This is a genomic window from Alteromonas sp. KUL49, from assembly GCF_006538345.1.
GTDB lineage: Bacteria > Pseudomonadota > Gammaproteobacteria > Enterobacterales > Alteromonadaceae > Alteromonas.
The window spans coordinates 288358-346028 of sequence record NZ_BJKL01000004.1 but is presented as its reverse complement, the minus strand read 5'-3'; the positions used below and the strand labels follow the sequence as shown (position 1 = coordinate 346028).

Genomic DNA, 57671 nt, shown 5'->3' with positions numbered 1-57671 from the left:
ACAAAACAATACTTAGAATCGCTACAGTAAATAACCCAGACATGCTGAACTTACGTGAGTTATCAAAAGCATTCGAACAAGCTAATGTTGGTGTTGCACTTGAATGGCAGGTATTTGACGAAAATACCCTGAGAAAACGAGTGTTGGGCGACATGGCGGTAAGTGAAGGGCGTTTTGATGTTGTCACTGTCGGATCTTTTGAAGCGTTCACTTTTGCACAAAATGGTTGGTTACAAAGCTTTGAGAGCAATAACATTTTAACCGACGCACAAGATATACTCCCGCCGGTACTCGAATCCCTAAAGTATGACAATACGTTACATGCTTTACCTTTCTATTCAGAAAGCTCCGTACTTTACTACAGGCAAGACCTTTTCAGCGCCCTGGGTTTAACAATGACAAGCCAGCCCACTTTCGCCGATATCACACAGTTTGCAAAACAGCTTCATGATCCAGAAAAGGGAATCTATGGGATTTGTTTGCGCGGTAAAGCTGGCTGGGGAGAGAATATTGCACTCATTTCAACCATCGCAAATACGTATGGTGGCCGTTGGTTTGATGCTGAATGGAATCCTCTCATTCACTCTGCAGCTTGGGAAAAAGCACTCAAGACTTACGTTGAATTGGTCACAAAGTACGGGCCACCACAGCCATTCAATAATGGCTATCAAGAAAATTTGGCAATGTTTGCCGATGGTAAATGCGGTCTTTGGATAGACTCGTCTGCTGCGATAGGCGTGTTGTTTGATAGCTCTCAATCTGCTGTATACGACAGGGTAGGATTGTCTCCTGCGCCTATTGAAATCTCTTCAGAAGGTTCAAGTTGGTTGTGGACCTGGGCACTGGCTGTACCTATAGCATCAAGCAATTCTGAAATGGCAAAGCAATTTGTAGAATGGGCTACTTCAAAGGAGTACGTATATCGTGTTGCTGAAACGTTAGGGTGGAAGTCCATTCCGTCTTCACCTCGTTTTTCAATCTTTAATCATCCAGATTATGTTGACGCTTTACCTTCTTCGAAATTTGTATTGGCAGGTATAGAGAACGCAACCCTTGAGCCCAATACGTACGATGGCATTCAGTTTGTTGAAATTCCTGAGTTCCCAGCCATAGGGCAACGGGCAGGCTTAAACTTCTCTAAAGTCTTATCAGGAGAACTCTCCATTAATGAGGCTTTGAGTGATTCGCAAAATTTTGCCGTAGAACAAATGCGTCGCTCTGGACGCATTCAGGCCAATGTAACAATCAATAATTAGTGCTATTGTTCTAGGCTGCCTTCATCCGCTATATGGTCCCAGACACAATTGGCTCAAACGCAATCAAGCTGTCCATCAAACTCGTATTGCCCAGTCCGTGATTGGGGAAGTACTGGGCAAATTGTCCTTGCTCACCGTGAAGTGCAAGATAATTCAAGATGACGGTTTCTACCAGCAAGTTGACGTTATTTGCAGCTGGTGTAGAGCCAGTTTCTACAGCGCCATCACTGCGCATAAAGCCTAGTTGCTGATGTTGAGCCTGTGTTTCGGGGGTAGCACCAATAAGCTGCGGTGTACCGTCCGGGTTGTAGACTAAAAAGAAGGATGCTGAGGTAGATGAATTATCGCCCGTCCATACCCCTTTACCCCGACCATTCTCAGAGTCGTCTATCATCCCATTACTAAACACGGAGCCATCACTGCACACATAAAGCATAATAGGCATGCCCACACGAGCGGCATATTCTAGACACGCACCAATACAGCGGCCGGCGCGTCTATCTCTCACCTCGCCGGTGGCTCTGCTGCCATCATGGTAATCATATCCGCCCATGGTGACTGTACCTGCGCCAGCGTAACCGTTGATAACCAACTTCATTACGGACGCTGTTTTTCTAAACTCGCCATCACTATTAAATTCTTCTTCGGTGAAGATACCTGCATCACCCACAATATTTGGGTCAATGTTTGGATCGAGGGTGGTGGGGTCTCCAAAGCGGTCAGTGATATCAGCACTTTTCACATAGCCACAACGGACCATGTCTTTAACGACCTCGTCAGTCGATATATTGGTGTTTACGTTATTCAACTTCATATCACTGATACGTTGAATAGATTCCATGACAGCCACTGAGTCGTCTTGACTGAGCAACCCTACCAAATCGCCGGTATCCACTAGGCCAGTAACGTCCGACGGACGGTCAATTTTTGTGGGGCGCACTGCTGAATCTATCATGCTTGCAGGTGCCATGGAGTTACCACCAGAATCGCTGTTTCTCGACCCAATTAATGAGAGTAGCGAACCATCGGCACCCACGCGATTAATGCCATACATTGGGTTATGTGGGTTATTACCTGTGTCATTTTCTGAGCGCGCAGGAATAACTGCACCATTAATATTAGCTCGGTTAGTCGTGCTCACTTTATCCAAAATACCCTGTAGCATGGCGCTGTCACTGTGAAATGACAATCCCAGTTCGTTGTTAACAAAGTCAGAAAGCCCAGTATCAGGGTTGGCAATTGATGGCACCATGTCTCCTGGTAGGCCTTGCCGGCTGTACCCCGCGGTACTCAAAAAATCTAGCTGCCCGCCGCGACCACCGACCAATACATTTGAACCTGCCATATTTGCGCCACCCGCTAGGTCAAAGGTGATAAACGGGATCTTGCCAGCTCCTTGCGACGCAATGCCACACTGCGCTTTAAGTGCTTCCAAGTCAGGAGATAGCGCAGCATGCGCACTCTTTGGATTTGCAAATAAACTGAGGGCAGATCCCCCCATCACCGCAGCTGCACCTGTACAAAATCCTTGTGCAATAAACTCTCGCCGAGTAACGGGACGGCTATGGTCGTTGTGAAATAAAGGAGCATCAGCGCTTTTGGCTTGTTTAGGGCGCTTCTTAAAAAAGTGTGAAGTGAGTTTTGACATGGTGATACTCCTACTTTATCAGCATTGATGCACTGCCCAATACTGCGGCGCAACTGGCTTTGGCAACGGTTCGGGAATAGTCTGCGTTACACTGGGTTGAATCTGAGCATGTGGTGAGGCGGTCGATAAGCGCGTTTACTTCGCTTCTAACCTCACTTTCATTCGATTGACTTCCAATATTGGTGCCCAACATATTGGTGACTATGGGGTCGATAATGTGGTTTCTCGCAGTGCCATTGAAGGCAACATTCGCGGTTTGAGAAAAATCAAAATCAGGGAAGTAATCTTCCCGTAAATTTGGTGTTTCTAACAACGTATCACAGTAGCGGATCGCAAGTTGAGTCACTGCCATTTGATTGGCGGCGACAAAGCTGGTGATATCATCCACCGACGGAAGCTGTTGCTTTAAGTCTGTGAACGTTGTTGCCACAGCAGGTGTGTTAGCGGGTACTGATGTCATTGCCGACATAGACGCATTAATTTGCGCAAAATGTTTAGTGCCTATATCAGACTGGGGGGCTAAATCTGCCGGTGCAGCAGGCGCTGGTGGCAGGGCTTCAACCCGTACATCGGTATTATCACCTAAACGTTCAAAGGTAAGGAAAAACTCGTCTTGTTCCGGCCCTTTCTCTACTGGAATAATAGTGCCCTGACGCGACAATGCCATTCCTGATGCGACAACATAGTTGGCTGCGGAGATTTGTGTATCTAACGTGGAGAAAACCTGACCGGCATAAGACTCCCGCCCATTAATGCCGATGCGGATCCCTTGCAGAGGAATGTCTGGAATACTTGCGCCACTGTCTAATGATACAAAAAACGGCTCTGAAAAAAGATAACTGTAGGTGTCAAACTGACTAACATTAAACACTACATAGGCTTGAGGTACGTCAATGAGTTCACTAATACCAAATAGTAAGAAGTATTGTTGCCCAACACCCGCGTCAAAATTCTGCGCAATTTCTTCAGTGCTTAGTGTGCGGTTGTGAACCGCAACCATACGAATGATACCTGCCCAAGGAACATTTCCCGACACCTCATTGCCTAATACAAAGGCAAAGCTATCATCCCAGTCGAGAAGATTTCCACCCTCTGTATCATCATTATCACCGGTGAATTCGCCGTTCACGTAAATGGCGCGACCATTGCTACTATCGTAGTTTACTACTACATGTTGCAGGGCTGCTTGCAAGTCTTCATCGGCGTCAGCGGTTGAGAGTGCTGGCTCACCATTAACGTCGGTATTTTCCGAACGCAGCAAAAAGTCGTAGTTGTAAAGAGTTTGCCCAAGCGTGAAGTTACGACGGTCTCGCCCACCTGAATAGCTCACGATTCTCGCAGGACCTTCTTGTGTAACATTAGCTGGAGCCACCCAGGCTTCAATAGCAAACTCTCCGCTACCTAAGATAAGGTTGTATAGCTTACTACTGTTGGTGGTGCTGCCCTGCGCTTTGCCGTTACTCAATTGAATACCGTATCCACCTACCCAGTCGTAGGTTCCGGATAGGGTTAAATCAAGGGCAGGGTCCACACCTGAGGTGTCAAATGCCGTATTACCCGAGCCTGTCTTGAACTCCCATTTTGCTATCACGTTCTGTTCAAAGCGCCCACCACCGCTCGCCAGTGTACCGTCGAAGAGTGTTAATGCATCAGAGTTGACTAAACTGGCATCTAATTCAGTCACGTCTATATTGGCGGCCATTTCAGCGATGGCTTGTTCAAGCGCTAAGCCGTCTTGGGAGCAGTCTGTCCAACAATTGTGGAATTGGTCACGTACCCTAACAACAAATCGAGAGTCTTGTGGTTGGTCTAGGTTGATGCGATCTTTAGACGCTTCATAAGCCTCGGAGATATCACTCGATGCGAAGAATGGTGAGATAGGTATAGTGGCACTGTTGGTGTGGCAACTGGCACAATAGGTCTGGAGTAATGGGTATATTGTGCTTTCAAACTCGGCTGTGCTATCAGGAAAGTTTCGCGTAGCACCAGGCAATTTAGACTGCGGTGCTTGAAGCTCAATTTCAGTCGCTTGGTTTTGTTGGTTTGATTGACCGGCCCAGTCACTGATCCAGGTTGTCATGATATCTGCGCAGGCACTGTCACTCGTTAGCCAACAGTTATGACCTCCGGCAACTTTAGTGACTAAACGAGACTCACTGGGCTGATTAAGGTTAACTAAGCTGCCGGTGTCTGCATAGGCTAAATTTATGTCATCATTTCGTGCAAAAGTAGGGGACTGAGCTTCTTGCACATGACACGCACCGCAACGTTCAGCGGTTGCTATATTGTCCCACAGCGCACGTTTAAAGTTAGACACATCGTCAGTGGTAGCGGTAGGTCCCGAATAGTTTACAACGGGTTGCTCGGCAGGAGGTGGAAGTGGTGTGGGAGTCGCTTCTGTTTCACTACCACCACACCCCACAAGTGACAGAATAACCAAGCTTATTGGAATGTATTTGTATATTGATGTTGATAAGATGAATGGCTTGGTCATGGTTACTCTCCCTTACAGTAATTCGCTGTGTGCGCGAAGACTGTCTTCATCTGATAGCCCGACGAGATGAATTGTGAGGTTATGGTGTCAATCTCAGTGTGATCTGCGCTGTCTTGTGGTGTACGTAAGCATATTTCTTCAAACACTTTGGTCACCTGACACGTGGCAAACTGCTCACTGTTGGCAAGCTCTTGCCCCATGGATTTTGCGCCAAAACCAAAGCCATCAAGTGCCTCAGACCAGCCCAAATTGTAATTGGTACCATTGCGCCAATAGTTGTCCCAGCGGTCGCTTTGAGTGATAAATCCATGCACAAAATTGTTGGCATTGATTTGATATTTTTCTTGAACCCGCGACCCAGTAACGGGGTCAATTTGACCGTCATCGTTGTAGGCTATTGATCCATTGTCACCCTCGGGATCATTGTCGGCATTGTAGTTATAGTTGTAATAAGCAAAAGCTTGAGCAAGAGGGTCCATACCCGAGTGACAACTTACACAGTTGTTGTGAAACAGCCGACTATCTCCACCCGGGCTACGGCTCACGTCTTGTCGAATGCGGTCGGGTGGACGAGTAATATCCGCCACCCCTTCAAGGTCGGTGCACATGTGATTTATCAGAGTAAATCGGAACATAGCGCGGTTAGTACCGTCTTTGAAAAAGGCTTTGGCGGCAGCGCGAGTGGTCATTACACCGGCCGTAGCCACGGAAGGCAGCCCCGTAATAGTAGACTGTTCGCGGCGAACCAGGTTGGCGTATAAATCAGTCCCTGAGTTTTCCATACTTAGGTAATGATCGTTATTGCTGTTGCTGTAAGACGGAATATTTAAGCTGGCGTCACCTACATACAAAATATCGCCAGAAAGTACCTCTCTAAAATCCACATCATCTCTTACCATACCTATCACTGTGGCCACATAATCGTTCAGTGGAGCGAACTTATCGGCGGCTTCGTTTGTCCAAGGCGTGACCCAGGTTTTTAGCGTTACGTTGTAAAAAGAGGGCGTATTCATAGCAACGTAAGCTGCTTCTGTAGGGTTACCCTCTTCAATGTGATTTTGCATAGTGGCGAGTATATCTGCCGTTGCTGGTACCCCCGCAAGCCGCTCATGCATACGAGCTGCTTGCTCTCTTGCACCGGCGTAAGCGTATGAAACTAATAACGTTGATAAGCAAATTGACAGTACTAGCTTTCTCTTGCACTTTTCCCTGTAGTACAAGGCTTTATTGCTAAATTCATCTGGCTTTGCGGTGGGGGGAACGTATTTTTTCACGGTCTATATTCCTATTTACAGCACTTTTACTATGAAAGCAGTGGTGTTTTAGTGCGTAAATAGTCTCTACGTATAATAGGTGTTTAAATTAATAACTAATTGGTGAGGTGTTCAATTAAATTTGTGTCAATTCGACTTCAAAGTAAGCCTGTTTTTTAGACAATATTGTCGCTGGGAAAAGGACTACTTTACGCCAACTAACATTTTTGATTGTTATTTCAACAGTTTTTCTTGTCCTATCACCTTAGATTATAATTTTAGCAACCCAAAGACACCCTGTTAGTCACCCTCAACACTACGTATTAATTTAAATGATATTTAATTGAAGCTTTAAAGGGTATTTTTTGAAATACCTTTTTATAGGTTTGAATCTTGTTCCATTGTCTTCACGGTGAAATGCTGAAAGAGCAATCAACGGTAGAGTAGTACGTGAAGGTAATCGTATGAGAGATAATGTGTTCACACGTGGGGTTTTGAGTCTTGCAGTAAGTCTCAGCTTGCTTACTGCATGCGGTGAAACCGTCGTGTCACAGAGCAGCGATGAACCTGATCCCGTTGTTCAAGATATTCCCATTGCGTTTGTTAAGCGCACGCTCCCCATTGACGAAGACAACCTTGTGGTAAGTACTGACCTCAGAGAGCCAAGTCAATTTATCCCAGGTGCTGCTTTGTATATCAAAGCCCGTGCATCGGTCAGTAGTGTTGAGGTAAACGTCACTGACAGAGCGTTTATCGATGAAGACAATAGCCAAACAGACGATAACGGTAACCCTGTTTCTCCCCAATATGACGTGAAAGATGTAGAAGTGTCGTACGACGGTAATCGTTTGTTGTTCGCAATGCGAGCACCTAACATTGAAAACGCAGATGACGATGAACAACCTACCTGGAACATCTGGGAATACAATCTTCAAACCGACGAGCTTCGCCGTATTATTCAATCAGACATCGTAGCTGAAGCTGGACAGGACACAGGGCCTGTCTATTTACCCGATGGTCGCATCATGTTCAGCTCTACCCGTCAACGTACCAATCAAGCAATACTTATCGACGAGGGTAAAGCACAATACTCAGCACTTGAAGAGAGCCTAAATACTTACGCATCTGTACTTCATGTAATGGACGCTAACGGTAACGATATTACTCAGGTTTCGTTCAATCAGAGTCACGATATAGATCCTCTTATCATGCCAAACGGCAAGGTATTGTTTACCCGCTGGGATCAAGCCTCGGGTGACAAAGGCATGCACCTGTATCAAATGAACCCGGATGGCAGCGAACTTGAGATTGTTTACGGCCGCCACAGCCACTCACTGAACGACGATACCGTTCATTTTGTGCAAAGCCGACTAACGCCCGAAGGTCAGGTCTTGTCTTCAGTACGAGAGTTTGAGCGAAACACACTAGGTGGCAATTTCTATCGAATTGACGTTCAAAACTACACTGACAATACCACTCCAGTAGCGTCTAACAGCAGCTTAACCGGCCCAGCGCAACAGCCTGCGCTGTTCGACAACATTGATACTCACGCCGATATTTCCCCCGGCGGTTATGTGGCCGCCCTATACCCTTTGTTTGACGGCAGTGGGAGACAACTATTTGCATGGAGTCAATGCCGAGTGTATGACCCAGAGCAAGTGGTGAATGAAGGTGAAGTTCGCACTATTTTGCCATGTAGCGAGACTTTGCTAAGTACCGACGGTATTGAGGCTGCCCCTTTGCTCTACGGGTTGTGGATTTATGATCCGCAAACCAACACTCAACAGGTGGTGGCAACACCCCAAGAAGGCGTGGCTTACACTGAACTGGTTTCGATGGAATCTCGGGCCTATCCCAATGATTACTCTGCGAGTGAAAATTATGACGCAGACTTGGCCAATCAAGGGCTGGGGCGTGTGCATATCCGCAGCGTATACGACGTAGCAGGTGAAGACACTACTGCGCAGGGCCTTACAGTAATGGCCAATCCATCGCTAACCTCGGTAGACCAGCGGCCTATAAGGTTTGTACGCGTGGTGAAAAGTGTATCTATTCCCGACGAGGATATTGTCGATTTAGAGCGCAGCGACTTTGGCCCGTCTAGAAATCAACTCATGCGAGAAATCGTAGGTTACGGAACAGTTGAGCCTGACGGCTCAGTGATGTTGGATATTCCAGCCAATATTCCATTTGCGCTTAATTTTCTCGATGCCAATGGCAAGCGCATTTCGTCAAGACATGATAACTGGTTACAACTGGTACCGGGTGAAGTAAAAACATGTAATGGATGTCATCAAAACAATAATACCCAACCCCACGGGCGTTTAGATGCCGAATATCCGTCAATAAATTTTGGTGCGCCGTCCACGGGCTTACCTCACCCCGGTACTAATCCTGCCTTGTTCGCCGATTTAGGTGAAACCATGGCGCAAACCCGCACTCGTATCAACGGAAATGCACCAGTCACCGCCGACATCGTCTTTGATGATATTTGGGCCGACCCAGCAACAACCAACGTTTCGACCTCGTTTACTTATGCCTACGGCGATATGCGTTCAGCTATTCCTATTTCACAAAGTTGTGCACAAACCTGGACGCCGTTATGCAGAATTGTGGTGAATTATCCAGACCACATCCAACCCATTTTTGAAGTCAATAGAGCGACTTTTGATGATGCTGGTGAGCTTGTCAGTGACACCACCTGTGTATCTTGCCACTCCCCAATGGATGCCGATGGTGTAACGCAGGTGCCTGCTGCTCAACTTGATTTGTCCAATCAAACCTCATTAGACAATGCTGCGCATTTGACTGGCTACAGGGAGCTACTCTTCTCTGACTTAGAAGTTGAAGTGGTAGATGGCGTGCTACTTGACCGCCTTATTCCTGCGCTAGATGGCAACGGCAATCCTATTTTTGAAACGGACGAAGATGGCGAGCTTATATTAGACCCAGAGGGTAATCCTATTCCCGTCATGGTTAGTGTGAGAGTAGGTGCCGCCATGCGTGCAAACAGCGCTAGCGGGAGCAGTCGATTCTTTGCTCAGTTTGAGGTAGGTGGTTCACACGCCGGATGGCTGAACCGTGCTGAATTGAAGACCATCGCCGAATGGTTAGATGTGGGTGCGCAGTACTACAACAACCCCTTTGATACACCGCAGGATTAAGCTATGCAGTACATTATCCTCGTTCTCATTATTGTATTTAGTACTCACGTAGGCTCGGTTAAGGCTGATGAGCTCGTTGTCAAAGTCGTTGAACCCTACGCTGATATGCATACGGGGCCGGCGCGAGAGTTTCCTATTTTTAACTCGATAGCTCGCGGTGAAACCATCACTGTCATCAAATCTCACACCGCTTGGTACAAGGTGCGCACGGCAGACGGTATTGAAGGTTGGGTCGCCCAATCTGCACTCGCTGCCACCTTGGATCTGAACGAACAAACATTACAACTCGCTGAAAGCAGCTTTGACGGCTACCAAAACCGACGTTGGGAGTTTGGTGTGTTCGCTGGAAAGCTCAACGATGTTGCTGCGCTCTCTGTAATCGCAGCGTGGGCGTTTACCGACAACATTGCTGCAGAGCTAAGTGCAACACAAGCCTTGGGCAATTTTTCAGACAATCGAATTTGGCTAGTGCGCGTTCAACATTACACCTTTCCTGAATGGCGCGTGAGTCCTTACTTTTCTATTGGCGCAGGGCAAATAAATACCGAGCCCAGTGCCACCTTGGTAGAGAGCGGAGATGAATCTCGGGTCAGTGATTTACTCGAAGTGGGTGTAGGAGTTCGCTATTACCTCACCCAAAATTTTGTAGCACGAGCTGAGTACAAACGATTAACAGCGCTAACCGCGCGAGATGAACTAGAGGAGCTAAATCAATGGACGCTAGGACTATCCGTAGTTTTTTTAATGGGCGCGGCGGCATTGTTGCCTGTCTCAGACGCTTTTTCACAACAATCCGCGTCTCCAGTGATTGAACCAAATTTAGATCGCCGAGAAATCAGAGAGGCCGACATAGACAGTGAGAATATCGAAATCGGTGTGTTTGCTGGCCAAATAAGTATCGAAGACTTTTCCACATCCTCAGTGGTTGGAGTGACTTTGGGGTACCACGTTACCGAGAACATTTTTGCAGAGGCAAGCTATGCAACTGCAACCGCGGGGCAAACAAGCTTTGAAATACTCTCGGGCGGCGCACCATTTTTGACCGACGAGCAACGTGATTACACCTATTACGATCTATCGGTAGGGTACAACTTTAATGGTGAGTTGTTCCTGACTGAAGGGCATGTATTCAATACTGATTTTTTCCTCACTCTTGGTGGCGGTAGTACAGATTTTGGTGATGAAAGTCAGTTTACCGTGACTTTGGGAGCGGGCTATCGGGTTCTGCTTACAGACTATTTTGCGCTGCGCCTCGATGTGAAAGATCACATTTTCAACAGTGAACTGATAGGCGAAGAAAAAAACTCGCACAACCTCCAGTACACCCTCGGTGCAACTTACTTCTTCTAGGGGCTAACAATGAAACTAAAATCGCTAAATCGAACCTCCAGTTTTGCACTTATCGTCATATTTCTGTTTGGCGTTACCTTGGCTACATCAACAGAAGCTGACGAGCCACAGGTAAATATGCCTGCACCTGATTTCACCCTGAAAAGTCGGGATGGCAATAATCTTCGTCTTGCTGAAGAGGTGGGCAATATCGTTATCGTTAACTTTTGGGCCTCTTGGTGTGGGCCGTGTCGTGAGGAGCTTCCCGCCTTTGAAGCCCTATATCAAGACTATGTGGACTTAGGGGTTACCGTGCTAGCCGTTAATGTGGATGACGACTCGGCGAAGGCGCAGTCCATGCTGGCAGATATGGATATTAGCTTTCCCGTACTTTACGACCCAAACGGTGATGTGAGTGAGCTGTATGACGTATCTGCTATGCCCACGACTGTGATGATTGACCGAAATGGTGATACTCGCCTAATCCACAAAGGTTACAAATCGGGTGACGAGAAGCAGTACGAAAAAGCCATCAAGTTACTGCTAAGAGAATAGTCATGAAAAGTTACTCTTACCGACTGCTCATTACCGCCTTTTTGACCCTCATTTGTTCAGGTTGTGCGAACACGCTCACTGCGCTCAGCGATATCGAGCCTTGGGTTAAACCATACGAGCGAAGCTGCCTGGCCGACCCAATCATGAGTATGAATCGCAACCCCATTGCCGCTGCTTATACCAAACACGTTTTTGAGGCGAGAGAAGGAGCACGTGGTGCAGATGGTGGCGCAGGAGGTGGTTGTGGCTGTAACTAAATATGCCTTGCTTGCAACTCTGCTTTTTGTGAGCGTCACAACAACTGGCGCAGTATTACCCGAAGACCGCTCTGATGCCATGTATCACAGCTACTCAGGTGATGGTGTAACTATTGACGGTCCGTCAATATTACTGCGTAAAAAAGTAGGCAACACCGTGTCGTTTTCGGCTAACTATTACGTAGATACAATCTCGGGCGCATCCATTGATGTGCGTGCACAAGCCAGTGAGTATCAGGAAGAAAGAACGGAAGCTACCTTAGGTGCAGACTTTCTGCACAATAAAACACTGGTCAACGTGAGTTTTACCAACTCCAGTGAGAATGACTTTGAAGCCAACAGTTATCACCTAGGCATCAGCCAAGATTTCTTTGGTGACCTAACTACCTTGTCGATGAGCTATTCCCGAGGCGAGGATGAAGTGCGTCGTCGCGGAGACCTTAACTTTCTCGAAGAGGCCCAGCGACAAAAGTTTGGAGTTGGACTGACTCAAGTGATCTCTAAGAACTGGATCATGGGGTTTAATGTTGAAAACGTGTCAGACCAAGGTTATCTCAACAACCCTTATCGCGCTATTCGCTACGTAGACGATGACAGCGCTCGCGGATTTGCTTTTACAACAGAGATATACCCGAACACTCGAGTGAGTAATGCGTTCTCGATAAATACCAATTACTACTTACCCTACCGTGCCAGTATTTATGGCGATGTGCGTTACTACTCAGATACCTGGGGTATTGAAGCCAGTAATCTTAAGTTGGGTTACATCCATACCTTTGGCGACGCGTGGATCATAGATGCTCATGTACGTTTCTACCAACAAGAGCAAGCCAACTTCTATCAGGACCTATTTGCCCGCGCTGATGAGTTTACGTACATGGCTCGCGACAAAGAATTATCAACCTACTCTGGCGTGTCGGGTGGCATTGGTATCACGTATCAATGGGCCTTTTCTCAGTCGTTCTTCTTAGAAAAAAGTACCTTCAATATTGAGTACGACTACATGCAATTCGATTATGACAATTTCCGTGATGTGACCACTGGCGAGGCCGTTGGTGAAGAAGCGCTGTTTGGCTTCTCGGCCAGTGTGATTCGTGCTTACGTGTCTATCTGGTACTGAGGTAAATGTGATGAAAAACAACAAAGCTCACGCTAAACCACACACTTTTTTGAAACGCATTGGACTCACTCATTGTTCTTTGATCATGGCGTTGATTTTAGCGATTGTGTTGAATGTGGCGTCATTTGTAGCGAAAGCCCAAACTACAGAGCAAGACGGTCAACCACTCTCATCTCAAATTGAAGACTTGAAAAAAGCGCTGATTACTCTCAACCGAGACCTATTCATTTTAGAGGAAGACTTATTGTTTCCCTCAAGTAGTCAGTTAGCGGTTTATTTGTCGGTTGATGTAGGTACTTTCTTCACACTGGATGCTGTTGAGTTAAAAATTGATGATGAGGTTGCTACCCACTATTTGTATACCGAACGCCAGATAAACGCGCTCCACAGAGGAGGTGTACAGCGTTTGTACTTAGGAAATATTCCCCAAGGGGAACATGAACTCACCGCGTTTTTTGTGGGCATAGGGCCGGAAAACCGTCCTTACAAACGTGCAGTAAGCATACAGTTTGAGAAAGACGACGACCCGCAAGCGGTAGAGTTGCAAATTGTTGATTCCCCGGCTAAACAGCAGCCTGAGTTCAGCGCAGTTGTCCTTTAGGTAAAGTTCGCTATGGTTCAACGACTTTTTACTCATTCACTCTACGCCGTTTGCACATTGGGCAGTGCATGGGCAATGGCCCAATTATCGGATACCACCGAGGCAACCCCCATTGAAAACACTCATTTTGGCACCGCGGTGTATTCCCTTTACACCGATGACCCATTGTCGAGTTTGAGTGCGTTGTCACTTGCCAAGTTCAAAGGCGTGAGTGAGGCACAAGGCAAAACTTTGGATTTGTTAGAAGGTGGCATTGCCTTGTCCTACGACATGCCCGAGTTAGCCCAAAGGCATTTGAACGAAGAAGCGCTCAGCGATCACAATGAACCTTTGGCACTTTACTGGCTCTCTAGGCTCAATTTTTCTCAAGGTAGATTGCAACAAGGACTCACAAACTTTGAGCAGTTTACGGATGTCACCGATAGCAGTGATATCGAAGCTCTTCTTACGCCAGCGCAGTGGTATGCACTGAACTATGAAGGTGCGCAGGCGAGCTTGGCGCTCGGTCAACGTGATGTGAAAAAGTTCAAGGATGCTATCCCCAGTGAACACATTAATCAGCAATATTTGCACTACAACGAAGGTGTGGTTTCGCATATCAACGGAGATACAGAAAGTGCACTTATTGCATTCAAACAAATAGAAGAAACCTTACATCTAGGTTTGCAGAAATCATCAGCTATTGGCGGCCTTTTTGATTGGGTCACGTGGTGGCAATTACCCGAAGATAGTTCAGTGACCGAAGAAGAACGAGAAGCCTTGCTCAACGAGGTTTATCTGACTCAAGGACAACTACTGTTATCTCAAGGCAAATTGTCTGAGGCACTGGTTGCGTTATCAAACCTCAATCCAAACGATAGTCGGTTGGCCAGTAGACACGATGAAGTCCTGCTCAATTACGCATGGAAACTCGCTCAATCTGGCGACTGGCCAAATGCTATGGGGATTTGGTCCTATCTGTCATCTCAACCAGTGAATATGTTTACCTTGCAGGCAACACATGCATTGGCGGTGGGTTACTCGGCGCAAGGTGGTGAAGTGCAAGCGTTTGAAACGCTTGCCAAACTCAACCAAAACATTTCCCAGTCAATGAATGATTTAGACATCTTATTGAACGCCGTTGAAGTTCAGGGGTACTGGCGTGAGATAACCCGTCAAGTGCAAGCACTGGGTAACGACGGCGACGAGGCTCTAAAGGAAGAAAAGAGTACTGAGCCGGGTGCTATTGTTTGGCCAGATTCTCACCACGATATTTTCCTATCACTGCTTAACACCGTCGATAACGGAGATAAAGAAGAAACAGAAGACACCGACTCGGCTCAGCCTCACCGATTTAATGATTTAGCGTCGCTGTATGCCATCCGCAACCAACTCCTTGAACAAAAAAAGGATATTGGGATCTTTCATCAGCTCTTAGATGAGCGAGACCAGGTTCATCAAAACCGTGTTGTTCAAAACTCTGGAACTTACGTTCAACATCAGATAGCGGGGTTAGTGTCTGAATATGAATCAATCCAATCAATGGTAAACGCGTCCAATGCTGATATTGAAACCGCCAATAATATCAATGATCTACTCTCTGGGCTGGCAGTATTTGCATCGCCCGACCAACGCAGTGGACTGACACGGTTGCTAAAAGCACAAAATACCAAAACCTTAGTCGCAGAAGCGTTAGCCCTTGAAAATAGGGAAATCCGTCCGGCCTATACCACCAGACTGGATAGGCTCATGGGTATTCTATTGTGGGAATTACACGAACAATATCCAAAAGCGAAGTGGGAAACTCATCAACATTTGCAAGGGCTTGCCGGTTTGCTAGCGCAGGCGAATGAAAAACATGATTCTTTTACCGCATTGCTTACTCAAGGACAGGTGAATCAACGAGAACGACAGCGTCTAGGTGACATAGAACAACTGCTTCAAGGGCATTTAAACACTACAGAGTCATTAATTGCGGCTTTGGAAAATGTGCTTACTAAGGATGTGCGCGCTGCTATTGCTGACAGAAAAAGCTATTTAAGTGAGCAATTCAATGTTAATCGACTGGCGATGATCCAGCTACAAGACTCTCGTAACGAGGAAGCGCAATGAGCCGTGCTGTAACAAATAGACTTATGCTTCTATCGCCACTGGTGATTGCACTGAGCGGTTGTTGGTCAACAGCAGATAATTCTGTGACGGAAGATAAAGTCACCCCTAACAATCAAGCCTTGATGGACGTGCTGGGGGTAGCACCTATCATAGTTGAGAAAACCCAATTACCGCCCGCGGATTTGAGTGCGTTAAGGGACAATTACGCTGATTTAGCCTCTACCGTTGATGACCCGTCCTTATCCCGTCAATTACTCATGCGGTTAGCCGACGTAGAAATGTTGGTAGCCGAAGAAGAACAATTGCGGGGAGACTCGGATAGTCAGCACACCTTTGAAAGAGCCATTGATACCTACAAAATGACAATTGAAAGCGCAGAGGATGAGGAATATCGCCAGAGTGCGTTGTATCAATTATCGCGAGCCTATGATCTGCAAGGTAACTCTCAGCAAAGCGTCGATATCTTAAACGACCTACTAGAAACCTCTCCTGAATCTTTACATGCTACCGAAGCGTGGTTTCGTTTGGGAGAAGCACACTATAGCAATGGTGATTATGCGCAAGCTGCAAAAGCCTACCAAAAGGTGCTAGACGCAGGCGAGCAAGAGACTTTTTATAGCATGTCAGCCTACATGCAAGGTTGGGCGTTTTACAAACTCTCTGATTACACCAACGCGCTGCCTTCATTCGACCGTATGCTGTCTGCCAGTTTTGCTCAAGCCCTCGATATTAAAGGCAAAGGTTACTTGCCCAATGTTGATGTGTTGTCGAAAGGGCAGCGGAAGCTAGCACAAGACAGTTTGCGTGTGATGGCGACACTTTTCTCGTATCAAGGAAATGGTCAAGCAATCGTTGATTACTATGAGGTTCACGGGCAACAGCCTCATAGCTACCTGGTATTCGACGAGCTTGCCCAGCAGCACTTAGACAATGATCGCTTTCTCGATGCCGCCGAGACCTATGTGGCGTTCGCAAATACCTACCCATTGCATCCCAATGCCGTTTCATTTTTTGTTAAGCACATCGACGCATTTATTCTGGGGGATTTTCCTAGCGAAGTGATGGGTGCAAAGGCCGCTTTTGTGAAGTTGTTCGGACCTGATCAAGGAGTGTATGAAGAGCTATCCAAAACTGAGTCGAGCAGCGCACTGGAGCAAGCCAATAGCTATTTACATACATACTTACGAGAGTTAGCTCAGAGCCATCACAGTCTTGCTCAAACGCTCAATAACTGGGAAAGCAGTACATCACTGCCTGAGTTCTTTAGTACTTTGTCTGAAAGTGAGCGAGAGGAACAGGCCAGGTTGGCATATGCTAGTGCAGCAGAATATTACCTGACCTTCATATCATTGTTTGGCGACGATCCCCTTCGTCCACAAATGCAGTTCAATCTAGCAGAGAGCTATTTTGAAACAGAGCAGTTTGATAATGCCATCATGCACTATGAAGACGTGGGATACGGGTACAGTGATTCCACATTTGCCAATGACGCCGCCTACACAGCACTTTTGTCTTATCGAGCCTTGCTTCAAACGTTAGTGAAAGACACAGACCAATACGCTCACTGGTTGGCCCAACAGCAACAAAGCCAGAGACAATTTGTGCAGAACTTCGACACTGATGTGCGAACTATTGCTGTTGTGCAAACATTAATGCAAGACCAATTTGATGCCAATCACTATCTAGAGGCTATTCAGTACAGTCAGTGGTTACTGAATGCCTCAGCAGAAATTGCTCATGCGGTTACGCCCGACATACTGCTCTCCGCCCGATTGGTGCAAGCCCATAGCCATTTTGGTTTGAAAGACTTTGTTGCTGCCGAACAAGATTATCAAGGGCTTCTTCAGACCCTAGGAGACAGTCACAGTAGCTTTGACCAACTAGCGCGAAACTACGCCATCAGCATTTTCAACCAAGCTCAGCTTGCCGTTGAAAACGAGAAGCTGGACGAAGCGGTAACTCATCTTATGCGTTTGATGACAGTGGCTCCTGACAGGGACGTCAGCGTTACCGCTCAGTATGATGCGGCAAGCTATCTGATTGCCCTGTCTCGTTTTGAAGAAGCACAAGCGTTGTTGTTGGATTTTGCGTCTCGTTATCCAGCGCACACACTCACACAAGATATTGATACAAAGTTAATGTTTGTTTACGAACAAACCGAACAGTGGCAAGCCGCTGGCGATATTTTGTATGCTCAATGGCAGGGTGATGAAACGAGTCTTGAAGGCCAACAGGCGTTGTTTCAAGCCGCACAATACTTCCAAAAAGCAGGAAATCGCAACGCGTCGCTCCCTGCATTTAGAACCTATGCCCATACCTATCCTGACCCCTTCGAACAGGTCACTGAAGCGCGCTTTATCATGAGTGAGTTTTACCGTACTAGTGGTGAAGACAGCAAACGTCGTTACTGGTTAAACAAACTGATACTAGGTCACGATAGTGCTGATAGTGGCGGAACCTTGCGCTCTCAAACGTTGGCAGCAATGTCGGCTATGGTATTCGCAGATGATGCACGGGTGGCATTTAGCCAAATCAAGTTAACCATGCCATTGCAAACCAGTCTGACTAAAAAGAAAGATGCGCTGCAACGAGCCATCGATTCACACAACAAAGTACTGACCTACGGCGTGAGAGAGTTTGCTACAGCTGCAAATCACAACTTAGCCACGCTTTACATCACTTTGGCCGAAGACTTGATGGCCTCTGAGCGCCCCACGAGTTTGTCTGCATTAGAACTAGAACAATACGAATTGTTGCTCGAAGAGCAAGCTTATCCCTTCGAGGAACAAGCGCTATCTGTTTTTGAAGCCAACGCACAACGCGCTTGGTCTGGCGTATACGACGAATGGGTGCAAGCCAGTTTCGAACAGTTAGCAGCCTTATATCCCTCTCGTTATCGCAAGCCTGAATATATCGAGGAACTCAGCCATGACATGTATTAAAGGCCTCGGTTTTAAGCAGCTATTTATTGTTTCGACAAATATCCTGCTTTTATCTGCCTGTGTGACCACTACTAGTGAGCACGGGGAAAATGCCTTATCTCCGACACAAGACAATGAAGTTCAGGCTAGCGCTGAAGAAACGGCGGTTGCTTCTGCTCAGAATCATTACCTTGCTGCGAAGCGGACATTTAGTGCAGAGCAGCAGAGGGTATTTAATAGTGCGATTGCATTAACTACATCGGGGGATTTTGAGCAGGCTTCTCATGTGCTTCACGGCATTACTGTAACCGATGAAACTCCATCTGCTTATTGGGTGTTAACGGGAGACATCGCAAAAGCACTCGGTGACACTCAGCTAGCACAATCGGCATACAAAACTGCGGTTGAGCACAATCGATACAATCATTTTGCTCTAAATAGACTGGGTGCTTTAGCTAGAGAACAAGGCGATTTTAAGACGGCAAATCACTATTGGAATGAAGCACTGGCGGCATGGCCAAATAATCCGTTAGTGCATCTGAATATGGGGATTCTTCACGATTTGTATTTGGGCGACAAAGTCACAGCACTACGTCATTACCACCAATATCAAACCATCGCGCAAGCACTAAACGCTAACCCAAAACAGCGAACTTTAAAAAGTGTGCAGCGGTGGATAAAAGACGTAGAGCGGCAGATTGCGATGCAGCAACAAGAAGGAGCTACCAATGGTAACTAACCCACTAACTAAAAGTATTGCGGCTGTACTTCTTCTAGGCCTGTCCAACCTAGTGTTGGCTCAGCAAACTGAGGAACCTATCCGACTTGAAGTCACCATTAAAGGTAGTAAGGAGCAGCCACAGGTACTGAGTATTGTTCCATGGCAGCTACCTGAGCATAGAAGCATCGACGGTACATTAACTTGGCCACTCAAAGCCATGGAGCTTTCTCTCATAGAGCGAAAATCATTTATGCGGAATCTGGCGCTCACCCAACATATGGGGCAAGTCAATAGTGCCAATCATTCAGCGGGTGAGGCACAACAATAACCCGCTAACCATTTTTTAACGTTAAAACAACACACTGTTTTACATAACAAAGAACACAATGATAACGAGGTAGTATCATGCAAATTTTTGATGTAATTGTACGTTTTTTCCAAGAGGGCGGTGCCTTCATGTTCCCCATCGCAACTGTATTGGCCATCGGCCTGTCTATTGCGCTAGAGCGCTACTTCTTCTTAGCATCAGCAAAGCACACCAATAAAAAGGCATTTTCTGAGCTAGAGCCCTTGCTGAATAATCAGCGATTTGACCAAGTAGAAAAACTATCAGCTAAGGGCTCTGCGCCAGTCGCTCGAGTTATCGGTGCTGGTATTGCCAGACTACAAGTGAGCCCTCGAAGAGAGGATATTGAATACGCGATGGAAGAGGGCTTGATGGAAACCATTCCTCGATTAGAAAAACGCACGCCGTACTTGGGTACCTTGGCAAACATTTCAACCTTGCTTGGTCTACTTGGCACTATTATCGGCTTGATTGCAGCCTTCTCTGCGGTGGCGAATGCGGACCCTTCGGAAAAAGCGAGCTTGTTGTCGCAAAGTATCTCTGTAGCGATGAATACCACTGCATTTGGCTTGATCGCGGCGATTCCGTTGCTAGCACTGCATTCGATACTACAAACCAAAACAGTGGAAATTGTCGATAGCATGGAGATGGCGGGTGTGAAATTTCTTAACGCATTAATGGCCAAAAAATCAGTGACTCCGTTTAGCCGTCAAGCAGACGAGTAAATCATTATGTTGGGTCGTCAAAAACGTCATAAAAAGCCAGACGCAGAGTTAGATATAACCTCGTTTTTAAATCTAATGATTGTCTTAGTACCAGTGCTGTTGATGATGATGGTGTTTTCTAAGATTACCGTGATTGAATTGAGCCTTCCTGGGTTAGAGGTCGCAGGCGATGGTGGTGACATTGAAAATCAGCACATAGAGCTTGTGGTAACGCCTCAGGGGAGTGCCGTGTATTTCCCTTCCGGTTATTTGGTGGAGCAGATCCCCGCGGTGAGTAACGATAGTGACAGCTCATACCACAATGATTGGGGCAAGATTCAGTTTGTCTTAAAGCAGATAAAACAAACCTTGCTAGCAAAAGGTATTGAGAAAGACGACATTGTTTTGATGATTGATGACTCGCTAGACTATCAGAGTGTTATTACGCTCATCGAACAAGTTCGGTCATACAAAGATGTAGTGGCTGCTTCGGTAGTAGATGCGGCATTGTTTCCCGAGGTCTCTTTTGCCGAAGCACCGCCGAGTATGGCAAGTCTTGACTGGACTGCAACGCCTAGTTCACCTATGGAGTATGCGCAATGAAGCAATCTATGAGAGCGAAGCGTATGGATAGAAATCATAGGCGCAACGCCCAGCAAACCAAGCTAAGCCTTGTGTCATTAATGGATATCTTTACCATATTAGTGTTCTTCTTAATGCTCAATGCATCTGACGTACAGGTGCTTGATAACCACAAATCGGTCACGCTACCCCAAGCTACCTCGGAACTAGCCGCCAAGGAAACTCTACTTATTCTTGTTAACGGCACAGATATTCTCATTGAAGGTCAGCATGTTGCAGACGTAGATGCGGTAATGCGCGACGCCGATAGCACCATTTCCTTATTGGCTGTTCAGCTTGAACTACATAAAGCGGCGTTGCCTGAAAATACAGTAAATGATGGGCCAGACGGGCACCCGATTACCATTATGGGTGATAGAAGTGTACCTTACGCCTTGCTTAAAAAGATAATGACGACCTGTGCAAGTGCTGGTTTCACCAATGTTTCATTGGCGATAGAGCAGATCATTGGGGCTGACGTTGAAAGTGAGGTGGCTGCATGAATACGGTGTATTTTGACAGCCAGCTTCCATGGTCGTCGAGCGAGCGGGAAAATCGACGATTTACTCAGATAACCTATGGCATATTAGGCGTAACCCTTCTGTTAGCCGTGGGCGTTTCCGTCGTTCAGCTTCCACAAACACTGGTGCAAGAGGATTCGCGAAAGCCGCCTCAACTAGCGCATATTTTAGTGGCACAGGAACCACCTCCGCCGCCGATCATTGAACCAGAACCCGAACCTGAGCCAATACCCGAGGAGAAGCCCCCAGAGCCTACCCCCGAAGAGAAACCACCAGCACCTGAAGAAATAATAACTCCAGAGCCAGAACCTATTGTAGAGCCTGAGCCTGAGCCCGAGCCAACGCCGGAAGAAACGGTAGCGCAGGCCCGTGAAAATGCGCGGCAAACCGGTGTGTTAGCGTTTCAAGATCAACTAGCCAGCTTACGCAGTGACGCGAATTTAACTAACTTGGCGGATGTTCAAACCGTTGAAGGGGCAGGGCAAGCCGAGCAAACTCAACGTCAACGTATTGGTCAGGAAATGGCAACGAGCACCAGTGGAGGACTATCACAGGGTGATATAAGTACAGAAATAGGTGCGCGTGGTGAGTTGGCTGGTCGAAGAACCACCGAGTTTGACGCACCAGAACAAGGAGCCGCCTCACTTGCTGCCAAGCGTATTCAAACAGAATCCCAGGTGATAGGCGACAGAGATATCGAGGCCATTAGAAAAACCCTAGATGCAAACAAAGGAGCGGTTTACGCACTATACAGGCGTGCATTGCGGGAAAATCCTGATCTGGAGGGAAAGCTGACGGTGAATCTTACTATTGAACCCAATGGGAGTTTGTCACTGGTTACCCTAGTAAGTAGTGAGTTGGACTTCGAAGCATTGGAGCAAAAACTCCTTGCCCGTATCAGGATGATAAACTTTGGAGAAGCCAAGGTTAAGCAGACTAAACTGGAATACGCTTTTAACTTTTTGCCTTTTTAACTGAAAAAGTACGCTTAATATCGTTTAAAACCTTGCTAAAACTATGCTTTTTGTCAGGATAGAGAAAACAACAAAAACTCAGGGCTCGCCCTAAACGCTTTCTATACTAAAAACTATCCAGAGTTAATAAAACGGAGAACAGGCATGACTTCAGGAATTAAACGCAAGGTAATCATGGGATTGGGTGCTTCATTGGTATCGCTTATTGCGGCCAGCGGTGTATATGCAAATGAAGCAACCTCTGAGCGTCATGCGGCAGCGGCGACTCAGTATCGTCAAGCATTGTTTCAGTTGGTTCGCAGCAATATGGGGCCATTAGGTGGCATGGCGAAGGGCGCTATCCCTTTCGATGAGTCAGTAATGAAAACCAATGCGGTACGTCTAGAGCAATTGGCAGACATGATGAGCGATTATTTGGTTACAGATACTCGCAAATTCAATGTTGAGACCAGTGCTAAAGATGAAATGTGGGAAGACTTTAGTGATGTTGAAGCTAAAATCGAAGCCATGCGTGCTGCAGCACAAAATCTAGCGAGCGTTGTTGAAGCTGGCGATACTGATGGCTACCGAGCAGCTATCGGTAAAGTGGGCGGAAGCTGTAAATCTTGTCACGATGCTTACAAAGCTGACTAAGCTATATCCAAAAACTGGGTAACTGTGACTGTTACCCAGTTTTTTATCTTGTATTGAAAAACTCACTCTCCCGCTCCCTATACTCATTGCTGCCCTTTTAAATTTAAATAATTGTTCTATTATTCATTGGGTTACGCCGTATAAGGCTGAAGTCTTATGGGGTAAAACAGGAAAACTGTTCTAGTGTAGCTGATAAAAGCCCTACATTGGACATGGTTATGAATTATAAGAATGAACATCAGCAATCGACTGAACATCCTGAGCAATTTTGGTTATCACAAGCTGAGCAGATTGCATGGTATACCAAACCTATTATTCCTTTCTGTAATAACGACAACGGCTACGTGAGCTGGTTTCCTGACGGTACGTTAAACACCTGCTATTTAGCATTAGATCAGCATGTTGAGTCAGGTAAAGGTGACCAATGTGCCTTGATATACGATTCTCCCGTAACGCAAACCAAGCAAAAATTCACCTATGCCGAATTACTATCTCATGTTGGGCGGTTTGCCGGTGTATTGAAAGCACAGGGCGTAGAGAAGGGGGACAGAGTGATTATTTACATGCCGATGATTCCCCAAGCTGTCATTGCAATGCTCGCCGTGGCCCGCTTAGGAGCGGTGCACTCGGTGGTCTTTGGCGGTTTTGCAGCTAATGAATTAGCGGTCAGAATCGATGATGCGAAGCCCAAGTTAATTGTTACAGCGTCATGTGGAATTGAGGGCCAGCGTGTTATTGAATATAAACCAATGGTGGATGGTGCAATTGCCCTAGCGTCTCATAAGCCAACGGGCTGCATTGTTTATCAACGCCCACAGGTTGCCGCAAGTTTAAACCCAGAATTCGATATCGATTGGGTATCTGCGATGGAGAAAAGCGAACCTGCTGATTGTGTACCAGTAAAGTCGACGGATCCGCTTTATATATTGTATACCTCTGGGACTACGGGAAAACCAAAAGGCGTTGTGAGAGACAACGGTGGCCACGCGGTCGCACTTAATTATTCTATGTCTGCGGTATATAACGTGGATGAAGGCGATACTTTTTGGGCTGCCTCGGATGTTGGCTGGGTGGTAGGGCATTCTTATATTGTGTACGGACCTCTACTCAAAGGTGCAACAACCGTCTTGTATGAAGGCAAGCCGGTAGGAACACCAGATGCAGGCGCATTTTGGCGTGTAGTTGAAGAATACAAAGTGAAAGTACTATTTGCTGCCCCAACGGCGTTTAGAGCCGTTCGCAAAGAGGACCCCAACGCCACATTTATTAAAGACTATGATCTTTCATCCCTTGAAACCATATTTATGGCAGGTGAACGTCTTGACCCGCCAACCTATCACTGGACTCGCGAGGTCACCAATAAGCCGATTGTTGACCATTGGTGGCAAACAGAAACAGGTTGGCCTATTTGTGCCAACCCAGTTGGCGTAGAAACGCTCCCTACCAAACCAGGATCATCCAGTGTACCCACCCCAGGGTTTAACGTGCAGGTGTTATCGGAAAGTGGTGAACAAAAGCCTGCCAATACTCAAGGCGCAATCGCTATCAAGTTGCCTTTGCCACCCGGTTGCCTCGCTTCTATATGGGGGGATCACGAACGATTTGTACAAGGCTACTTATCGGAGTTTCCCGGCTATTACTGCACCGGGGATAATGGTTACATCGATGATGAAGGCTATGTATTTATTATGGGACGAACTGACGATGTAATTAATGTGGCTGGGCATCGATTGTCTACCGGTGAAATGGAAGAGGTGCTGGCTTCTCATACCGCTGTGGCTGAGTGCAGTGTTATCGGAGTAAACGACAAACTAAAAGGGCAAATCCCAGTGGGTTTGGTATTGCTCAAAAATGGTGTTGAAATAGAAGAACAGTTACTAGAGCAAGAGCTGATTGCACAAGTCAGAGAAAAAATCGGCCCCGTGGCAAGCTTTAAGCGAGCCATAGTTGTTGAACGTTTGCCAAAAACTCGGTCTGGAAAAATCTTGCGAAAGCTTTTACGTCAAATAGCCGCCGACGAGCCCTTGGCGGTACCATCGACTATTGACGACCCGTCGAGTGTGGACGAAATCGTAGCCCTAATGAAACAACGGGGTATGGTGCAGCAAGTAACAGTCTAATGCTCAGCAATGGCATTAGACCGTCAATACACTGGGTTAGTAATAGAACTCCTCTAATGCTGGCGCGGGTGGTGCTATTTCAATGGCGTAATACAGTCCAAAACCAACGATAAGTGCAATGACCAGCGCTAGCAAAAGTTTCGATGAAGGGATCCCTGACGCTTGAGTTTGCTTTTTACCGTGAATCATAGGTGGTACAAGCTTTTGTTTTTTAAACACGGCGTAGAAAACAATGGCGGCAATATGAAAGCCAATCACCCAAAGTAAAACATCAAACACTCGGTGATGCAGAGTATTCATTACGTCTAATACAGACTCATCAACCAAATGGCGATAAGGTCCGTCAAGGTAGATATCGTCGGTCATAAAGAGTCCGCTCACTGCTTGCAGTCCAATCATGATGAGCATGATGATGACTGCATAACCACCCAGTGCATTGTGTCCTGTTGCTGGGGCACTGTCTTTTCTACCCAATGTTTTCATGTAGGAAAATACTGCACCAGGACCTTTAACAAAGTGACTAAAACGAGCGTAAGTGGGACCAACGAAACCCCATATCACTCTAAAAATAATGAGTCCCAATGTGAAGTAACCCAAATAGAAGTGCCATTGAACGGCATCGTCCATCCACTCTGCGGTGGCATAAAGGCCGAAAATACTGGCCACCAATAGCCAATGAAATAATCGGGTTGGGATATCCCAAATGAGACGCTTTTCCATAAGTTAAGCTCTAGCATTAAGTATTTGTTATCTGGATATTCATCCTATCTAAAAAAACTCAAATTGGCGAATAGTTGGAGTTAGCCAAAAACTCCCCATAATGCGCGTTGCAATCGCGGTGATATCATGCACAATGCCCTCATTGTTGAAGGCTAATACATGATAAAGAGTAAATAATGAAAGTTGGTTTGTTTGGTGCAAACGGCCGCATGGGTCGCGTACTTATCGAAGCACTCGATGCGAGTGAAGATGCCCATTTATCCGTAGCCACGGTAAGAGATGATTCACCTTGGGTCGGAATGAACGTGGGTGAACTTTCGGGTATAGGTAAGAAACATATTGATTGTTCAGGTATCTCGTCGCTTAAAAATACCGATGCAGATGTGATGATCGACTTTACACTACCTGTAGTGTTTGAAAGCAACCTTGCTTGGTGTGTTGAAAACAAAGTTCCCGTAGTGATAGGTACCACAGGACTGAACGAAAGCCAGTTACACTCACTGGATAATGCAGCACTACATATCCCTATTGTATTTGCGGCGAACTACAGTGTTGGCGTTAACCTGATGCTCTCTTTGGTACGAAAGGCTGCCAATGTTCTGGGTGGTACTGCTGACATAGAAATCACCGAAGCCCATCACAGGTTCAAACAAGATGCCCCTTCTGGTACCGCTATGGCCATAGGTGAAGCCATTGCTGACGAACTTGGTCGCGATTTAAAAACTTGCGCGGTGTATGGTCGTGAAGGCAAGGAACCCGAGAGGGAACACAACACGATTGGTTTTGCTACCGTAAGAGCCGGAGACATAGTGGGAGAACATACAGCTTTGTTTGCGGATATTGGTGAACGCCTTGAAATTACCCATAAAGCGTCTAGCCGCCTCACGTTTGCAAAGGGAGCGGTACACGCAGCTCAATGGTTGTCTGGCAAGCCAGCAGGTCTGTATTCTATGGAAGATGTGCTGGGCCTTAAAGAGTAAACGATGTAATTATAAGTAAATTAGCAACTTGCAAGCGTTGAGCACGCATAAAATAAAACCCCATAAAAGTTAGGGTATTTGTAGTTTTTGCTATGTTAGCGGTAATTTTGTGTTTAAAGGTCTATTTTAATAAATTTTGTAATTGAGTTAGACCTTTTTGAGAGTGTCATGTATACTTGTCGGAATTTGCCAGAATTTCGCATTTTGCGGCCAAAATATTGGCTGTAGAACGCGGTTTTATTAGCTGCAAAGATCGTAAAACAGGGCGTAGTATTTTCATTGCGGCCTGTTTTTTGTGGGGTTTGAGCAGAAAAGATGCTCAAACACGTAGTTATCCTTATCTCTGGAGGTTGACTTGGCTAATTCTGCCCTTTTGGTGTTAGAGGATGGTTCTGTTTTTAAAGGTACTGCGATAGGCGCGCAAGGTACTGCTGTTGGTGAAGTAGTTTTCAATACTTCAATGACAGGTTATCAAGAGATCATCACTGACCCATCCTATGCTGAACAAATAATCACCCTTACTTATCCACACATTGGTAATACCGGTACCAACGACGAAGACGTTGAAGCGGACACGATTTGGTCTAAAGGCCTAATCATCCGAGACCTACCACTGGTTGCCAGTAACTTCCGTCAACAACAAACGCTTTCTGAATATCTTGAATCAAAAGGTGTTGTTGGCATCGCAGACATTGATACCCGTCGCTTAACACGTATTCTACGAGACAAAGGTGCCCAGAATGGTTGCATTATTTGTACTGACGATGCGAGTGAAGCAGATGCATTAGCGCAAGCTCAGGGATTCCCTGGACTTAAAGGCATGGACTTGGCCAAAGTTGTTAGTATCAAAGCACCTAAAACATGGACAGAGGGTAGTTGGGAACTGGGCAAAGGCTATGTAACCCCTGAATCGAGCAAGTATCACGTTGTTGCTTACGATTTTGGTGTGAAGAACAATATCTTACGCATGCTTGCTGACCGCGGCTGTAAGATTACATTGGTTCCTGCTCAAACACCTGCACAGCAAGTGTTAGATATGAATCCAGATGGTGTATTTTTATCGAATGGCCCTGGTGACCCAGAGCCTTGTGATTACGCTATCGAAGCTATAAAGACTATCGTCGAAACTGGTATTCCAGTTTTCGGTATCTGCTTAGGTCACCAGTTGCTTGCATTAGCAAGTGGCGCGAAAACGGTGAAAATGAAGTTCGGTCACCATGGTGCGAACCACCCAGTGAAAGACTTAAAACGCAATGTGGTTATGATCACAAGCCAAAACCATGGTTTTGCTGTTGATGAAGCTAGCCTGCCAGAGAATTTAGAAGTAACGCACGTATCATTGTTCGATAAATCGTTACAAGGCATTCATCGTACCGACAAGCCTGCGTTTAGTTTTCAAGGGCACCCAGAAGCAAGCCCAGGTCCACATGAAGCGGCACCGCTTTTTGACCACTTTATTGACCTAATCGAACAACACAAGCAGTAGGAAAGAGCCCGCTATGCCAAAACGTACTGACATACAAAGTATTCTTATCATCGGCGCTGGCCCTATTGTTATTGGCCAAGCCTGTGAGTTTGACTATTCGGGAGCGCAAGCGTGTAAGGCGTTGCGTGAAGAGGGTTACCGCGTCATTCTGGTTAACTCTAACCCTGCTACCATCATGACTGACCCAGAAATGGCTGATTCGACGTATATCGAGCCAATTCACTGGGAAGTGGTACGCAACATTATTGCTAAAGAGCGTCCAGATGCCATTCTTCCTACCATGGGTGGTCAAACCGCACTTAACTGCGCACTTGACCTAGAAAAGCATGGTGTACTTGAAGAATTCGGTTGTGAGTTGATTGGTGCAACTGCTGACGCCATCGACAAAGCGGAAAACCGCGAACGCTTCGATAAAGCAATGAAAGACATCGGTCTAGAATGTCCTCGTGCTGAAATCGCACATTCAATGGACGAAGCCCACGATGTACTGAGCCGCATTGGTTTCCCATGTATTATTCGCCCGTCTTTTACCATGGGTGGAACCGGTGGTGGTATCGCCTACAACATCGAAGAGTTCAACGAGATTTGTGCAAGAGGTCTAGACCTTTCACCTACCAGTGAGTTGCTCATCGATGAATCTTTGCTTGGTTGGAAAGAGTACGAAATGGAAGTGGTACGCGACAAAGCAGATAACTGCATTATCGTTTGTACCATTGAGAACTTCGACCCAATGGGTGTTCACACAGGTGACTCGATTACCGTAGCGCCTGCACAAACGCTTACCGACAAAGAATTCCAAATTATGCGTAATGCGGCAATGGCCGTGCTACGTGAAATCGGTGTAGAAACCGGGGGTTCAAACGTACAGTTCGGCGTATGCCCGAATACTGGCCGTATGGTCATCATTGAAATGAACCCTCGTGTTTCTCGTTCATCAGCGCTTGCCTCTAAAGCAACAGGTTTCCCTATTGCCAAAGTAGCAGCGAAACTTGCCGTGGGTTACACCCTCGATGAGCTGGCAAACGACATTACTGGTGGCTTAACACCAGCGTCATTTGAGCCGTCAATTGACTATGTTGTGACTAAGATCCCTCGCTTTAACTTCGAAAAATTTGCTGGTGCAAATGACCGTTTGACCACGCAGATGAAGTCAGTGGGTGAGGTAATGGCCATTGGTCGTAATCAGCAAGAATCATTGCAAAAAGCACTACGTGGACTTGAAGTCGGTGCTAATGGTTTAAGCCCTGTGGTTGACTTAGAGGACCCAGAAGCACGCAACAAGATTGTTTACGAGCTTCGCGAACCAGGCGCAGAGCGCATTTGGTACATTGGTGATGCATTCCGTTTGGGAATGACAGTGGAAGAGGTTTTCAACTTAACCAATATCGACCGTTGGTACCTAGTTCAGTTAGAAGACCTCATTAAACTTGAAGCTGAAGTGGCTGAAAAAGGTTTAAGCGGCATTGATTCAGACTTTATGCGAGCGCTGAAGCGTAAAGGTTTCTCTGATTCTCGATTAGCTGAGCTTACCAAAGTTGCTGAAGATGATGTACGTGAAACACGCCGAGGCTTTGGCATTTCACCAGTGTACAAACGCGTAGATACTTGTGCTGCAGAATTCTCTACGAGTACGGCTTACATGTACTCAACCTACGACGAAGAATGTGAAGCGCAACCTACCGACAATGATAAGATCATGGTGCTAGGTGGCGGCCCCAACAGAATCGGTCAAGGTATAGAGTTTGATTACTGCTGTGTGCACGCGGCGTTGTCAATGCGAGATGACGGTTACGAGACCATCATGGTTAACTGTAACCCTGAAACTGTATCAACTGACTATGATACGTCTGACCGCTTGTACTTCGAGCCGGTTACTCTTGAAGACGTGCTAGAAATTGTAGCTAAAGAAAACCCGAAAGGCGTTATCGTACAATACGGTGGTCAAACTCCACTGAAACTAGCGCGTGCCCTTGAAGCAAACGGTGTACCGATTATTGGTACGTCACCAGATGCTATTGACCGTGCAGAAGACCGTGAGCGCTTCCAGCAAATGGTTAACAAGCTTGGTTTGAAACAGCCTGCGAATGCAACGGTAACAAACGTTGAACAAGCACTAGCAATGGCTGAAGAAATCGGCTTCCCATTGGTTGTTCGTCCATCTTATGTTCTTGGTGGTCGTGCAATGGAAATCGTATACGACATTAAAGACCTCAAGCGCTACTTAAACGAAGCGGTGAAAGTGTCTAATGACGCTCCGGTATTGCTAGACCGCTTCCTCGACGACGCTATCGAAGTAGACATCGACGCCATCTGTGACGGCGAAGAGGTCGTTATCGGCGGTATCATGGAACACATAGAGCAGGCAGGTGTTCACTCAGGTGACTCGGCTTGTTCTCTACCTCCACACTCATTGTCTAAAGACATCCAAGATACTATGCGTAAGCAGGTGAAGGATATGGCGCTAGAGTTGGGTGTTGTTGGCCTAATGAATACCCAGTTCGCGATTAAAGATGGTGAAGTGTACCTTATCGAGGTAAACCCTCGTGCTGCACGTACTGTTCCTTTTGTCTCTAAAGCGACAAGTGTTCCTCTTGCAAAAGTAGCGGCACGGGCTATGGCGGGTCAGTCACTTGCATCGCAAGGCGTTACCGAAGAAGTGATTCCTCCTTTCTACTCAGTAAAAGAAGTGGTACTTCCATTTGCTAAGTTCCAAGGTGTTGACCCACTTTTAGGACCAGAAATGCGCTCTACTGGTGAAGTGATGGGTGTGGGTGATACTTTTGAAGAAGCTTACGCTAAGGCTAACTTGGGTGCAGGTGCGCCACTACCTAAAGCAGGTAAGGCATTGCTTTCTGTGCGTAACAATGACAAAAACAAAATCATCGAGCTTGCAAGAGCCTTAGTTGATGCTGGTTTTGATATTGAAGCAACTCGTGGAACAGCAACAAACTTGTACGATGCTGGCATTATGAGCTCTGTTGTGAACAAGCTTTCTGAAGGGCGTCCGAATATTGTGGATGCCATTAAGAACGGTGAGTACGCATACATTATCAATACAACAGAAGGTCGTCAGGCGATTACCGATTCGGTATACATTCGTCGCGAGGCACTATTGAACAAGGTAACGTACACAACAACCATGAACGCCGCGTTTGCTACCATCCGCGCCAAGTCAGCGGACGACCGTAGCAAGGTATCTTCGGTACAAGAGCTTCACGCACGTATTAAACAGTGATGACATCAAACAGGATATTGGTTATCCTGTTTGCATGACACTTATGTGAATGAACTACAAAGTGCGCCAAATGGCGCACTTTTTGTTGGTTAGCTTTGGTTTTGTACTAGTTAACTAGTAATGGATTAAAGGTAGGAGTAAACAATAAACAAAACATTGCAGGCATGGATGCCTGCACTGAGCCAACATGGATGTTTTTACGGCGTTTTTGTTTATGTTTACTCTTACCTAAGTAACCAAACCTAATCTTTTTTCGTAACAACTAGCCAAAAATGAGATGGGAACCATGAGTCAGTACCCAATGACAGCTCGTGGCGCGCAGCTATTACGCGACGAACTGAACGAACTAAAATCAAAAACACGTCCTCGTATTATCGAAGCTATCGCTGAGGCACGTGAACACGGCGACTTGAAAGAGAACGCTGAGTATCATGCTGCTCGTGAACAGCAAAGCTTCTGCGAAGGCCGAATTCAAGACATTGAAGGTAAGTTATCTAACGCGCAAATTATCGATGTGACTAAAATGGAAAATACCGGAAAGGTTATTTTCGGCACTACCGTTACCATTTTAAATGTAGATACTGACGACGAGACTACTTATCGTATCGTAGGTGACGATGAAGCTGACATCAAAGCCAACTTGATTTCAGTGAACTCACCGATTGCCCGTGGCCTTATCGGAAAAGAACTGGATGATATGGTAACTATTCAAACCCCAGCGGGGGCAATTGAAGTAGAAATTATTGAAGTAGAATACGTTTAGTGTTCTAGCGCTTTAAGAAACGCCGAGGATATCCTCGGCGTTTTTGTTTGTTGCTAGCTGAGTTTGTGGCGATTAGACTTTACACAAACATCATGAGGAAAGTTACTATGTCAAATAAGGAAATCGAAACTCTGTCGTCGGAAGTGAAGTATCAAAACAAATGGATGACACTTCGGGAAGACGTTATCCGCAGACAGAGTGGGCAAGAGGGTATTTACGGTGTTGTTGATAAACCTGATTTTGCCATTATTCTTCCGATAGATGGTGATGACGTGTATTTGGTAGAACAATATCGTTATACCATAGGTGAGCGTCAGTTGGAGTTTCCTCAAGGCGCTTGGGAGAGTAATCCAGACGCAGACCCCAAAGTGCTCGCCGGTGGCGAATTGAAAGAAGAAACTGGACTAGATGCCAGTGAACTTATTTATGTTGGTTTCCAATATTTGGCGTATGGATTCTGTAGTCAGGGATATCACATCTTTGTAGCAAAAGGGCTGACACAAGGTGAGCAGTCATTAGACCCAGAGGAAGAAGGGTTAACACTGCATAAGCTGTCTCTTACTGAAGTAGAACAAAAAATTAGAAATGGCGAGATAAAAGATGCTTCGACGTGTAATGCACTTGGGCTTGCTAAGCTAAACGGTATTATCTAAAAGAAAACGGCGCCTTTTGGCGCCGTTTTCAGATGTCAGGGAAACATCATAGAGAATTAGTTTTCTATAAGTCGAGAACCAATCTCAATTTGGCGAGGTTTCTTCGCCTCTGGAATGACTCGCTCCATATCGATATGCAGAAGGCCATTTTCCATGTCTGCTGCTAACACTTTAACGTGATCACCAAGCTGGAACTTACGCTCAAAATTACGCTCAGAGATGCCTTTGTGAAGGAACTTACGTTCAACTTGGCTTGGTTCTTCGGCTTTACGCTTACCTGTAACAGTCAACGTATTTTCCTGAACCTGAATTGCCACATCATCTTTGCTGAAACCGGCAACTGCCATAGTGATACGGTATTTGTCTTCCGCCAACAACTCGATATTGTATGGGGGATAAGAACTTTGTTTTTCAGCACGTGTTGCTGCATCAACAAGAGATGCTAAGTGGTCTGAACCAATGAATGAACGGTATAGTGGAGATAGATCGATAGTACGCATAGTCATATCCTCGAAATTAAGCAATATGTTTAAAATTTTAGTGCCCCGATACTTCGGCGGCGGTTTTGTCGACCTGACCTTTCAGCGCCGACAATACCTATATGTGTCTACGACAAATGTTTTCAAGCATAAATTCTAAGAAAAATTGCATTTATTTTTTCTTATTCATACAAATCAGTAGGTTAGGATGATAATTTTTTATAAAATTTATTCATTATCTTTACGTCTGTGTCGGAAGAATTAGCAGTATCTTAACAACGTCTAGTGTTCATAAATGCTACAATGAGAATGTGTCGTATTTAAATTGCTGTGAAGTAAATAAATGAAAAAAGATGTAGTGGTACTGAATTGTGGTAGTTCGTCAGTAAAGTTCGCAATTATTGATGCAACCAGTGGTGAAGCGCAGATGACAGGGCTCGCAGAGAGCCTAGGTAACCAAGATGCGTCTGTCACAGTAAAATACAAAGGTGAAAAGCAGAAGATAGCATTGAGTGAAAACGCTATGCATGCAGAAGCTTTGGAAGAAATTAGTCGAATCATTGCAAAAACAGGTGTAGAGCCTGTTGCCGTGGGGCACCGTGTGGTTCACGGTGGTGAGAAATTCAAACAAGCCGTTCAAATTGATGAGAGCGTGGAGCAAGCCATTCAAGAATGCGCTGCTATGGCGCCCTTGCATAACCCTGCCAACCTGACGGGTATTCTTACCGCAAAAACGGCTTATCCATCACTTCCTCATGTTGCCGTATTTGATACTGCCTTTTTTCAAAGCATGCCACAGCACGCTTATCTTTATGCGCTACCGCGGGCCCTTTATCGCGACCATGCTATTCGTCGCTATGGATTCCACGGTACCAGCCACAAATATATTCTTGATACGACTGCAAGTGAACTCAATAAGTCGGTAGATGAAACGACGATTATTAGTGCTCACCTAGGTAATGGCTGCAGCGTAACTGCTGTAGTGAAGGGTAAAGCTGTTGATACTAGTCTTGGATTCACACCACTCGAAGGTTTGGTGATGGGCACTCGATGTGGCGATATTGATCCGAGTTTACCCACGGTGCTTCAGCAAAAGCTGGGTAAAAACGCCGAAGAGATCAATAAGCTTTTAAATACCGAGTCTGGATTGTTAGGTATCTCAGAATTAAGCAATGATTGCCGTGCTTTGGAAGAGGCGGCAGAGCAGGGACATGAAGGCGCAATTATCGCGTTAGAAATATTCTGCTACCGATTGGCAAAATACATCGGTGGATACATGGTAGCTACACCAGATTTGGACGCGATAGTTTTTACTGGCGGTATTGGCGAGAACTCTTCGTTGATCAGAGAAAAAACACTGGGCTACTTCTCTCACTTAGGCGTAAAACTTGATGCAGACAAAAACCTAGACAAGCGCTTTGGCGCGCAAGGTGAAATTACAGCGGCGGATTCGCCCATTGCATGTTGGGTTATTCCTACCAACGAAGAATGGGTAATTGCGCAGCAAGCAGCACAGTTTGCCTAATCGAGGAGAAGAAGTATGTCTCGTAGAATTATGTTGATACCCGTAGGTACCAGTGTTGGTCTGACTACCGTAAGTATGGGTTTGGTGAGAGCGCTCGAACAGCAAGCGGTTAAATTGAATTTCTTCAAACCTGTAGCACAACCTCGTCGCGGGGATAACGGTGAAGAAAAGTCTACGGCAATCCTGAGCCATCACTGTAATGTGAATCCAGTGACACCGTTTTCTCTTGGTTACGTGGAGCGAATGATCAGCAGTGACCAAACGGATGAACTGCTTGAAGAAATCATCGAACGTTTTGAACAAAACCAAGAACCAGACGCAGTTACTGTTATCGAAGGGTTAGTAACCACTCGCCATCACCCATACGCTGAACGGTTGAACCTTGAAATTAGTCGTGCCCTCGACGCCGATATGGTGTTTGTTTGTGTACCCGGTAATGATTCTCCCGTAGATATCAACCACAGATTAGAGATAGTACTTGATACCTACGGCGGTCACAAAAGTAAAAACGTGCTCGGTTGCATATTCAACAAAGTTAATGCCCCTCTCGATGAGCACGGTCGACTACGCACGGACATGACCGCTGAAGAGTCAGTGCCAGAGCGTGAGGATATTTTTGACATGCTTCAAGGGCTGCCTATTTTCTCAAAAAACTTTGCGTTGTTAGGCTGTATTAACTGGCAAAACGATCTGTTGTCGCCTCGAGCGATTGATGTGGCAAAACACCTGTCTGCGAAAATTATTAACGAAGGGCATCTTGCCACTCGTCGTCTTAAGAGTGTTAGCTTCAGTGCACGTGAAATTCAAAACATGGTGCATACGTTAAAGCCCGGCGCTTTGTTAGTTATGTCTGGTGACCGCAGCGACGTGTTCGTGTCTAGTTGTTTGGCAGCATCGAATGGAACCAAGCTTGGCGCTTTATTGCTAACTGGTGGTTACCTTCCTGATGAAAAGGTAATGAAGCTCTGTAGTCAAGCCATGGAGACCGGCTTACCAGTGCTATTGGTAGAGAGTAACACTTGGCAAACGGCTCAGCATTTACATGCGTTTAATCAAGAAGTGCCGGTGGATGATACCCAGCGTATCGAGCGCGTGATGGAACACACTGCCGATGCCTTAGATACTGAATGGGTAGCATCTCTTACGCACAAGGTATCTCGTCAGAAGAAGCTTTCCCCTTCTGCATTTAGATACTCATTGACCAATCGCGCACGTTTGGCTAATAAGCGAATCGTTCTACCAGAAGGCAACGAACCAAGAACAGTCGTGGCTGCAAGTATTTGCGCTAAGCGTGGGTTGGCTAGACCTGTGTTACTCGGTGATGCGAACGAAATACATCGCATTGCAGAACAGCAGGGTGTAGTACTTGATGATGGCGTTGAAATTCTCGCGCCCGAGGCAATTCGCGAAAAATATGTACCACCCTTGGTTACACTTAGAGAGCACAAAGGGGTGAGTGAGGTAGTAGCAGAGGAGTTACTACTCGATAATGTAACCCTAGGCACCATGATGCTACAGCAAGATCACGTTGATGGCCTAGTATCAGGCGCAGTTAATACCACTGCCAATACGATTCGCCCAGCGCTGCAGTTAATTAAAACCGCTGAAAATGCCTCTTTGGTATCCTCAGTCTTCTTCATGTTGTTACCTGACCAAGTATTGGTTTATGGTGACTGTGCTATCAACCCTGATCCAAATGCCGAACAACTGGCTGATATCGCTATTCAATCAGCAACGTCAGCGGCGACATTTGGTATTGAGCCACGTGTTGCGATGATTAGCTACAGCACGGGAAGTTCTGGTGCGGGTAGCGATGTAGAAAAGGTCAGGGAAGCCACGCGTATTGCTAAAGAAAAGCGTCCAGACCTCCTCATTGATGGACCATTACAATACGACGCTGCGGCTATTGAAAGCGTTGGTAGAAGTAAAGCGCCAAACAGCCCTGTTGCCGGTAAAGCAAATGTGTTTGTATTCCCAGATTTGAATACCGGTAATACCACCTACAAAGCGGTTCAGAGAAGCTTTGATTTGGTCTGTATTGGCCCTATGCTTCAAGGAATGAGAAAACCTGTCAACGATTTGAGTCGTGGTGCATTGGTGGATGATATTGTATTCACCATCGCGCTTACCGCTATTCAAGCCGCCGGCGAGTAACTAAGTGAGTTGCATGCAGCAAGTATTTTGCTTGCTGCATGTCGGCTACAGCTAACTGAAAATACGTCTTTCTCTAGTACGTAGGGTATAGCCCACCACAAGCAGTAGTAAAGCGATAAACCAAGCGAGTACATCACCGAATTTTTGGTAGGGTGTAATACCTCTGGTTGATTGCACGGGAGACGATATTCCGGCTGCTTCAAATTGGGGGAGTGCCGAAGTAACTTCTCCTTTATGGTCGATGAATGCAGTGATGCCATTATTGGTCGCACGAACGACTGGGCGACCAAACTCAAGGGCGCGCATTCGGGCAATTTCCAGATGCTGTGCAGGGCCATGAGAACGACCAAACCAAGCATCGTTACTTACCGTGATAATCATGTCAGTATCTCGATACACATTTGCAGACACTTGCCGTGGAAACGCAATTTCAAAACATATCGCCGGTGCTAGCTTGATGCCATTTGCTATCAAGTTTGCTTGCTGATAATCCCCACGGGAAAACGAAGACATTGGAAGGTCAAAAAGAGGCGCCAAGGGACGAAGCAAGTCTTCAAATGGAACAAATTCTCCGATGGGAAGCAATTGATGTTTAGCGTATCGATTTCCATGAAAATATCGGTAAGCAGCAGAGTCTTGTTCGGTATCATGCTTACCCAATACAATAAGGTTGTTCCACGCTTCGTCTGATTCCCAATTGTAGTTAACAATACCTGTAATGAGGGCGGTGTTTTTTTCGACAGAAAGTGCATCTACTTCAGTTAAATAGTCGAACGCTAGCAATTCTAGTTTAGGGACTGCCGCTTCAGGCCAAATTATTAGGTCACTCTGCCAAAAAGGCTCTGTAAGCGCCAAATAGCGTTGCATCGTAGGCTCGTCTTGTTCCGGTACCCAGCGAAGTGACTGTGGAATGTTGCCCTGAATCATGGCAACTTCGTGCGTATCTTTTATTGTTACCCAAGAGTGTTGTTTGGCTACCCAACCACTACCGTAAGTAATACAAATAACAAATATCGCCGATAAACACTGTTTTAAGTTTCTAGCCATTGCTAAAAAGCTTGCCATAACAATGACAAATAGCGTCATTCCGGTTTCCCCAATAATTGGGGCCCACCCCGACAACGGAGAATCAATTTGACTATAACCAAGGGATAACCACGGAAAACCTGAAAGTAGCCAGCTTCTTAACCATTCAAGCAATAGCCAGAAAAATGGTAATGACAGCGGGAGTAGTCTCTTAGGGGAAAAGCGACAAGACAACCAGATTGCTGTTGCGGGGAATAGCGCCAGATATCCGCAGAGTAGTAGCATTAGCGCGATAGATACAACGATTGGCAAGCCGCCAAAATCCGCAATACTCACGTGTACCCAACTGATTCCGGCACCAAACCAGCCTAAACCGAAAAACCACCCGAGCTTGAAACAATGTTGCGATGAAGCGACTATTTTCCTGAATGCAAAGGCAGGGGCGATAATAGCTAAAGGCCACAGACTAAATGGAGCATAAGCAAAAGTTAAGCTCGCTCCACTCAGCGCTAGCAGTATAAGAGTTATCATGGGATTACAAAATTACTCTAATGAAGGAAGTGTGACCTTCAGTTGAATGAGACGACGCTTGTCTGAGTGCGTGACTTTGAACGTAATGTCACCAATGTTTACTTCATCGTTTGTCTCTGGCATATGCCCAAAGGCTTTAAGAACAATACCACCTATAGTATCGGCTTCTTCTTCGCTGAAACTGGTCTCGAAAAAGGTGTTAAATTCATCCACCGGTGTGAGAGCCTTCACCGAATAGGTATATTTGTTGAGGGGGCGAATATCATCGGTGCTGTCTTCCTCAACATCATGTTCATCCTCAATCTCACCAACAATAATCTCTAGAATGTCTTCAATGGTCACTAAGCCCGAAACACCACCGTACTCATCGACGACAATAGCCATATGGTAGCGCTGTTGACGAAACTCTTTAAGAAGCACGTCTACCCGTTTACTCTCAGGGACGATAACCGCCGGGCGAAGCACATCACTGAGGTTGAAAGACTTTTCTGGATTAAATGCAAAGCTCAATAAGTCTTTCGCAAGCAAGATCCCTTCAATATGATCTTTGTCTTCACTAATGACTGGAAAGCGTGAGTGGGCTGATTCGAGCATAACAGGCAGAAACTCTTCTACTTTTTGCTCTATGTCGATAGTAATCATTTGAGCGCGGGGGATCATAATATCTCGCACTCGCATGTCATTTACGCCGATAACGCCTTCTATCATCTCCCGAGTTTGGGGATCAATAACATCATTTTGTTCAGCGTCAGAAATGACTTCTACCAAGTCTTGTTTATTTTTCGGCTCGCCAGAAAAAGAAAGTTTTATTTTATCCAACCAACTTTTATTTGAAGAGCCGTTGGTAGAGTGGGGATTATCGTCGCTCATAATGTCCAATAGGTAATTTATTCAAGGCCTAAGTTAATGATCTTCGATGGGGTCGTCAATGGTTTATTCGTGGGAATATGTGTCGATATGTTTTGAAATACTACGAAACCAAGTGCAGGCGAGTGTTGCACATCGCCTGCTCTGGTAAAAAATTATTAGTAAGCGTTTTTGTTGGTAAAACCTTTAAAAATTGTCATCCAAATAATCTTGAGGTCGAGCCACACTGACCATCGGTGAATGTAATCCAAATCGTACTCAACTCGCTTCACCATTTTGTTAATGGTCTCTGTTTCACCACGAAAGCCATTAACTTGCGCCCAACCTGTGATACCTGGGCGTACTTTATGTCGTAGCATGTAGCCCTTGATAAGCTTGCGGTATTCTTCATTGTGAGCAACTGCGTGTGGACGAGGGCCGACAATAGACATCCGGCCTTGAAGCACGTTAATGAACTGTGGAAGTTCATCTAGCGATGTTTTGCGAAGAAAGGCGCCTAGTTTTGTAATTCGTGGATCGTTTTTGGTCGCCTGCTTAACCACTGGGCCGTTATCTTGGACTTTCATCGACCTGAACTTATAAACCAGTATTTGCTTCCCATCTAACCCGTAACGCTTTTGCTTGAAAATAATTGGACCAGGTGAAGTCAGTTTAACTGCTGCTGCAATAAACAACATAGGGATAGTAAGCATGGTAAGAATGATAGAACCAACGACAATGTCTTCTGCACGCTTTAAGAGGTCACTTGCGCCTTGGAACGGCGTGTCAAAAACGCTAAGCGCTTGCACTGAACCAATACTTTGCCAACGAGCATTAAGCAGGTTGTAAACAAAAAGTTAGGCACAATGTATACGTTGGCAGTGGTATCAGAACACTTTTCTAAGATATGTTGGATACGTTTTTCAGCACTCATAGGCAATGCAATGTAGATGTAGTCGACTTTGTTCGCTTTTGCGAGATCTATGGCTTCTTCAATGGTACCTAAAACTTGGTTCTGAAATTCATGGTCGAGTCTGTCCGGAGAACGATCGTCATACATGCCTTCAAAGCGAATACCTAATTGGTCGTTCTCTATAATTTGATGGGCTAGGCTGTAACCTGTTTTAGTTGCACCGATAACAATTGCCTGCCTGCTATTCATGCCACTTTTCCGAACTCTAAACAGCACAGTTCGCATTACTATTCGCCAGCCTATGAGCGCAATAAGTGACGTTGTTGACCATACAACGATGGAAGTTTGTCTTTGGGAAATGCTGTCAGCAAGTAGAAAAGCCATTGTTAAGGTTAGAACGCAGGTCAATGCCCAGCAGTAGGTAGTAGATTTCGCGATATCCGTGCTGCTAAATCCTCTCCATGACCTATATAAATCAAGCGCTTCAGCAACGAGTTGAAAGGAAACTAGAAACGTGAAAAGAACCACGAGATCTGCTGCATCAGCGATAGGGTGGCCAAAATATAAATAAGATGAATAGTAGATAACGGCTACGAGAGTAAGATCAATCAGTCGATATAATGTCGAGAATCCACTCTGGTTTCTAACGATAAGCCCGCCGCTTCTTTGTTTTGATGCTTTTTCAGAGTCCAATTCTTGCACTGTAAATGCCTTCTTTTAATTTGAAGCCTTTTTTGGATTAATAGGTCTGCTTGAAGCAGCACCCCAACAATAATTTCTCCGCTGTAAATACCTTGCCTAGAGTCAGAACAAGAATTGACGGGTACTTTATGCTCCTATCATATCCGTTTAATAATGGGTTAATCAACACATTAGCGTTCGTAGTCTGACCAATAATAAATGTCTTTTGGTTTATTTCGAAAAATGATAAGAGCCTGCTATTTGATAATAAATGGTCCACACAAGCTAATTATGCTTTGTTTTTTTTAAAAATTGATGACATGATAGTTAAGTAGCATTGTGGATGGATGTTTAGTACAAAGAACGTACGGAAGAATCGGCAAGTTGAACTTAGAGAGCCGTCTGTCATCTTTTGGAAACAATACCCTTCTACGTTTAAACCAAATAAGAAAGAATCACCCAACGTCACACAGCATTACTCAAAGCTTACCGCAGTACCTAAGTTAAAGGGACAGCTGTATGGGGTGTTTTCATAAAAACAGTGAAAACCACAAAGGACAAAGGTATGCAAAAGTTTTATTTCGCGGCCGTAGCCGCAGCTATCGTCGTTGGGGGAAAAGCACACGCTCAAGAGGCTGGAAGCGTCGACTTGGGTGGATTCGAACTTTTTCCGTCAGTGGGAGTAGGGCTTACTCATGATAGCAATGTGACTCGTTCTGATACAGATGAAATAGAGAGTTGGAAAAGTACGATTAGCCCAGAGTTTGTCTTAGTTAATTCCTATGGATTAGACCAGTATCAAATTGGTTATAAAATGACGCGTGCCGATTATTTCTCTAGTCAAGAAGATAGTTTCACTGATCATCTCTTAACGGCAAATGCAGTTGTGGAATTGGACGTGCGCAACCGAATCAGCTTAGCGGCAGAGTATGACGACGGACATGACGACAGGGGGACACTGTTCTCTATTGGTCGTGGAGAGACCCTCGACAGTGTCGATACCTACAAGAATTACTCTGTGAGTGGAACGTATACGTACGGTGCGCCCACCTCCAAGGGAAGAATCGACGTTACGGCAGGCTACTTCGTAACTGACTATGACATTAACACCGATGCTTATCGTAGCCGAGACCGAGACACTGTAAACTTAGGTACGACATTTTACTACAACGTCTTACCAGCGACGGACTTGACGTTTGATGTCATTTACAACGACATTACCTATGATTTTGCATTGGATGCTGACAATCCTTTAGATAGTGAAGAAACAAGAATTCTTGTAGGTGCCGAATGGGAAGGTACTGCGCAGACCACTGGGTATGTGAAAGTAGGTAATCGAAAGAAAGAATTTAAAGATGCTACTCGTGATGATTTTAGTGGCCTTGATTGGCAGGTCGGAGTAATCTGGGCTCCGAAGACCTATTCAACGGTTGAGCTAACAGCGTTCACAAATACTAACGAAACCTTCGGTGAGGGTAACTTCATTGATACAGATACTGTACAGATGACTTGGAATCATGAGTGGTTGGATAGGGTTTCTACAACATTCAGAGCGTCTCATGTCGTTGATAAGTTCACCGGTGGTACCGATAGACAAGATGACAATATGACGTTTGGTGCGTCACTAAATTATCAAATGCAACGTTATGTATTAGTTCAACTGGGTTTTGATTACGACGAGAGGGACAGTAATAGAAACGAAATCGATTTTGATAGGAACTTACTGACGCTTTCTGTATCTATCACTTTATAGGTAATCGTTCTGGAAATTAAGATGAAATCTGCAGTACTCTTTGTCTTGTTGGCGTTTCTCACGCCAACGTTTTCTTACGCTCAGGTAAATACTCTGAACCAATACAAGCTTGGTGCAGGTGACTTGGTCAGGATATCTGTGTATGGGCAGGATGACCTTACTCTGGAAACTCTCATTCCTGATGTAGGTGTTGTTAATTATCCATATCTTGGCGAGATAGCTTTACTAGGTATGACTATCAGTGACTTAGAAAGTTACATATACAATGGCCTTAAACCTGATTATTTAGTGGAGCCTTCTGTATCTGTATCGATTGTTGAATACCGTCCATTTTTTATTAACGGCGAAGTTGAAAAGCCGGGTGGTTACGCATTTCAACCGGGGCTTACAATTGACAAAGCTGCAGCACTCGCAGGTGGTTACACTGAAAGGGCCTCAAAAACAAAAATATTTATTGTTCGCGATATTAATGGTGAGCAAGTCACTATAAGCGCTGATCGAAGTATTGCTATTCTTCCTGGTGATATAATCAGTATTGAGCAAAGTTTTTTCTAATACCTAACTAACTACGGAAGTACTATGCAGGCCAATGGAACAGAACATCTTGTTGACAAAGATGACGCTGAAGATGTAATCGACCTCTCACATTATTTTAAAATAATTAATCTGGCAAAATGGCGCATATTTGCACTATCGTTTTTCATCACGCTACTCGCTGTTCTCGTTGCACTTTCGATGACGCCAATATATCGGGCAACATCATCGTTACTGATAGAGTCTGAAGAGACTAATATCGTCTCGATTGAACAGGTATATGGAATAGACTCGAGTCGTCAAGAGTATTTTGAGACCCAGTTTGAAATTTTGAAGTCGAGACATATCGCTGCACGTGTTGTCGATAAGCTTTCATTGCAAGAAAATGATATTTTTATTGCGAAATTAGAAGATGACGGAGAAAATCCTCTAGCTGCGTTGCTTAAAAGTCTTCGCCAGACTCTTCCTTTCCTGCCAGAGAGTAAAGCACCAATCTTTTCTCAGGAAGAACTTGACGCGCAGAAGAAAGAGCAAGTTATAGACTTGTTTATTGAAAACCTGTCAATTTCACCTGTTGCAAATACGCAAGTAGTTAAAATTTCTTTTTTGAGCGAGTCTCCACAATTGGCTGCGCTTGTCGCTAACACGGTCGCTGAGGTATACATAGAAAATTACCTAGAAGCTAAGTTCGACATGACTAGCAAGGCAACAGCATGGCTTAATGATAGTCTACAAGGTTTGAGAACTCGTCTTGAACAGTCTGAACAAAAGTTGGCTGAGTTTTATGAGAGAGAGCAGCTTGTTGACCTAGATGGTGTTGTTGGGTTGGCTTCTGAAGAGCTTCAGGGACTGAGTGAACAGTTGTTGAATGCTGAAAATCGACTGAAACAAAACGAAATTATATTCGAGCAGGTTGAGAATTTTGATGGAAATGTCGAAGAACTCGCAAAAATACCAGAAGTACTCAATCACCCCTCGATACAAAATGTGCGTGACTCTGAGTTAGAAGCAGAAAGAACGGTGTCCGAACTCAGTAAAGTATACGGCCCCAAGCATCAGAAAATGATTTCGGCTAGAGCGCAGCTTGCGTCTGTTAATGAGACTTTAAATCGTCAAGTTAGGGCGCTAATATCAGGTATTACGAGCGAGTACAGGCAGGCCGAATCTCAAGTTTTAAGGTTACGCTCCGCTGTTGAGACTGCCAAAAGAGAGTTCAGAAAACTCACAACATTGGACGCCCAAAGAAAAATTCTGCAACGAGAAGTAGATATCAACCAGCAGCTGTACAATTCATTCTTTACTAGGTTAAAAGAAACCAGTGAAGTAGAAGGATTCGAAACAGCAAATGCTCGAATACTTGATGAAGCTAAAATACCGTTAGAGGCGGCAAAACCGAAAAAAGTTTGCTTGTTTTGGCTGCGTTTGTTGTGAGTTTAGGGTTTGGAATATTCGTTGCCATTGCTTTGGATTTTTTAAATAGTGGAATACGCTCAGTTGATGATATCGAGCGAAAGTTAGGCTATCGTATGATGGGCTTGATACCATGGCAACCTCATAAGAAGAAAGAAGATCTTGCATTGCGAGAGTATTTTAACTCGCAAAACCATACGTTTGCAGAGTCTATCCGTACGCTGAGAACTAGTATACAACTACTGGATTTCACTGGAGAAAGAAACGTTGTAATGATCACTTCCAGTGTCCCAAAAGAGGGTAAAACTACAGTTTCTACAAACCTAGCATTTGCATTGGGGCAGTTGGGAAAGACAATATTGATTGACGCTGACCTTAGAAAGCCTTCAATTGCAAAGCGGTTCGATATTCCTAACTTCCAACCTGGATTGGCGAATGTAATTGCAGGTACTCATACATTCGAAGAGTGCTTAACCAACGATACAAACTCCGGCATCGACATTCTCACATCAGGACCCGTGTCGCCAAATCCGCAAGAAATGTTAATGAGTCAGAAGTTTAAATCGTTAATTAAGGCTTTAAAGAAATCCTACGACCATGTGATCATAGATACTGCTCCAACTCAAGCGGTTAGTGATTCTATTATCGTCAGTGATACTTGCGATTCGTTACTTTATGTTGTCAAAGCTGATTCAACGAGTGATAAGCTGATATCTGGTGGTTTGAATAGATTTATGCATGTAGGCAAACGTATTGATGGCATAGTACTGAACCAAGTCGATATTAAAAAGGCGGGTGCAAACTATGCATACACTGGATATTATGATAGCTACGGTTATGGAGTGGACGAAGAACATAATAAAGCTTAACTATGATTGATCTACATTGCCATTTACTCCCCGGAATTGATGATGGAGCCGCCAATTTGGCGGCTTCGTTAGATCTTGCTAGAGCATCTGTTGATTCCGGAATTACACACGCTGTTTGTACTCCACATATTCATTTCGGTTACTTTAATAACGACATCGATATAATTAGAAGTACTCATGATATTTTCGCTTCGGCGCTCGACAGAGAAAACATTCCTCTGAAGACTCACTTCGCGGCTGAAATAAGAATTACCCCTGAAATCGCCAAGTTGTTTGCCAACAAAACACTTCCGTTTTTGGGCTATTTGGATGGTTTGCCAGTGTTACTTGTCGAGCTCCCGCATAGCCATATTCCACCAGGTACTGAACAGTTAATAGCTTGGTTAATCGCTAACGGTGTAAGGCCAATGATTGCTCATCCTGAAAGAAATAGAGACGTACTGAGTAACTTTAACAAGGCGTCTTGGTTGAAAGGGAGAGGGGTAATGTTTCAGATAACTGCTGGTGCGTTTACCGGAACTTTTGGGTCTCGTGTTCAAAAATGTGCCCATCGAATGTTAAAAGAGGGATTTGGAGATATAGTCGCTACAGATGCGCATAACCTGCACAAACGGCCACCAGAGATGAAAGGCGCTTACGAATTCATAAGCCAAGAGTTTGATGCAGAGTACGCTACAAATTTGTGCAAATTTAATCCATGGAGAATGGCTAGCTGTTGGTTCGAGGGAGAATAAACGTGCGCCCACTACGTAAGCATGTCTTGGTCTTCATTGTATCACTCGTAGTTATCTTTTTGGCTACTCAAGCCGTTTATAGTTCACTAGCTTCGCTACACTATCATTCAGCCAGAGCATATTTGTTAGAGTGGACTCAAACACGTTCGGTTGGTAGCGAAGAAGACTATAATGACGCGCTAAATTCTGCTGAAAGAGCACTAACGCTACAACCAGATCTTGCTTTGTACAATGATACTCTTAGCGAGGTTATCCAATGGGGAGCGTATTCACTCTCATTAACAGAAACTGAGAGAGAAGCTAGGTTGCGTAGAGCACTTGCTCTAACTATGAACTCCTTAGCGTTGAGGCCGAGTTGGGCTGTTTCTTGGATGAATGCCGCTTATATAAAATGGCAATTAAATGAATTAGACGATGAATTCTATGGTTTTTTGGAAAGGTCTAATCAACTTGGCCGAAATAGCCATGAAGTTAATCTTTTCTATGTAGAGTTCGGTTTTTTTCTTATAGACTCTGATATCGATGTATACTTGGCTCACCGTCTTGAGGTTGAGCGCAGACTTAAGTTAGCCCTCGAGAGTCGATTAACCCGAGGGCGAGCTTATGAAATTATTGAAAGATATAAAAAAGAGAACCTTGTTTGTTCAATCGTAAACACTAAGGCTCTCGGCGTCGATCGACGCCTTTGTGGCTAGATTTTTTTGTTAATAAACCCAAAGCTAATATCGTAACAAATAAACTTGTATTTGCAGGAGCCTGTAAGGGGAAATCGACGGATATATGTATAAGCATTCCAATAACTCCCATGAGGACTCCAAAAGCCACTCCCTGAATTAACTTGTTCCTCCGCTTTCTCATCGCTTTGACACATCTAGTAGCTGCTATCAATGGAACCATCAGAATAATGAAACTGGATACGCTTCCAGCTTCGATTAAGAACTGTAAATAATCGTTGTGAGCATGGTCATAAAAAAGATGTACTTCATCACTTTGATAAACTGGATAAAGTGAATAGTATGATCCCATACCAGACCCGGTAACAGCATAGTCTTTTAGCATTGGTAAGCTATCTCGAACTACCTCATCACGAGTTTCATGTGTTAAGGAAGTAGTTTCTATGCGCTCTTTTATTTTATCTAGTCCAAACCATGCGCTTAAAATAAACATATCAATTACAAAGAGGCTAATGATTAATATCGAAAGTCCTCTCGTTCTATTCTTGAATAGGAACCACGCAGCAAAACCAACAATAGTCATAGAAGTAAAAAATGCCGTATTTCCCATTCTAGAGCGGCTCATTACTAGTGCTATAACCATGATTGCTAATCCTATTCGCACAATTGCTTTGGTACTAAGAAATGTCGATAGTAATGTCCGTAATTTATCTCTCGATGTACTAGATTGGGATGATAGAGTGGCAATAAGATATCCTACACCCATGCTAAGGCAGAGCATCAAATAGTTGGCAAAATGATTTTTGTAAACAAACGAACCTGTTGCATTAGTTTTCACTGGCAAATCAAATACTGGACTGCGGTTAAGACCTGACAGTACTTCTACAGAGCCATACAATGCCTGTAGAACTCCTGTCATCACGATTGCCAATACTAGAAGTCTAATACGACTATCTGTTTCACAGAGTAGTAAAACTGATATGAAGAGCCCAAGATATGCGATCCCTTTATAGAGTGACACCAGTGACTGGCCACTATCTATCGATAATGTTACGAACGAGACCACCCCAGGTAAATGTTCGTAAAACGTAAGTGCGTTTGGAGATATTATCGAGATTAAACTCTTAGGCAGGGGAACAATCTGAATTAGGTTCCACAAAACGAATAAAGAAAAGCATAAGATAGGTATTGAATGATGAGAAAGTCTGTCTTTCCAACTATTTTTAAAAGACCATATTGATAGCAAGAATAATGTATAACACATTATCTCCAACAAACCCCAAGCCCATGGTCTATTGGACCCGAGAGGTATAGGCGCCCAAAAAATGATAAATAGAAGTAGATTAAAAGCAAACCTTTCTATGTTTGAAACACTGGGATTTAAATGCCGAAACACTTCATAACTCTCAGATTTTAAATTATTCGCCAATGGTATCTGAAACTTAGAAGTATAAAAACAAAAAAAGCTCTCAAAAATGAGAGCTTTTATTCGGATTATTAGTTTGGGTTTAGTTGCCCGACCCGGTAGTACCGCCACCACCAGAACCACCACCGTTGGTGCCACCACCGACTGGAGCAGTAGTTGTACCAGTACCTGTAGTTGGCCCAGCTGCAGTTTCTGTTTGTAACTCAGTGGTATTTTCGCCGCTCTCAGTGTTAACGAACTGACCCGAAGTATCTTGCTCGCCAGAAGACTGAGTTGAAGTGGCAAGTTTGGCAACCAAATCGCCAGCATCAGCGTTGTTTGCACCTGCTGTAGATACAGCGATAATCGCCGCGTCGTTAAATGATGAGCCATTCGCTACGGCGTTAAGAAATGCTGCACCGGCATCTGAACCAAGAGCAGCAAGAGCGTCTTTTTGTTCCTGGCTTAGGACAGTACTTTCAGCAGAAATCAGTTCTGCATAAGCTGCCGCTGCACCAGACTCAGAAACCGCTGATGTTATATCAGCTTCGAGACTTGATTGCGCAAACGCAAAAGACGACAAGCTCATAGCTACGAATGTTAGTAAAGTTAAAAGTTTACGCATATGTTCCTCTCCATTGAGTTACTACAATATAAGTCTGGCAACTCACTAATCCTGTGTTTAGAAACGAAGCCGCAAGTTTTTTTGCTTGCTCTTTCGATATCTAGTTTACCAGCTAATTTTTTAAAAGCTAGGTAGCTTTTTAAACCAATTTGTTCTGACTCACGTCCAGGAGTTAGGCTGAGAGTATAAGTACCCTTGGACGTAATCTACGAATAATTCTTGCAAAGTCTGTGCCTCAATTTCTTCTTCTACTAGCTCAGCTATTACTGATACATTCAGGCCATGGGCTATATTTACCAGAGAACGAACAAAAAACTGATTATCTTCAGACAGATGGATGTTTCTTGTATAGCTACCGTCCAGTTTTACGAAGTCTGGTCGAAGCTTTCTAAGATGACTAAACGCTGAGATACTACTACCTAGTCGTTCAATTGTTACCTTAACGCCAATTTCTCTAATTACATCAGTTAGATAGTGGATGTTTTTTGGTGCTTTTTGTAGACAAATTTCTGGTATTTCGACGATAAGATTGGATGCAACATTTCTATACTTCTTAAGAAGTGTAAGTAGTTGGTCGATTGTTGATTTTTCACCCAAAGAAGCTGAAGACAGGTTAATTGCTACAGGTTCTCCGCCATTTTTGGAAAAAAGTGTCAGTATTTTTTCCAAAATAACAAGATCAAGTTCGCCAGAACAGTGTAGGTGTTCTGATTCAGCGATTAATTGCGACATAGGAAGGTAATCTTTACCATTTTCCGCTTTAAATCGCGCATAACACTCGTGATACAGAATTCGGCCGTCGAAATCTTTTACAGGTTGTCTGAAGATCTCTACCGCTTTTTGCTCAATAATTCTCGAAAACTCTTTGCGCCATGCGCTCTGACTCATCTGTACTTCCATCTGACTTGCGAGTTGCCAACGATTAGGTTGATTTTTCGCTGTAGTCAGCGCTGCGTCAGCATTTTCAAGTAATTTTGCTTTGCCAGTTAGCTCGGTAAATCGAGCAGCTCCAATATGTGCAAATCCATTGGTATAGATAGGTAGTGTCTGTGCGACAAACTCATTTGATAACGTGTTCAAGAATTTACCACAATTGTCCTCAGATATGTTCTCGATAACGACAACGAAATCCCCGCCTCGGACTCTAAAGGTTTCAGCATCAACTTTTGCGCTCTGCTGAGTGAGGATATGACTTAGTGTCTTTATGTAAATATCTGCGGTTTGTCCGCCCTCTGATTCATTCACATGGGCGAGGCTAGATAGCCTAACGATCAGCAAAAAGCCCGAGGGAGTATTTTCTTTGTCTGCGAACAAGCGCGCTAGTCTATTATCTAGCGCTAGCTTGTTGCCCAATTGAGTCAATGGATCCAAGTAAGCTGTTTGATAATAGCTTTGAGCCTGTGCTGTAAGCTCTTTATGTTGTTTATTAAGAATTGCAGCCATCTTATTGATGGCTCTTACCATCAAACTAAGTTCTTTGGTCTTGGGTATATCAGTAATCTCGGAAAAGTCTCTTGCACTAATTCTCTCGGAAGCTCTCACAACTGCAAAAATGGGCGTAATGATCATTCTAAGGACGGCGTACAAAAGTGTAGTCCCAACAATGAAAAGGAGCAGTGTAAATCTAAAAGTACTCTGAGCATTCTCCCACAACTGGTTATAGCCAATTCCCGGATGACTCTTTACTTCCATGTTTCCAGCAATATTCCATCCAGAGTTAATTTCTGTTGTCGCTACAGGAGGATTTAATGGAAACATATCCATAAACCATTCGGGAACAGACTCAGGGGCCGGAGGATTTTCCTTTGCGTAGATAATTTTGTTGTCTAAGTCCGATAACTCTATCGATTCATAATATCCACTGTCAAAAATTGCATTGATCATAGTCTCGACTATCGAGCTCATTGATTCGTCGCCAACATAAGGTGATATCGACAGTCCCAATGATGTCGCTGTATCTTGGGCATGAGACGAAAGTTGATCGTTAATGTACACTCTGAAGCTATTCACGTTGATCCAAACCGTACCAAAGAATACGAGTATCAAAACAACCATGAAACCGAGCGAGAATTGTTTGGTAAGTGACATTTTAGAACCTTCTTATTGTTAAAAGTCTCGCTCTATACGAGCTGTAAGATCATCCCACATTTTATGTTTTGAACCACCAAGTTGCGAGCCTCTACCTTGCGCTTTCGCAAGCCAAAGCCCTTCGCCATTAAAGCTGTAAACGGGGCGAAGATCACGACGCTTACTTGCTGGAAGAATCCGCCTGTTTATATTGTCGAGTATGAGTGGAATTGCATTTGGTGTTGGGTAGTAGGCAAGTACCATGTGCGCTTGATTGTATTCGAGTGCGCTCACAAACATCATTCTGAGGTTTTCTTCTGGCACACCAAGCGCACGTAGACTAAAGTATTTTGCAATGACGTAGTCTTCACAATCTCCACCATTTGTTTCCAACATTTCTAGGGGTGTTGCCCAATAATCAGACTTGCCCCAATGTTGTTTATCGGTATAGTAAGGAAGTTGATTGAAAAAGTTGTTTATCTCATAAATCTGTGTCTCTACATCTTCATCTATGAGGTTTCTAAGCTCACGATCCCACTTTTCAACTCTGCGTCTTGCCGCTTTCCCATAGTGAAGCTCTGTGTTGTCTAGAAGGGTTTGTGAAATGTTTAAGTTCAGTGATGCTGAAATGGTAAAAGAAAAACAGATAACGCAGCATAACGCTGTTAACGCGCTTGCGAAGCTGTAATAGTTCTTAAGCAATTTGTGTTTACCATCTATTGACCATTAGATTAAATATACTAAAGATACTGACAATACGCTACGCTAATCGAGTTTGAGTTGTTTAAACAGTAAAGTCGACAAACGCTATTAGCTTTATGAAAATTGTCCACTTATTAGGGATTTTGTTGCTTCGTCATGTTGTAGTTTTATCCTCGGGGTGCTTAGTTAGTTTGAGCATCTCACTGAATAGCGGTATTTTTTACTGATATTATGCAGGCTCTTCTGTGAATGATTTTCTATCTTATTATTTTTTATTGAGTTTTTATTGAGTTTTTATGAGTTTGATGTTGATTAGGAAAGATGAGTTTTTATCAAACTTAATCGGAAAATATTATCCGCTGTTGTGGTACACAGGTTTTCATATTGTTCTTTCTCCTCTGGCCGCTTGCTTCGTCTATCTGCGTTACAGGGATAGAGATCGCTCTCCCGAAACATTTATATATTTTGTTTTTTTTCTCTACATGTTTATTAGAGCAATAGCATCTTTGATTAGTGGTGATGCAGGAAGAGCTATTGCTACCTTCTATAATTTTCTTGTTTTATTTTCAGGGTTTTTATTGTTCCAAACTATAAAGGGGTCTGATAAATTTAGTTTGCAAATCATAAAATCGTTCGCAAATTTATTTCTGTTTACAGTAATATCCTATCAGCTTATTTACATGTTCGTTCTTGTTTCAGGGGAATATTATCTTTACCACAAATCGCTTCTTGGAATCATATTTCAAAACGCTGAATTACCCGGATTGTTAGATGCGGCAAAAACGGCTATATATACAAGATTTGAATGGGGGTTTGGAGATGTTGTCCCCAGAATGGTCTTTCTTGCAGAGTTTCCCACCACATCGGCACTTATACTATCTTTAACCTACGCATTTTTTATTTTATATAAGTTCAAAAAATTAAGTTTCTTTCAACTTTTAATGATAGATTTTATAGTTTTAGTTTCTTTAACCTACACGCAAAGTAGAGTTATGTTACTCGCATTCCTTCTTTCGTTACTGCTGTCCTATTTATTAATTCTTCATAGGAACAATAAAGTTCGTGCTTTTCTCTACGGAGCATTCCCTTTCCTGATTGTCATGATCGGTCTTGGAGTATTCTATCTCACTGACTATCTGAGTAGTTTTAGGGCTTCATCTGCCAACGTAAGATTTCTGTCTTACATGATGGGCATAGAGCTCGTATTAGATTCAAATCCATGGTTTGGGTTGGGAGTTAAGCCAAGAGTTGATTCGCTTATAGACATCCCTATAGGTTCGCATTCAACTCTTATATCTTCGCTGGTCAAGTTTGGAATAATAGGAGCCTTGTTTAGCACTATTTTATTCTTTATTTTTCCCATCAAACATGTATTGTTAAAAGTATTTAATCATAACATTCCGACAGAGTATCGGGTCTTCTCCGTGAGAGTTCTGCCTGTTATTTTGCTTTGGATGGTATTTCAAGATTTAGATGCTTACACAATAGCGTCATTATTAATTTTCAGTTGTTTTGGTATCCTTTCAACAGGCAATAAAGTTAAATGAAAATCAAGTATAATAAACATTCCAAGCTGTATCATGCTATGGATTATGTAATTAACCCAATAGGATTTGCAGACCAAGTTTGTAGGAATTTCCACGATAGAAATTTTGTCTCTGAAAATGAGTTTCTATTCGTAGTTGGAGCGCCCCGCTCTGGAACCACTATATTATATAAGACTATTCGCGACAGAATAGATCTTTTAGGCTTTGAATTTGAAACTGAAATTTTAAGTCAAAAACGTTTGTCTAATTACGAACGATACAAAAAATATATTCCAAAAGAGACTTTCGATAAATTATTAGATGAAACTAAATCAAATTGTGAGTTTTTGGACTGTTTACATCAAACACTAGGCGAAGGTTGCTATGTTGAAAAGACGCCTCAACATATATTTAGTATTAAAAAAATTAAAAAAAGTTTTCCTAAGGCTAAAATTATTCACATTGTCAGAGACCCTAGAGACGCATTTATTTCTGGCTTTTCGGCGAAAAATATCCCACAAGCAAAGAATATTAAAAGTTATTTTTCATACTGGCGAAAGTGTATTGATTCTATCAAATCAGCTCAACTGCAAGAATCCGATATCCTAACGGTTAGGTATGAGGATTTCGTAGTCGATGATCATGGTATCGTAAAAAATATCGGTGATTTTATAGGTCTTAAAGTCGAGGGTAATATAACTGACTGCTCGATCGACGAGAGAGGGTTGCTTGATGAATTCGCCAAACTCAACAAACCAATAGATGCAAAAAGCGTTGGACGTTGGAGAGAATCTAAAGATTCAGCTTTAATCCAAGAAGCGGCTCTTTTGCACAAGAACGTTTTGGAGAGTTATGGCTACATACTGTAAACTAACGCTAATTTCCGAGATTTATAGGGCTGTTTAGTCGACCGTTAGACTTACTCACGTTTCCACATCGAGTATATGTGTCAAATAAGTTTTTTAAACAGGGTGGTTTTGAGAATTTTTTTCGAAAAGGACTACCAGACTTAGAAAAATATAGTTAAGAGATACATTGGTTAGGGCACGTTGGTAGTATTTTTATTAAAAATACAAGAGGTCAGGTGCTAGTACAATATATAAATTAGTATTGTGCTAACGATTAATTTAAAAAGTTAAAAGTCAGTGTAGAGACCATTAATTATGAAAACAGTAGCAAGTCATGCCTTTATTCCGAACTAACAAAGAAAACGTTTTTTTCAATCAATACTTACTTTTTTACTAAAGGCGTTGCGGCTTTCGCGTTGCTCGGTTTTAACTTTGTCGTTTCACGAGAGTTAGATGTTATTAGGGCGGGAAATACATTTTTTCTCTTTTCTGTTGTTTTGATTCTGTCTTCAGCTTTACGTGTCGGTGCGGACAATTTTATCTTAAGGCATGTTCCCTCGCTTTATTCAGATAATGAAAAGCCTTTTATATCTGGCTTGTACATTATGCTTGCCAAAAACTGCTTGGTTTTGTTTCTTGTTACTTTTCCACTAGCTTTTCTATATTTTTTGCTCTCGGATATCGATAATAAATCTATTTATTCTGTGGTATCATTATGTGCTTTTTTTCACGCTTTACTTTTTATAAACTCGTTTTTCATTCAATCTTCTAAGCGTGTTAATGCCTCTCTGTTTTTCAATTCAATTTTAGTTCCTCTTTTAATTTCAGTTTTAATACTCGTTACCGATTTAAAAGTTGTTAATATTTTTCTTTACTCTATTTTTGCGAGTCTAGCTTTTTCTTATTTTTTTGTTAAAAATACAGTTTTCCAGTCAAAATGTAATTACTCGTACTACAATAAGAATAAAGGGGAAATAAAGTTTTTTGCATGTATAACAATGCTTAATGTTTGCTTGCAATGGTTGCCTGTCTCATTAGCTGGATTTATATTGGACAGTAATTTTGTTGCAGGAATATCTGTCTCACTTAGACTAGCCATGGTTTCCACCTTCTTTTTGATAGCAATAAACGCGTTGATGGTGCCGTCTTATTCAAGAGAGTTCAAACTAAAACGCACAGACAAGGTGCAAGACTTACTAAACAAAAGCTCGTTAATACTATTTATATTTACGACTCCAGTATTTGTTTTATTTTTCATTTACGGTGAATTTTGGCTGTCGTTGTTCGGAGAGGACTATGTTAGTTATGCTAATTGTTTCCGTATTCTCTTGATATCACAGTATGTTAGCGTTTTATGTGGGAGCGTTGGGTACCTTTTACAACTTTCAGGTCACTATAAGCTTTTCTTAGTGTCGCTTTTTCTTTCAATACTTATTATGATTTTCTCTACTGCTGGAGTCGCTTTAATCTCAGAGTCATATACTCCGGAAATGTTTTCGTTCGGAATCTCAATAGCGATCATATTCCATAACTTGTTCTGTTGCATATTTGTGAAGAGAGACCTCAATCTGATAACTGTTCCCTTCCTAGGAAAATTACTTCGCCCAGTTGGTTCAGATTTTGCTGGAAGCTAGATACTACGAGTGACGTGTTATTTCCTTTCGTTTAGGAGTGCACTCGCTTTTTTACATTTAAAGTTTTTAAAACGACCTGTAATAGGCAACGTAAAAAGCTCTTAGTATTTTTCAATTGAATTAACTTGGAAATTTACTCTTCAAGTGACCTTCAAATTTTAATTATTGTTTATTATTTGTAGAAATAAATCTTTGGTATAGGTGTGATATGGAATTTAGTTTAGTTGGTGGGTTAAAGACAGCTGTGGTATCAAGGTCTGATTTGGCCAAAACCATGTTGAAAGATTGTTTAGAAGCAAGGAGTGTTAGTCTACAGCCAAAAGTGGTTTTTTCATCTAACGGGCAGGGTGTTGCGTTAGCGGCTCAATCTGAGACCTTTAAAAAGACGATGGAAACTGCTGATATTATTCATGCTGATGGTCAATCATTGGTGTTTGCATCTAAACTATTTTGCAAAAAACCTCTTCCAGAGAGAGTCGCCACTACAGACTTTTTCCATGATGCCGCTGAAATAGCAGAGAGTAATGGACTGAGCTTTTTTATTCTCGGCTCTAAAGAGGAGGAAAACCTCAAAGCAGTGCAAGAGATGCAGAGAATGTATCCTAACTTAAAAGTAGTAGGCAGGCATCACGGTTATTTCGAGAGAGACTCGAAGGAAGAAGATGAAGTTATAGAAATGATTAATAGTTCTAAGGCTGATGTTCTTTGGGTAGCACTTGGCAAACCAAATCAAGAATATTGGTGTGAACGAGTCAAGGCTCGTTTAAATGTTGGTTGGATAAAAACGTGTGGTGGACTTTATGAGTTTTTATCTGGCAATGTAAGTAGAGCTCCGGAAGTTATGCAAAAGCTAGGTTTGGAGTGGCTCTACAGAACAAGTCAAGACCCAAAGCGTTTACTTTGGCGTTACCTGACAACAAATCCACTTGCACTTTACAAGCTCGTTACCAAGTCCAAATAGCTGTCGATATATATTTATTCACAACCAGATTAGTGTTGACCGGATTGTTTCACCAATAGCAAAGGGTACTAACGAGGTATCCTTTTTTTATTTTCGGAAGTTTCAGGTCGGTAGCTCTGTCTACTCAAGTAAACGAACGTTTTAAACTAGATTTTATTTTGCTATCTGAGAGGGGGCGGTCGAGAGGGCAGGGTTTGTATGGTAGCCCCAAAGAGAACTCTTTGGGGCTTTCGGGATGTACTTTACTTATTTAAACCTTCTTCTTAGCGAAGTTATTCCAAACAGAGCACACGCTATCAAAAGTAGAGAGGCAGGGGCTCCAACTTGCACGAAGGAAGGTGTTGCATTGAAGCTATAATCGACGAAATCAGATCCGAACTGAGTTGGTGTTGGGTCAGAAAAAGGTCCTATAGCCCAAGAGACATCCAACAGGCCGTCCGCTGCAATTGAGTCCCATAATGACTGAGCAATTGCGAAAGTCCCGCTAAGAGTATAATCACGTGTTGCACTATTAGTTACAACCGTAAGGCCAGCTGTTGATGTATTCCACTCTGCGAGCAAATTACCGTCGGCGAAAAGTCGAAACCACTCTACATTAACATTATCAA

Annotated in this window: 46 protein-coding genes and 1 pseudogene (2 of these 47 only partly in view); 34 read left to right on the top strand and 13 right to left on the bottom strand. The window is 44.0% G+C overall.

Going from position 1 to position 57671, the window contains the following annotated elements:
* Positions 1 to 1256: the 3' portion of an extracellular solute-binding protein gene (locus EYS00_RS09395; RefSeq protein ID WP_130636286.1), read on the top strand. The gene continues 793 nt to the left of window position 1, outside the view; only the last 1256 of its 2049 coding nucleotides appear in the window; the start codon falls outside the window, past its left edge; the stop codon is at positions 1254 to 1256.
* A 28-nt stretch (positions 1257 to 1284) separates the two neighbouring features.
* Here the strand turns inward: EYS00_RS09395 and EYS00_RS09390 are convergent, their stop codons facing one another.
* The 3 genes from EYS00_RS09390 to EYS00_RS09380 are packed head-to-tail and all read right to left on the bottom strand — an operon-like array spanning position 1285 to position 6672.
* Positions 1285 to 2904 carry a general secretion pathway protein GspF gene (locus EYS00_RS09390; protein WP_130636285.1) on the bottom strand — a complete coding sequence of 540 codons (1620 nt, stop codon included), beginning with the start codon at positions 2902 to 2904 and terminating at the stop codon, positions 1285 to 1287.
* A gap of 10 nt (positions 2905 to 2914) precedes the next feature.
* On the bottom strand, positions 2915 to 5398 hold the full coding sequence (locus tag EYS00_RS09385) for a LamG domain-containing protein (RefSeq protein ID WP_130636284.1): 2484 nt from the start codon (positions 5396 to 5398) through the stop codon (positions 2915 to 2917).
* Positions 5399 to 5400: 2 nt separating this feature from the next.
* Complete coding sequence (locus EYS00_RS09380) at positions 5401 to 6672, bottom strand: hypothetical protein (protein ID WP_307723738.1); 1272 nt, start codon at positions 6670 to 6672, stop codon at positions 5401 to 5403.
* A 443-nt stretch (positions 6673 to 7115) separates the two neighbouring features.
* On the opposite strand from EYS00_RS09380, the gene EYS00_RS09375 reads away from it, so the two are divergent.
* From EYS00_RS09375 to EYS00_RS09300, 16 genes are all read left to right on the top strand, one after another.
* The gene (locus EYS00_RS09375) at positions 7116 to 9815 is read left to right on the top strand and encodes a PD40 domain-containing protein (protein WP_130636283.1); all 2700 of its coding nucleotides are present in this window, start codon (positions 7116 to 7118) and stop codon (positions 9813 to 9815) included.
* Positions 9816 to 9818: 3 nt separating this feature from the next.
* Positions 9819 to 11165, top strand: a complete 1347-nt coding sequence (locus EYS00_RS09370) for an outer membrane beta-barrel domain-containing protein (RefSeq protein WP_130636282.1) — start codon at positions 9819 to 9821, stop codon at positions 11163 to 11165.
* A gap of 9 nt (positions 11166 to 11174) precedes the next feature.
* The gene (locus tag EYS00_RS09365; protein WP_130636281.1) at positions 11175 to 11699 is read left to right on the top strand and encodes a TlpA disulfide reductase family protein; all 525 of its coding nucleotides are present in this window, start codon (positions 11175 to 11177) and stop codon (positions 11697 to 11699) included.
* Between the two features lie 2 nt (positions 11700 to 11701).
* Complete coding sequence (locus tag EYS00_RS09360) at positions 11702 to 11956, top strand: DUF4266 domain-containing protein (RefSeq protein WP_130636280.1); 255 nt, start codon at positions 11702 to 11704, stop codon at positions 11954 to 11956.
* A complete protein-coding gene (locus EYS00_RS09355) occupies positions 11943 to 13076 on the top strand; it encodes a DUF3570 domain-containing protein (protein WP_242618719.1) in 1134 nt (377 codons plus the stop codon). The genes EYS00_RS09360 and EYS00_RS09355 overlap by 14 nt, the downstream gene beginning before the upstream one ends.
* Positions 13077 to 13086: 10 nt before the next feature.
* Positions 13087 to 13677 (top strand): hypothetical protein, encoded by a 591-nt coding sequence (locus tag EYS00_RS09350; protein WP_242618718.1) that lies wholly within the window; start codon positions 13087 to 13089, stop codon positions 13675 to 13677.
* Positions 13678 to 13689: 12 nt separating this feature from the next.
* Positions 13690 to 15768 (top strand): hypothetical protein, encoded by a 2079-nt coding sequence (locus EYS00_RS09345; protein WP_130636279.1) that lies wholly within the window; start codon positions 13690 to 13692, stop codon positions 15766 to 15768.
* Entirely contained in the window at positions 15765 to 18710 is a 2946-nt protein-coding gene (locus EYS00_RS09340; protein WP_130636278.1) for a tetratricopeptide repeat protein, read from the top strand. Before EYS00_RS09345 ends, EYS00_RS09340 begins: the two co-directional genes overlap by 4 nt.
* Positions 18697 to 19428 carry a M48 family metallopeptidase gene (locus EYS00_RS09335; protein ID WP_130636277.1) on the top strand — a complete coding sequence of 244 codons (732 nt, stop codon included), beginning with the start codon at positions 18697 to 18699 and terminating at the stop codon, positions 19426 to 19428. Before EYS00_RS09340 ends, EYS00_RS09335 begins: the two co-directional genes overlap by 14 nt.
* Complete coding sequence (locus EYS00_RS09330; protein ID WP_130636276.1) at positions 19418 to 19738, top strand: hypothetical protein; 321 nt, start codon at positions 19418 to 19420, stop codon at positions 19736 to 19738. The genes EYS00_RS09335 and EYS00_RS09330 overlap by 11 nt, the downstream gene beginning before the upstream one ends.
* Positions 19739 to 19815: 77 nt before the next feature.
* Positions 19816 to 20481 carry a MotA/TolQ/ExbB proton channel family protein gene (locus EYS00_RS09325; protein WP_130636275.1) on the top strand — a complete coding sequence of 222 codons (666 nt, stop codon included), beginning with the start codon at positions 19816 to 19818 and terminating at the stop codon, positions 20479 to 20481.
* A 6-nt stretch (positions 20482 to 20487) separates the two neighbouring features.
* Positions 20488 to 21063 carry a biopolymer transporter ExbD gene (locus EYS00_RS09320; RefSeq protein ID WP_130636274.1) on the top strand — a complete coding sequence of 192 codons (576 nt, stop codon included), beginning with the start codon at positions 20488 to 20490 and terminating at the stop codon, positions 21061 to 21063.
* Positions 21060 to 21584, top strand: coding sequence for a biopolymer transporter ExbD (locus EYS00_RS09315; protein WP_130636273.1), 525 nt, complete (start codon positions 21060 to 21062; stop codon positions 21582 to 21584). Before EYS00_RS09320 ends, EYS00_RS09315 begins: the two co-directional genes overlap by 4 nt.
* Positions 21581 to 22576 (top strand): AgmX/PglI C-terminal domain-containing protein, encoded by a 996-nt coding sequence (locus EYS00_RS09310; RefSeq protein ID WP_130636272.1) that lies wholly within the window; start codon positions 21581 to 21583, stop codon positions 22574 to 22576. Before EYS00_RS09315 ends, EYS00_RS09310 begins: the two co-directional genes overlap by 4 nt.
* Before the next feature lie 174 nt (positions 22577 to 22750).
* The gene (locus EYS00_RS09305; protein ID WP_130636362.1) at positions 22751 to 23209 is read left to right on the top strand and encodes a cytochrome c; all 459 of its coding nucleotides are present in this window, start codon (positions 22751 to 22753) and stop codon (positions 23207 to 23209) included.
* Between the two features lie 218 nt (positions 23210 to 23427).
* Positions 23428 to 25329, top strand: a complete 1902-nt coding sequence (locus tag EYS00_RS09300) for a propionyl-CoA synthetase (RefSeq protein WP_130636271.1) — start codon at positions 23428 to 23430, stop codon at positions 25327 to 25329.
* A 36-nt stretch (positions 25330 to 25365) separates the two neighbouring features.
* On the opposite strand, the gene EYS00_RS09295 is transcribed toward EYS00_RS09300, so the two are convergent.
* Complete coding sequence (locus EYS00_RS09295; RefSeq protein ID WP_130636270.1) at positions 25366 to 26049, bottom strand: cytochrome b/b6 domain-containing protein; 684 nt, start codon at positions 26047 to 26049, stop codon at positions 25366 to 25368.
* Between the two features lie 176 nt (positions 26050 to 26225).
* On the opposite strand from EYS00_RS09295, the gene dapB reads away from it, so the two are divergent.
* The 5 genes from dapB to EYS00_RS09270 all read left to right on the top strand — a co-directional run bounded on the left by dapB (position 26226) and on the right by EYS00_RS09270 (position 33166).
* On the top strand, positions 26226 to 27029 hold the full coding sequence (dapB, locus tag EYS00_RS09290; RefSeq protein ID WP_130636269.1) for a 4-hydroxy-tetrahydrodipicolinate reductase: 804 nt from the start codon (positions 26226 to 26228) through the stop codon (positions 27027 to 27029).
* Between the two features lie 355 nt (positions 27030 to 27384).
* Positions 27385 to 28515 carry a glutamine-hydrolyzing carbamoyl-phosphate synthase small subunit gene (gene carA / locus EYS00_RS09285; protein ID WP_130636268.1) on the top strand — a complete coding sequence of 377 codons (1131 nt, stop codon included), beginning with the start codon at positions 27385 to 27387 and terminating at the stop codon, positions 28513 to 28515.
* 13 nt (positions 28516 to 28528) lie between these two features.
* Positions 28529 to 31750, top strand: coding sequence for a carbamoyl-phosphate synthase large subunit (gene carB / locus EYS00_RS09280; protein WP_130636267.1), 3222 nt, complete (start codon positions 28529 to 28531; stop codon positions 31748 to 31750).
* A 286-nt stretch (positions 31751 to 32036) separates the two neighbouring features.
* Positions 32037 to 32513: a transcription elongation factor GreA gene (gene greA, locus EYS00_RS09275; protein ID WP_130636266.1), complete on the top strand. Its 477-nt coding sequence runs from the start codon at positions 32037 to 32039 to the stop codon at positions 32511 to 32513.
* Between the two features lie 107 nt (positions 32514 to 32620).
* Complete coding sequence (locus EYS00_RS09270; protein ID WP_130636265.1) at positions 32621 to 33166, top strand: NUDIX hydrolase; 546 nt, start codon at positions 32621 to 32623, stop codon at positions 33164 to 33166.
* Between the two features lie 56 nt (positions 33167 to 33222).
* Here the strand turns inward: EYS00_RS09270 and EYS00_RS09265 are convergent, their stop codons facing one another.
* A complete protein-coding gene (locus tag EYS00_RS09265) occupies positions 33223 to 33666 on the bottom strand; it encodes an Hsp20 family protein (protein WP_130636264.1) in 444 nt (147 codons plus the stop codon).
* A gap of 322 nt (positions 33667 to 33988) precedes the next feature.
* Here EYS00_RS09265 and EYS00_RS09260 point away from each other — a divergent pair, with 322 nt between their 5' ends.
* Complete coding sequence (locus tag EYS00_RS09260) at positions 33989 to 35170, top strand: acetate kinase (protein WP_130636263.1); 1182 nt, start codon at positions 33989 to 33991, stop codon at positions 35168 to 35170.
* A gap of 15 nt (positions 35171 to 35185) precedes the next feature.
* Positions 35186 to 37324, top strand: a complete 2139-nt coding sequence (pta, locus tag EYS00_RS09255) for a phosphate acetyltransferase (RefSeq protein ID WP_130636262.1) — start codon at positions 35186 to 35188, stop codon at positions 37322 to 37324.
* 51 nt (positions 37325 to 37375) lie between these two features.
* Here the strand turns inward: pta and lnt are convergent, their stop codons facing one another.
* From lnt to EYS00_RS21185, 3 genes and pseudogenes are all read right to left on the bottom strand, one after another.
* Positions 37376 to 38881, bottom strand: a complete 1506-nt coding sequence (gene lnt, locus EYS00_RS09250) for an apolipoprotein N-acyltransferase (RefSeq protein ID WP_130636261.1) — start codon at positions 38879 to 38881, stop codon at positions 37376 to 37378.
* Positions 38882 to 38893: 12 nt separating this feature from the next.
* Positions 38894 to 39751 (bottom strand): CNNM family magnesium/cobalt transport protein CorC, encoded by an 858-nt coding sequence (corC, locus tag EYS00_RS09245; protein WP_130636260.1) that lies wholly within the window; start codon positions 39749 to 39751, stop codon positions 38894 to 38896.
* A gap of 155 nt (positions 39752 to 39906) precedes the next feature.
* Positions 39907 to 41333 (bottom strand): annotated as a pseudogene (locus EYS00_RS21185) (undecaprenyl-phosphate glucose phosphotransferase).
* Between the two features lie 553 nt (positions 41334 to 41886).
* Between EYS00_RS21185 and EYS00_RS09235 the strand changes: the two are divergent.
* Genes EYS00_RS09235 through EYS00_RS09215 form a run of 6 tightly spaced genes read left to right on the top strand, consistent with a single transcriptional unit; the run spans position 41887 to position 47316 of the window.
* Positions 41887 to 43074, top strand: coding sequence for an outer membrane beta-barrel protein (locus EYS00_RS09235; protein ID WP_130636259.1), 1188 nt, complete (start codon positions 41887 to 41889; stop codon positions 43072 to 43074).
* A gap of 15 nt (positions 43075 to 43089) precedes the next feature.
* Complete coding sequence (locus EYS00_RS09230; RefSeq protein ID WP_373995563.1) at positions 43090 to 43629, top strand: polysaccharide biosynthesis/export family protein; 540 nt, start codon at positions 43090 to 43092, stop codon at positions 43627 to 43629.
* A gap of 24 nt (positions 43630 to 43653) precedes the next feature.
* Entirely contained in the window at positions 43654 to 45039 is a 1386-nt protein-coding gene (locus tag EYS00_RS21180) for a GumC family protein (RefSeq protein ID WP_307723737.1), read from the top strand.
* Positions 45021 to 45887, top strand: a complete 867-nt coding sequence (locus EYS00_RS21175; protein WP_307723736.1) for a CpsD/CapB family tyrosine-protein kinase — start codon at positions 45021 to 45023, stop codon at positions 45885 to 45887. The genes EYS00_RS21180 and EYS00_RS21175 overlap by 19 nt, the downstream gene beginning before the upstream one ends.
* A 2-nt stretch (positions 45888 to 45889) precedes the next feature.
* Positions 45890 to 46621 carry a tyrosine-protein phosphatase gene (locus EYS00_RS09220; RefSeq protein ID WP_130636257.1) on the top strand — a complete coding sequence of 244 codons (732 nt, stop codon included), beginning with the start codon at positions 45890 to 45892 and terminating at the stop codon, positions 46619 to 46621.
* A 2-nt stretch (positions 46622 to 46623) separates the two neighbouring features.
* Positions 46624 to 47316: a hypothetical protein gene (locus EYS00_RS09215; RefSeq protein WP_130636256.1), complete on the top strand. Its 693-nt coding sequence runs from the start codon at positions 46624 to 46626 to the stop codon at positions 47314 to 47316.
* Here the strand turns inward: EYS00_RS09215 and EYS00_RS09210 are convergent.
* From EYS00_RS09210 to EYS00_RS09195, 4 genes are all read right to left on the bottom strand, one after another.
* The gene (locus EYS00_RS09210; RefSeq protein WP_242618717.1) at positions 47279 to 48214 is read right to left on the bottom strand and encodes an O-antigen ligase; all 936 of its coding nucleotides are present in this window, start codon (positions 48212 to 48214) and stop codon (positions 47279 to 47281) included. The two genes, EYS00_RS09215 and EYS00_RS09210, sit on opposite strands and share 38 nt — an antisense overlap.
* A gap of 589 nt (positions 48215 to 48803) precedes the next feature.
* Positions 48804 to 49325, bottom strand: a complete 522-nt coding sequence (locus EYS00_RS09205; RefSeq protein WP_130636254.1) for a hypothetical protein — start codon at positions 49323 to 49325, stop codon at positions 48804 to 48806.
* Between the two features lie 159 nt (positions 49326 to 49484).
* The gene (locus EYS00_RS09200) at positions 49485 to 51413 is read right to left on the bottom strand and encodes an EAL domain-containing protein (RefSeq protein ID WP_130636253.1); all 1929 of its coding nucleotides are present in this window, start codon (positions 51411 to 51413) and stop codon (positions 49485 to 49487) included.
* Between the two features lie 18 nt (positions 51414 to 51431).
* The gene (locus tag EYS00_RS09195; RefSeq protein ID WP_242618716.1) at positions 51432 to 52094 is read right to left on the bottom strand and encodes a transglutaminase-like cysteine peptidase; all 663 of its coding nucleotides are present in this window, start codon (positions 52092 to 52094) and stop codon (positions 51432 to 51434) included.
* A gap of 296 nt (positions 52095 to 52390) precedes the next feature.
* Between EYS00_RS09195 and EYS00_RS09190 the strand changes: the two genes are divergently transcribed.
* The 4 genes from EYS00_RS09190 (at position 52391) to EYS00_RS09175 (ending at position 57063) form a co-directional block, all read left to right on the top strand.
* Complete coding sequence (locus tag EYS00_RS09190) at positions 52391 to 53641, top strand: O-antigen ligase family protein (protein WP_130636252.1); 1251 nt, start codon at positions 52391 to 52393, stop codon at positions 53639 to 53641.
* Positions 53638 to 54489 carry a sulfotransferase gene (locus EYS00_RS09185; RefSeq protein ID WP_130636251.1) on the top strand — a complete coding sequence of 284 codons (852 nt, stop codon included), beginning with the start codon at positions 53638 to 53640 and terminating at the stop codon, positions 54487 to 54489. The genes EYS00_RS09190 and EYS00_RS09185 overlap by 4 nt, the downstream gene beginning before the upstream one ends.
* Before the next feature lie 584 nt (positions 54490 to 55073).
* The gene (locus EYS00_RS21270; protein ID WP_373995562.1) at positions 55074 to 56102 is read left to right on the top strand and encodes an MATE family efflux transporter; all 1029 of its coding nucleotides are present in this window, start codon (positions 55074 to 55076) and stop codon (positions 56100 to 56102) included.
* 208 nt (positions 56103 to 56310) lie between these two features.
* The gene (locus tag EYS00_RS09175) at positions 56311 to 57063 is read left to right on the top strand and encodes a WecB/TagA/CpsF family glycosyltransferase (RefSeq protein WP_130636249.1); all 753 of its coding nucleotides are present in this window, start codon (positions 56311 to 56313) and stop codon (positions 57061 to 57063) included.
* Between the two features lie 246 nt (positions 57064 to 57309).
* Here EYS00_RS09175 and EYS00_RS09170 read toward each other — a convergent pair whose 3' ends face one another.
* Positions 57310 to 57671 carry the 3' portion of a hypothetical protein gene (locus EYS00_RS09170; RefSeq protein WP_130636248.1) on the bottom strand. The gene runs 175 nt beyond the window's last position, so 362 of the gene's 537 nt are visible here — the last part of the coding sequence; the start codon falls outside the window, past its right edge; its stop codon occupies positions 57310 to 57312.

Bases quoted from the DNA above. Each gene is read 5' to 3' on its own strand.
- EYS00_RS09265 (WP_130636264.1), bottom strand. From the start codon at position 33,666: ATGCGTACTATCGATCTATCTCCACTATACCGTTCATTCATTGGTTCA.
- EYS00_RS09340 (WP_130636278.1), top strand. From the start codon at position 15,765: ATGAGCCGTGCTGTAACAAATAGACTTATGCTTCTATCGCCACTGGTG.
- EYS00_RS09360 (WP_130636280.1), top strand. From the start codon at position 11,702: ATGAAAAGTTACTCTTACCGACTGCTCATTACCGCCTTTTTGACCCTC.
- EYS00_RS09385 (WP_130636284.1), bottom strand. From the start codon at position 5,398: ATGACCAAGCCATTCATCTTATCAACATCAATATACAAATACATTCCA.
- EYS00_RS09320 (WP_130636274.1), top strand. From the start codon at position 20,488: ATGTTGGGTCGTCAAAAACGTCATAAAAAGCCAGACGCAGAGTTAGAT.
- EYS00_RS09235 (WP_130636259.1), top strand. From the start codon at position 41,887: ATGCAAAAGTTTTATTTCGCGGCCGTAGCCGCAGCTATCGTCGTTGGG.
- greA (WP_130636266.1), top strand. From the start codon at position 32,037: ATGAGTCAGTACCCAATGACAGCTCGTGGCGCGCAGCTATTACGCGAC.
- EYS00_RS09270 (WP_130636265.1), top strand. From the start codon at position 32,621: ATGTCAAATAAGGAAATCGAAACTCTGTCGTCGGAAGTGAAGTATCAA.
- EYS00_RS09315 (WP_130636273.1), top strand. From the start codon at position 21,060: ATGAAGCAATCTATGAGAGCGAAGCGTATGGATAGAAATCATAGGCGC.
- EYS00_RS09210 (WP_242618717.1), bottom strand. From the start codon at position 48,214: ATGACAGGAGTTCTACAGGCATTGTATGGCTCTGTAGAAGTACTGTCA.
- EYS00_RS09190 (WP_130636252.1), top strand. From the start codon at position 52,391: ATGAGTTTGATGTTGATTAGGAAAGATGAGTTTTTATCAAACTTAATC.
- carB (WP_130636267.1), top strand. From the start codon at position 28,529: ATGCCAAAACGTACTGACATACAAAGTATTCTTATCATCGGCGCTGGC.
- EYS00_RS09335 (WP_130636277.1), top strand. From the start codon at position 18,697: ATGACATGTATTAAAGGCCTCGGTTTTAAGCAGCTATTTATTGTTTCG.
- EYS00_RS09175 (WP_130636249.1), top strand. From the start codon at position 56,311: ATGGAATTTAGTTTAGTTGGTGGGTTAAAGACAGCTGTGGTATCAAGG.
- EYS00_RS09370 (WP_130636282.1), top strand. From the start codon at position 9,819: ATGCAGTACATTATCCTCGTTCTCATTATTGTATTTAGTACTCACGTA.
- EYS00_RS09345 (WP_130636279.1), top strand. From the start codon at position 13,690: ATGGTTCAACGACTTTTTACTCATTCACTCTACGCCGTTTGCACATTG.
- EYS00_RS09205 (WP_130636254.1), bottom strand. From the start codon at position 49,325: ATGCGTAAACTTTTAACTTTACTAACATTCGTAGCTATGAGCTTGTCG.
- EYS00_RS09185 (WP_130636251.1), top strand. From the start codon at position 53,638: ATGAAAATCAAGTATAATAAACATTCCAAGCTGTATCATGCTATGGAT.
- EYS00_RS09200 (WP_130636253.1), bottom strand. From the start codon at position 51,413: ATGTCACTTACCAAACAATTCTCGCTCGGTTTCATGGTTGTTTTGATA.
- EYS00_RS21180 (WP_307723737.1), top strand. From the start codon at position 43,654: ATGCAGGCCAATGGAACAGAACATCTTGTTGACAAAGATGACGCTGAA.
- EYS00_RS09295 (WP_130636270.1), bottom strand. From the start codon at position 26,049: ATGGAAAAGCGTCTCATTTGGGATATCCCAACCCGATTATTTCATTGG.
- EYS00_RS09260 (WP_130636263.1), top strand. From the start codon at position 33,989: ATGAAAAAAGATGTAGTGGTACTGAATTGTGGTAGTTCGTCAGTAAAG.
- EYS00_RS09220 (WP_130636257.1), top strand. From the start codon at position 45,890: ATGATTGATCTACATTGCCATTTACTCCCCGGAATTGATGATGGAGCC.
- EYS00_RS09310 (WP_130636272.1), top strand. From the start codon at position 21,581: ATGAATACGGTGTATTTTGACAGCCAGCTTCCATGGTCGTCGAGCGAG.
- EYS00_RS21270 (WP_373995562.1), top strand. From the start codon at position 55,074: ATGCTTGCCAAAAACTGCTTGGTTTTGTTTCTTGTTACTTTTCCACTA.
- EYS00_RS09350 (WP_242618718.1), top strand. From the start codon at position 13,087: ATGAAAAACAACAAAGCTCACGCTAAACCACACACTTTTTTGAAACGC.
- dapB (WP_130636269.1), top strand. From the start codon at position 26,226: ATGAAAGTTGGTTTGTTTGGTGCAAACGGCCGCATGGGTCGCGTACTT.
- EYS00_RS09365 (WP_130636281.1), top strand. From the start codon at position 11,175: ATGAAACTAAAATCGCTAAATCGAACCTCCAGTTTTGCACTTATCGTC.
- EYS00_RS09390 (WP_130636285.1), bottom strand. From the start codon at position 2,904: ATGTCAAAACTCACTTCACACTTTTTTAAGAAGCGCCCTAAACAAGCC.
- lnt (WP_130636261.1), bottom strand. From the start codon at position 38,881: ATGATAACTCTTATACTGCTAGCGCTGAGTGGAGCGAGCTTAACTTTT.
- EYS00_RS09325 (WP_130636275.1), top strand. From the start codon at position 19,816: ATGCAAATTTTTGATGTAATTGTACGTTTTTTCCAAGAGGGCGGTGCC.
- EYS00_RS09375 (WP_130636283.1), top strand. From the start codon at position 7,116: ATGAGAGATAATGTGTTCACACGTGGGGTTTTGAGTCTTGCAGTAAGT.
- EYS00_RS09305 (WP_130636362.1), top strand. From the start codon at position 22,751: ATGGGATTGGGTGCTTCATTGGTATCGCTTATTGCGGCCAGCGGTGTA.
- EYS00_RS09330 (WP_130636276.1), top strand. From the start codon at position 19,418: ATGGTAACTAACCCACTAACTAAAAGTATTGCGGCTGTACTTCTTCTA.
- corC (WP_130636260.1), bottom strand. From the start codon at position 39,751: ATGAGCGACGATAATCCCCACTCTACCAACGGCTCTTCAAATAAAAGT.
- EYS00_RS09300 (WP_130636271.1), top strand. From the start codon at position 23,428: ATGAATTATAAGAATGAACATCAGCAATCGACTGAACATCCTGAGCAA.
- pta (WP_130636262.1), top strand. From the start codon at position 35,186: ATGTCTCGTAGAATTATGTTGATACCCGTAGGTACCAGTGTTGGTCTG.